Origin of the sequence: Salinivibrio kushneri, assembly GCF_005280275.1 — a bacterium.
GTDB lineage: Bacteria > Pseudomonadota > Gammaproteobacteria > Enterobacterales > Vibrionaceae > Salinivibrio > Salinivibrio kushneri.
In genome coordinates, this window is the sequence record NZ_CP040021.1 from 254,611 (window position 1) to 310,056 (window position 55,446).

At 51.3% G+C, this 55,446-nt stretch carries 67 protein-coding genes and 1 pseudogene (2 of these 68 cut by a window edge); 54 read left to right on the top strand and 14 right to left on the bottom strand.

The window, feature by feature from the left end:
• Positions 1-1,437, top strand: the 3' portion of a protein-coding gene (locus tag FCN78_RS01195) for an alkaline phosphatase family protein (RefSeq protein WP_106407182.1). 30 nt of this gene lie to the left of the window's left edge; the window shows 1,437 of its 1,467 coding nt (coding positions 31-1,467); its start codon lies beyond the left edge, outside the window; the stop codon is at positions 1,435-1,437.
• Here FCN78_RS01195 and FCN78_RS01200 read toward each other — a convergent pair.
• The 3 genes from FCN78_RS01200 to FCN78_RS01210 all read right to left on the bottom strand — a co-directional run bounded on the left by FCN78_RS01200 (position 1,434) and on the right by FCN78_RS01210 (position 4,102).
• A complete protein-coding gene (locus FCN78_RS01200; protein ID WP_069361866.1) occupies positions 1,434-1,706 on the bottom strand; it encodes a DUF3624 domain-containing protein in 273 nt (90 codons plus the stop codon). The genes FCN78_RS01195 and FCN78_RS01200 overlap by 4 nt on opposite strands.
• 160 nt (positions 1,707-1,866) lie before the next feature.
• Positions 1,867-3,318, bottom strand: coding sequence for a dihydrolipoyl dehydrogenase (locus FCN78_RS01205; protein WP_077599503.1), 1,452 nt, complete (start codon positions 3,316-3,318; stop codon positions 1,867-1,869).
• Positions 3,319-3,370: 52 nt separating this feature from the next.
• Positions 3,371-4,102, bottom strand: coding sequence for a glutathione peroxidase (locus tag FCN78_RS01210; protein ID WP_069361864.1), 732 nt, complete (start codon positions 4,100-4,102; stop codon positions 3,371-3,373).
• 147 nt (positions 4,103-4,249) lie between these two features.
• Here FCN78_RS01210 and oxyR point away from each other — a divergent pair, with 147 nt between their 5' ends.
• A complete protein-coding gene (gene oxyR, locus FCN78_RS01215) occupies positions 4,250-5,158 on the top strand; it encodes a DNA-binding transcriptional regulator OxyR (RefSeq protein WP_077599502.1) in 909 nt (302 codons plus the stop codon).
• 86 nt (positions 5,159-5,244) lie between these two features.
• On the opposite strand, the gene FCN78_RS01220 is transcribed toward oxyR, so the two are convergent.
• Positions 5,245-7,737, bottom strand: coding sequence for a penicillin-binding protein 1A (locus FCN78_RS01220; protein WP_077659172.1), 2,493 nt, complete (start codon positions 7,735-7,737; stop codon positions 5,245-5,247).
• A 142-nt stretch (positions 7,738-7,879) separates the two neighbouring features.
• Between FCN78_RS01220 and pilM the strand changes: the two genes are divergently transcribed.
• The 9 genes from pilM to dam all read left to right on the top strand — a co-directional run bounded on the left by pilM (position 7,880) and on the right by dam (position 16,524).
• Entirely contained in the window at positions 7,880-8,776 is an 897-nt protein-coding gene (gene pilM, locus FCN78_RS01225) for a pilus assembly protein PilM (RefSeq protein WP_077659173.1), read from the top strand.
• Positions 8,773-9,354, top strand: a complete 582-nt coding sequence (locus tag FCN78_RS01230; RefSeq protein ID WP_077458671.1) for a PilN domain-containing protein — start codon at positions 8,773-8,775, stop codon at positions 9,352-9,354. The genes pilM and FCN78_RS01230 overlap by 4 nt, the downstream gene beginning before the upstream one ends.
• Positions 9,351-9,932: a type IV pilus inner membrane component PilO gene (locus tag FCN78_RS01235; protein ID WP_158014693.1), complete on the top strand. Its 582-nt coding sequence runs from the start codon at positions 9,351-9,353 to the stop codon at positions 9,930-9,932. The genes FCN78_RS01230 and FCN78_RS01235 overlap by 4 nt, the downstream gene beginning before the upstream one ends.
• A gap of 20 nt (positions 9,933-9,952) precedes the next feature.
• Positions 9,953-10,480 carry a pilus assembly protein PilP gene (locus tag FCN78_RS01240; RefSeq protein ID WP_158014695.1) on the top strand — a complete coding sequence of 176 codons (528 nt, stop codon included), beginning with the start codon at positions 9,953-9,955 and terminating at the stop codon, positions 10,478-10,480.
• Positions 10,477-12,222: a type IV pilus secretin PilQ gene (locus FCN78_RS01245; RefSeq protein ID WP_201258655.1), complete on the top strand. Its 1,746-nt coding sequence runs from the start codon at positions 10,477-10,479 to the stop codon at positions 12,220-12,222. Before FCN78_RS01240 ends, FCN78_RS01245 begins: the two co-directional genes overlap by 4 nt.
• A 144-nt stretch (positions 12,223-12,366) precedes the next feature.
• Positions 12,367-12,885 carry a shikimate kinase AroK gene (gene aroK, locus FCN78_RS01250; protein WP_025739049.1) on the top strand — a complete coding sequence of 173 codons (519 nt, stop codon included), beginning with the start codon at positions 12,367-12,369 and terminating at the stop codon, positions 12,883-12,885.
• Between the two features lie 19 nt (positions 12,886-12,904).
• A complete protein-coding gene (gene aroB, locus FCN78_RS01255; RefSeq protein ID WP_069361857.1) occupies positions 12,905-13,984 on the top strand; it encodes a 3-dehydroquinate synthase in 1,080 nt (359 codons plus the stop codon).
• An 11-nt stretch (positions 13,985-13,995) separates the two neighbouring features.
• Positions 13,996-15,621, top strand: a complete 1,626-nt coding sequence (locus tag FCN78_RS01260; protein WP_077599497.1) for an AAA family ATPase — start codon at positions 13,996-13,998, stop codon at positions 15,619-15,621.
• Positions 15,622-15,693: 72 nt separating this feature from the next.
• The gene (gene dam, locus FCN78_RS01265; RefSeq protein ID WP_077485800.1) at positions 15,694-16,524 is read left to right on the top strand and encodes an adenine-specific DNA-methyltransferase; all 831 of its coding nucleotides are present in this window, start codon (positions 15,694-15,696) and stop codon (positions 16,522-16,524) included.
• Positions 16,525-16,545: 21 nt separating this feature from the next.
• Here the strand turns inward: dam and FCN78_RS01270 are convergent, their stop codons facing one another.
• Positions 16,546-16,734, bottom strand: a complete 189-nt coding sequence (locus tag FCN78_RS01270) for a DUF2970 domain-containing protein (protein ID WP_069361854.1) — start codon at positions 16,732-16,734, stop codon at positions 16,546-16,548.
• Positions 16,735-16,884: 150 nt separating this feature from the next.
• On the opposite strand from FCN78_RS01270, the gene rpe reads away from it, so the two are divergent.
• From rpe to FCN78_RS01315, 9 genes are all read left to right on the top strand, one after another.
• The gene (rpe, locus tag FCN78_RS01275; protein WP_077458663.1) at positions 16,885-17,559 is read left to right on the top strand and encodes a ribulose-phosphate 3-epimerase; all 675 of its coding nucleotides are present in this window, start codon (positions 16,885-16,887) and stop codon (positions 17,557-17,559) included.
• A gap of 9 nt (positions 17,560-17,568) precedes the next feature.
• Positions 17,569-18,249, top strand: a complete 681-nt coding sequence (locus FCN78_RS01280; protein ID WP_069361852.1) for a phosphoglycolate phosphatase — start codon at positions 17,569-17,571, stop codon at positions 18,247-18,249.
• A gap of 61 nt (positions 18,250-18,310) precedes the next feature.
• A complete protein-coding gene (gene trpS / locus FCN78_RS01285) occupies positions 18,311-19,348 on the top strand; it encodes a tryptophan--tRNA ligase (protein WP_077599496.1) in 1,038 nt (345 codons plus the stop codon).
• A 222-nt stretch (positions 19,349-19,570) separates the two neighbouring features.
• On the top strand, positions 19,571-21,913 hold the full coding sequence (locus FCN78_RS01290; RefSeq protein WP_077659176.1) for an ExeM/NucH family extracellular endonuclease: 2,343 nt from the start codon (positions 19,571-19,573) through the stop codon (positions 21,911-21,913).
• Positions 21,914-22,005: 92 nt separating this feature from the next.
• Positions 22,006-22,581, top strand: coding sequence for an anthranilate synthase component II (locus tag FCN78_RS01295; RefSeq protein WP_077659177.1), 576 nt, complete (start codon positions 22,006-22,008; stop codon positions 22,579-22,581).
• 367 nt (positions 22,582-22,948) lie between these two features.
• Positions 22,949-24,166: an aspartate aminotransferase family protein gene (locus tag FCN78_RS01300; protein ID WP_077522045.1), complete on the top strand. Its 1,218-nt coding sequence runs from the start codon at positions 22,949-22,951 to the stop codon at positions 24,164-24,166.
• Between the two features lie 29 nt (positions 24,167-24,195).
• On the top strand, positions 24,196-25,218 hold the full coding sequence (astA, locus tag FCN78_RS01305; RefSeq protein WP_069361847.1) for an arginine N-succinyltransferase: 1,023 nt from the start codon (positions 24,196-24,198) through the stop codon (positions 25,216-25,218).
• A gap of 1 nt (position 25,219) precedes the next feature.
• Positions 25,220-26,701: a succinylglutamate-semialdehyde dehydrogenase gene (astD, locus tag FCN78_RS01310; RefSeq protein WP_077659178.1), complete on the top strand. Its 1,482-nt coding sequence runs from the start codon at positions 25,220-25,222 to the stop codon at positions 26,699-26,701.
• Positions 26,702-26,711: 10 nt separating this feature from the next.
• The gene (locus FCN78_RS01315) at positions 26,712-27,503 is read left to right on the top strand and encodes a DUF1338 domain-containing protein (protein ID WP_069361845.1); all 792 of its coding nucleotides are present in this window, start codon (positions 26,712-26,714) and stop codon (positions 27,501-27,503) included.
• Between the two features lie 69 nt (positions 27,504-27,572).
• Here FCN78_RS01315 and FCN78_RS01320 read toward each other — a convergent pair whose 3' ends face one another.
• From FCN78_RS01320 to FCN78_RS01350, 7 genes and pseudogenes are all read right to left on the bottom strand, one after another.
• A complete protein-coding gene (locus FCN78_RS01320) occupies positions 27,573-28,439 on the bottom strand; it encodes a type 2 periplasmic-binding domain-containing protein (protein WP_069361844.1) in 867 nt (288 codons plus the stop codon).
• 130 nt (positions 28,440-28,569) lie between these two features.
• The gene (gene crp / locus FCN78_RS01325) at positions 28,570-29,202 is read right to left on the bottom strand and encodes a cAMP-activated global transcriptional regulator CRP (protein WP_002535199.1); all 633 of its coding nucleotides are present in this window, start codon (positions 29,200-29,202) and stop codon (positions 28,570-28,572) included.
• Between the two features lie 249 nt (positions 29,203-29,451).
• A complete protein-coding gene (locus FCN78_RS01330) occupies positions 29,452-30,321 on the bottom strand; it encodes a phosphoribulokinase (protein ID WP_069361843.1) in 870 nt (289 codons plus the stop codon).
• Between the two features lie 56 nt (positions 30,322-30,377).
• Positions 30,378-30,596 carry a YheU family protein gene (locus FCN78_RS01335; protein WP_069361842.1) on the bottom strand — a complete coding sequence of 73 codons (219 nt, stop codon included), beginning with the start codon at positions 30,594-30,596 and terminating at the stop codon, positions 30,378-30,380.
• A gap of 128 nt (positions 30,597-30,724) precedes the next feature.
• Positions 30,725-31,713, bottom strand: a pseudogene (locus tag FCN78_RS01340) (hydrolase).
• Positions 31,697-32,173: a TIGR02444 family protein gene (locus FCN78_RS01345; protein WP_100297956.1), complete on the bottom strand. Its 477-nt coding sequence runs from the start codon at positions 32,171-32,173 to the stop codon at positions 31,697-31,699. Before FCN78_RS01345 ends, FCN78_RS01340 begins: the two are co-directional and overlap by 17 nt.
• A gap of 8 nt (positions 32,174-32,181) precedes the next feature.
• Entirely contained in the window at positions 32,182-34,110 is a 1,929-nt protein-coding gene (locus FCN78_RS01350) for an ABC transporter ATP-binding protein (RefSeq protein WP_077458655.1), read from the bottom strand.
• Positions 34,111-34,306: 196 nt separating this feature from the next.
• Here FCN78_RS01350 and kefG point away from each other — a divergent pair, with 196 nt between their 5' ends.
• From kefG to slyD, 4 genes are read left to right on the top strand one after another with little or no spacing between them, the layout of a single operon-like run.
• A complete protein-coding gene (gene kefG / locus FCN78_RS01355; RefSeq protein ID WP_069361838.1) occupies positions 34,307-34,888 on the top strand; it encodes a glutathione-regulated potassium-efflux system ancillary protein KefG in 582 nt (193 codons plus the stop codon).
• A complete protein-coding gene (gene kefB / locus FCN78_RS01360) occupies positions 34,881-36,680 on the top strand; it encodes a glutathione-regulated potassium-efflux system protein KefB (RefSeq protein WP_077522052.1) in 1,800 nt (599 codons plus the stop codon). Before kefG ends, kefB begins: the two co-directional genes overlap by 8 nt.
• A 9-nt stretch (positions 36,681-36,689) precedes the next feature.
• Positions 36,690-36,893, top strand: a complete 204-nt coding sequence (locus tag FCN78_RS01365; protein ID WP_046074780.1) for a YheV family putative zinc ribbon protein — start codon at positions 36,690-36,692, stop codon at positions 36,891-36,893.
• A 50-nt stretch (positions 36,894-36,943) separates the two neighbouring features.
• Complete coding sequence (gene slyD, locus FCN78_RS01370) at positions 36,944-37,435, top strand: peptidylprolyl isomerase (RefSeq protein WP_046074781.1); 492 nt, start codon at positions 36,944-36,946, stop codon at positions 37,433-37,435.
• Between the two features lie 52 nt (positions 37,436-37,487).
• On the opposite strand, the gene FCN78_RS01375 is transcribed toward slyD, so the two are convergent.
• Together FCN78_RS01375 and FCN78_RS01380 are read right to left on the bottom strand one after the other, a co-directional pair.
• On the bottom strand, positions 37,488-37,709 hold the full coding sequence (locus tag FCN78_RS01375; RefSeq protein WP_077459360.1) for a SlyX family protein: 222 nt from the start codon (positions 37,707-37,709) through the stop codon (positions 37,488-37,490).
• Between the two features lie 12 nt (positions 37,710-37,721).
• Positions 37,722-38,705, bottom strand: coding sequence for a WD40 repeat domain-containing protein (locus tag FCN78_RS01380; protein ID WP_077522073.1), 984 nt, complete (start codon positions 38,703-38,705; stop codon positions 37,722-37,724).
• A 126-nt stretch (positions 38,706-38,831) separates the two neighbouring features.
• Here FCN78_RS01380 and fkpA point away from each other — a divergent pair, with 126 nt between their 5' ends.
• The 30 genes from fkpA to rpsE form a co-directional block, all read left to right on the top strand.
• On the top strand, positions 38,832-39,617 hold the full coding sequence (gene fkpA, locus FCN78_RS01385) for an FKBP-type peptidyl-prolyl cis-trans isomerase (RefSeq protein WP_077459362.1): 786 nt from the start codon (positions 38,832-38,834) through the stop codon (positions 39,615-39,617).
• A 159-nt stretch (positions 39,618-39,776) separates the two neighbouring features.
• The gene (locus FCN78_RS01390) at positions 39,777-40,466 is read left to right on the top strand and encodes a helix-turn-helix transcriptional regulator (RefSeq protein ID WP_077522054.1); all 690 of its coding nucleotides are present in this window, start codon (positions 39,777-39,779) and stop codon (positions 40,464-40,466) included.
• A complete protein-coding gene (gene tusD / locus FCN78_RS01395) occupies positions 40,463-40,855 on the top strand; it encodes a sulfurtransferase complex subunit TusD (protein ID WP_077459366.1) in 393 nt (130 codons plus the stop codon). Before FCN78_RS01390 ends, tusD begins: the two co-directional genes overlap by 4 nt.
• 7 nt (positions 40,856-40,862) lie before the next feature.
• Complete coding sequence (gene tusC / locus FCN78_RS01400; protein ID WP_077459368.1) at positions 40,863-41,219, top strand: sulfurtransferase complex subunit TusC; 357 nt, start codon at positions 40,863-40,865, stop codon at positions 41,217-41,219.
• Between the two features lie 10 nt (positions 41,220-41,229).
• On the top strand, positions 41,230-41,520 hold the full coding sequence (gene tusB, locus FCN78_RS01405; protein ID WP_069361831.1) for a sulfurtransferase complex subunit TusB: 291 nt from the start codon (positions 41,230-41,232) through the stop codon (positions 41,518-41,520).
• A 177-nt stretch (positions 41,521-41,697) separates the two neighbouring features.
• Entirely contained in the window at positions 41,698-42,072 is a 375-nt protein-coding gene (gene rpsL / locus FCN78_RS01410; RefSeq protein WP_025673238.1) for a 30S ribosomal protein S12, read from the top strand.
• 97 nt (positions 42,073-42,169) lie between these two features.
• Positions 42,170-42,640 carry a 30S ribosomal protein S7 gene (gene rpsG / locus FCN78_RS01415; protein WP_025673237.1) on the top strand — a complete coding sequence of 157 codons (471 nt, stop codon included), beginning with the start codon at positions 42,170-42,172 and terminating at the stop codon, positions 42,638-42,640.
• A gap of 75 nt (positions 42,641-42,715) precedes the next feature.
• Positions 42,716-44,812, top strand: a complete 2,097-nt coding sequence (gene fusA, locus FCN78_RS01420; RefSeq protein ID WP_077522060.1) for an elongation factor G — start codon at positions 42,716-42,718, stop codon at positions 44,810-44,812.
• A gap of 100 nt (positions 44,813-44,912) precedes the next feature.
• Positions 44,913-46,097 carry an elongation factor Tu gene (gene tuf / locus FCN78_RS01425; protein ID WP_137317893.1) on the top strand — a complete coding sequence of 395 codons (1,185 nt, stop codon included), beginning with the start codon at positions 44,913-44,915 and terminating at the stop codon, positions 46,095-46,097.
• Positions 46,098-46,283: 186 nt separating this feature from the next.
• Positions 46,284-46,475 carry a bacterioferritin-associated ferredoxin gene (gene bfd, locus FCN78_RS01430; protein ID WP_046074828.1) on the top strand — a complete coding sequence of 64 codons (192 nt, stop codon included), beginning with the start codon at positions 46,284-46,286 and terminating at the stop codon, positions 46,473-46,475.
• Between the two features lie 74 nt (positions 46,476-46,549).
• A complete protein-coding gene (bfr, locus tag FCN78_RS01435) occupies positions 46,550-47,038 on the top strand; it encodes a bacterioferritin (protein WP_077659795.1) in 489 nt (162 codons plus the stop codon).
• 354 nt (positions 47,039-47,392) lie between these two features.
• A complete protein-coding gene (gene rpsJ, locus FCN78_RS01440; RefSeq protein ID WP_002541412.1) occupies positions 47,393-47,704 on the top strand; it encodes a 30S ribosomal protein S10 in 312 nt (103 codons plus the stop codon).
• Between the two features lie 13 nt (positions 47,705-47,717).
• Positions 47,718-48,347 carry a 50S ribosomal protein L3 gene (gene rplC / locus FCN78_RS01445; protein WP_069362264.1) on the top strand — a complete coding sequence of 210 codons (630 nt, stop codon included), beginning with the start codon at positions 47,718-47,720 and terminating at the stop codon, positions 48,345-48,347.
• A gap of 16 nt (positions 48,348-48,363) precedes the next feature.
• Positions 48,364-48,966 (top strand): 50S ribosomal protein L4, encoded by a 603-nt coding sequence (gene rplD, locus FCN78_RS01450; protein ID WP_046074792.1) that lies wholly within the window; start codon positions 48,364-48,366, stop codon positions 48,964-48,966.
• Entirely contained in the window at positions 48,963-49,265 is a 303-nt protein-coding gene (gene rplW, locus FCN78_RS01455) for a 50S ribosomal protein L23 (protein ID WP_021024465.1), read from the top strand. The genes rplD and rplW overlap by 4 nt, the downstream gene beginning before the upstream one ends.
• 19 nt (positions 49,266-49,284) lie before the next feature.
• Positions 49,285-50,109, top strand: coding sequence for a 50S ribosomal protein L2 (rplB, locus tag FCN78_RS01460; RefSeq protein WP_069362265.1), 825 nt, complete (start codon positions 49,285-49,287; stop codon positions 50,107-50,109).
• 20 nt (positions 50,110-50,129) lie between these two features.
• Positions 50,130-50,408 (top strand): 30S ribosomal protein S19, encoded by a 279-nt coding sequence (gene rpsS, locus FCN78_RS01465; RefSeq protein ID WP_021024467.1) that lies wholly within the window; start codon positions 50,130-50,132, stop codon positions 50,406-50,408.
• Positions 50,409-50,418: 10 nt separating this feature from the next.
• The gene (rplV, locus tag FCN78_RS01470) at positions 50,419-50,751 is read left to right on the top strand and encodes a 50S ribosomal protein L22 (RefSeq protein WP_046074794.1); all 333 of its coding nucleotides are present in this window, start codon (positions 50,419-50,421) and stop codon (positions 50,749-50,751) included.
• 19 nt (positions 50,752-50,770) lie between these two features.
• Positions 50,771-51,460: a 30S ribosomal protein S3 gene (rpsC, locus tag FCN78_RS01475; RefSeq protein ID WP_046074795.1), complete on the top strand. Its 690-nt coding sequence runs from the start codon at positions 50,771-50,773 to the stop codon at positions 51,458-51,460.
• 11 nt (positions 51,461-51,471) lie between these two features.
• Complete coding sequence (rplP, locus tag FCN78_RS01480; protein ID WP_021024470.1) at positions 51,472-51,882, top strand: 50S ribosomal protein L16; 411 nt, start codon at positions 51,472-51,474, stop codon at positions 51,880-51,882.
• The gene (rpmC, locus tag FCN78_RS01485) at positions 51,882-52,073 is read left to right on the top strand and encodes a 50S ribosomal protein L29 (RefSeq protein WP_046074796.1); all 192 of its coding nucleotides are present in this window, start codon (positions 51,882-51,884) and stop codon (positions 52,071-52,073) included. Before rplP ends, rpmC begins: the two co-directional genes overlap by 1 nt.
• Positions 52,073-52,327, top strand: a complete 255-nt coding sequence (gene rpsQ, locus FCN78_RS01490; RefSeq protein ID WP_046074797.1) for a 30S ribosomal protein S17 — start codon at positions 52,073-52,075, stop codon at positions 52,325-52,327. The genes rpmC and rpsQ overlap by 1 nt, the downstream gene beginning before the upstream one ends.
• A 160-nt stretch (positions 52,328-52,487) precedes the next feature.
• Entirely contained in the window at positions 52,488-52,859 is a 372-nt protein-coding gene (gene rplN, locus FCN78_RS01495) for a 50S ribosomal protein L14 (protein WP_046074798.1), read from the top strand.
• 11 nt (positions 52,860-52,870) lie between these two features.
• Positions 52,871-53,185 (top strand): 50S ribosomal protein L24, encoded by a 315-nt coding sequence (gene rplX / locus FCN78_RS01500; protein WP_021024474.1) that lies wholly within the window; start codon positions 52,871-52,873, stop codon positions 53,183-53,185.
• A 15-nt stretch (positions 53,186-53,200) separates the two neighbouring features.
• Complete coding sequence (gene rplE, locus FCN78_RS01505) at positions 53,201-53,740, top strand: 50S ribosomal protein L5 (protein ID WP_021024475.1); 540 nt, start codon at positions 53,201-53,203, stop codon at positions 53,738-53,740.
• A gap of 17 nt (positions 53,741-53,757) precedes the next feature.
• Positions 53,758-54,063 (top strand): 30S ribosomal protein S14, encoded by a 306-nt coding sequence (gene rpsN / locus FCN78_RS01510; protein ID WP_046074799.1) that lies wholly within the window; start codon positions 53,758-53,760, stop codon positions 54,061-54,063.
• A gap of 23 nt (positions 54,064-54,086) precedes the next feature.
• Positions 54,087-54,479: a 30S ribosomal protein S8 gene (rpsH, locus tag FCN78_RS01515; protein WP_069362266.1), complete on the top strand. Its 393-nt coding sequence runs from the start codon at positions 54,087-54,089 to the stop codon at positions 54,477-54,479.
• 13 nt (positions 54,480-54,492) lie between these two features.
• Complete coding sequence (gene rplF / locus FCN78_RS01520; protein ID WP_069362267.1) at positions 54,493-55,026, top strand: 50S ribosomal protein L6; 534 nt, start codon at positions 54,493-54,495, stop codon at positions 55,024-55,026.
• Between the two features lie 9 nt (positions 55,027-55,035).
• Positions 55,036-55,389 carry a 50S ribosomal protein L18 gene (rplR, locus tag FCN78_RS01525; protein WP_021024479.1) on the top strand — a complete coding sequence of 118 codons (354 nt, stop codon included), beginning with the start codon at positions 55,036-55,038 and terminating at the stop codon, positions 55,387-55,389.
• Positions 55,390-55,401: 12 nt separating this feature from the next.
• Positions 55,402-55,446 carry the start of a 30S ribosomal protein S5 gene (gene rpsE, locus FCN78_RS01530; protein ID WP_046074803.1) on the top strand. Its footprint extends 453 nt past the window's final position, so only the first 45 of its 498 coding nucleotides appear in the window; the start codon lies at positions 55,402-55,404; its stop codon lies off the right edge, out of view.

The following is a 55,446-nucleotide window of genomic DNA, read 5'->3' on the forward strand; positions in this document are numbered from 1 at the left end:
TCAGCCTTATTAGCGGCAACTGCACACGCGGCAGTGCCTCAGCAAAACGATGTCTGGTATCAAGACGCGCAAGCGGCATTGGCGGCCGCTAAAGCTAACCCACCTATCACGGGCAAAGCCAAAAATGTGATCCTCTTTGTCGGCGATGGCATGAGCGTGGGGACAATCACAGCGGCGCGGATTTATCAGGGCCAGCAGCAGGGGCAAACCGGTGAGGAAAACCGCCTTGGCATGGAAAGCCTGCCGCATGTTGCGCTCGCCAAAACCTATAATACCGACATGCAAACCCCTGACTCGGCTGGGACCGCGACGGCCATGGTCACTGGGGTGAAAACCAAAGCCGGGATCATCAGTGTTGACGATAACGTTCAGCGTGGTTTTTGCAGCACCGCAAAAGGTAACGAAGCGAAAACCCTATTTGAAATGGCGGGCGAGAAGGGCAAAGCATTAGGTTTGATCTCAACCGCCCGTTTAACCCACGCCACCCCAGCCACCACTTATGCGCACAGTGCGGATCGCAATTGGGAAAACGATAGCAAGTTGCCCAACATTGCCAAAAACCAAGGCTGCACCGACATTGCCAGCCAGTTTGTCGACTTTGACGCTGGAGAGGGGTTTCAGGTGGCCTTCGGTGGCGGACGGCGTGAATTTATTCCTGCTGATAGCGTCGATCCTGAGGGCAAAAAGGGCAAGCGTAAAGATGGACGCAACTTGATTGAGGCATGGCAAACCCGCCACCCTGATGGCCAATACATTTTCGATAAATCCGGTTTTGATGCCATCGATCCGGCGACCACTTCACGCGTGTTTGGTTTGTTTGAAAGTAGCCACATGAAATACGAAGCGGATCGCCGTGAAAGCCAAGATGAGCCGTCATTGGCGGACATGACCAGCAAGGCGATCGATATGCTTAGCCGCAACAAAGACGGCTATGTGATGATGGTGGAAGCCGGACGTATCGATCACGCTCACCATGCGGGCAACGCCGCGCGAGCGTTAGAAGATACGCTGGCTTACGATGATGCCATTAAAGTGGCATTAGCGAAAACCAACCCAGAAGACACTCTGGTTATCGTTACCGCGGACCACGCTCACACCATGGTGATGAACGGCTATGCGGAGCGGGGCAATCCCATTCTCGGCCTGTCACGTCAAAAAGGGCGCTTGAATCAGGATGACTTTGGTAAAACCTATACCACCATCACCTATGGCAACGGCCCGGGGGCGGTCAAAGGTGAGCGGGAAAACTTGCAAGAAGGGCAGGTGCGTAAGCTGGATTACAAACAGCAATCCTTGATTAAGCTCGGTTCGGAAACCCACTCTGGTGAAGATGTGGCTATCATGGCACGTGGGCCGATGGCGTGGTTATTCCAAGGGGCCGTGGAGCAAAACTATATTTTCCATGTGATTAACGAAGCCACGGTTCTGGCTGATTAATCATCTGGTGTGTCTGACGACCCGTGCTTCGGCGCGGGTTTTTTATTGCGCCGAAATGGATAAATCAATAAATGAAGCATGAGCAAGGCGCTGGCACTGCCGGCGGCGAACAACAAGGCAATCGACTCCACTTGTCGTGGTGTGTCGGCATAGGCCCACCACCAAAGCGGCCAAAGTATGGCAGACATGATAGCAAGTTGGGCCATACAGCGCGTGCAGCGTCCCAGCTTCTGCTTCCAAATGCTAGATTGACAGTATTTGCAAGCCATGTGGTTTCTCTTGGTCGGTAACGGCGATAGCTTATTGTGACGCAGTGAACCGCGGGATACAAAAAAGCCCTCCGCGAAGGAGGGCAAAGGTAAGCAAGTGCTTGGGGAAGCAACAGGCAGTGCCTGTAAAGCGCCGAACGTCGGCGAAAAGGGCAGTGGATTAGCAGCCAGGGCCGCAGTCCATGCAGTGTTTGATCATTTCAGGACCGAGCTTGAGCTTGGCATTCGCATCTCGCAGCGCGGTGCGCACGCCTTCTTCAATCACTGGGTGATAGAAGGGCATATCCAACATTTGCGAAATGGTCATTTGGTTTTGATGTGCCCATGCCAACAAGTGAGCCAAGTGCTCGGCGTTCGGGCCAATCATTTCAGCGCCCAAGAAGCGGCCAGTGCCTTGTTCGGCATAAACGTGTAACAAGCCTTTGTTGCGCAGCATCACCCGTGAGCGGCCTTGCCCTTCAAAAGAGACCACGCCGGTTTCAAAGCAGCCGCAGGGGCCGAGACGGTCGGTAATTGCTTTGTAGCTTTCGCCCACCATCGCAATTTGCGGGTCAGAGAAGACCGCAGAGAGCTTGCTGCGGCGCAATCCAGCACGAATATCTTTGCCGCGTCCGGCGTTGTCACCAGCAATGCGCGCTTGGTCAGCCGCTTCGTGCAGCAACGGAATTTGATTACTGGCGTCGCCGGCAATAAAAATGTGCGCTGCCGTGGTTTGCAGGGTATAACTATCGGCAACCGGCACCCCGCGGGCATCCACTTTGATGCTGGTCACGTCAAGATTGAGCTTGTCGACATTGGGGCGACGACCGGTGGCGGCAACCACATAGTCGACCCAACGCAATTGGCTCTCGCCCTCTTTATCACGATAACGGATTTGCACCTTATCGCCTTCACGTACCATCTCTTCCACCTTGGCATCGGCGTCGAGATAAAACTCCTCGCTGAAGGTTTTATCCGCATATGCCATGATGTCTGGATCGGTGAGGGGGCCCACCTGGCCGCCGACGCCAAACATAGTCATCTCGACCCCGAGGCGATGCAGCGCTTGACCCAGTTCAAGGCCAATCACGCCCGGACCAAACACAGCGACCGAATCAGGCAGATCGTCCCATTCAAAAATATCATCATTAACCACTAAACGATCGCCAAGGTGATCCCAAGCGGACGGCCAGCTTGGACGCGAACCTGTCGCGATCACGATACGATCAGCATGGATGGTGGTGTGATTGTCAACCATTAAGGTGTGATCATCGATAAAACGTGCATAGCCATCGATTTTGTCTTGGGCGGGAATGTCATCGACACTTTCCAGTACAAAGCCGACAAAGCGGTCACGCTCGCGTTTCACCCGATCCATCACTTCACGGCCATTAATGTCCGTGGCGCCGCCGGGATACACACCGAAGCCGGGCGCTTTGTCGATATGATGCGCCGCTTCAGCCGCCGCAATTAACAGTTTGGATGGCATGCAGCCAACCCGTGCACAGGTGGTGCCATAAGGGCCGCCTTCAATCATCACCACGTTATCCGTATGCGCTTTGGCTGCGCGATAAGCACCGAGCCCGGCGGTCCCGCCACCAATCACAGCCACATCAACCGTTAATGTTTTCATTGCTTTCTCCTGGGAAAATAACGGGCGGCAACAATGCCGCCCAAACAGCGGATTACTGGTTTAGATAGGTGTCGAGTTCTTCACTGCCACCGATGTGACGGCCACCGATAAACACTTGTGGCACCGTGGCGCGACCGCTGACCGCACGCAAAGAAACCGTGGTAGCGTCTTTGCCAAGGATAATTTCTTCAAACTGAAGGCCTTCGTCGATCAGTGTTTGCTTGGCTTTGGCACAGAACGGACAGCCTGGCTTACTAAACACGGTGATCGAGTCTTGCAGTTTGTGTTCAGGGGCGATGTAGTCAAGCATGGTGTCAGCGTCAGACACTTTGAACGGGTCGCCTGGCTCGTTGGGTTCGATAAACATTTTCTCGACCACGCCGTTTTTCACCAGCATGCTGTAGCGCCATGAGCGTTTGCCAAAGCCAAGATCGTTTTTATCGACCAGCATGTCCATGCCATCAGTGAACTCGCCATTACCGTCAGGCAGGACATGGATGTTGTCGGCGTCTTGGTCAGCTTTCCACGCGTTCATCACAAAGGTGTCGTTGACGGATACACAGACAATGTCATCGACGCCGTACTGTTGAAAAACAGGGTACAGCTCGTTATAGCGTGGCAGGTGTGAAGATGAACACGTTGGGGTAAACGCACCTGGCAAGCTGAATACAATCACGGTTTTATTGGCAAAGATGTCATCGGTGCTTACGTCTTTCCATTGGTCGCCTTCGCGAGTACGGAAGGTGACTTGTGGTACGGGCTGACCTTCTTTTGTTGCTGTCATGAATCGTTCCTTTTGTTTTCAATCTAAGTGGTTAAGCGAGAAGTGACTCGCTGTGTTTTGATGGGTCTAGTATTGCTAAATAAGATTGATAGCTCTAATCGCTTGATGCTATGGTTTTGATAGTTATCCCCTATAGAAGAGGCAACGATGAACATTCGTGACTTGGAGTATCTAGTCGCGTTGGCTGAACACCGCCATTTTCGCAAAGCAGCTGAAGCCTGCTTTGTCAGCCAGCCGACCTTAAGCGGGCAAATTCGCAAGCTGGAAGATGAGCTGGGTGTGAGTTTGTTAGAGCGAACCAGCCGTCGTGTGTTATTCACCGATGCCGGTATGAGGTTAGTACAACAGGCACGTAACGTATTGCGCGAAGTCACAATTTTGACTGAGTTGGCCAGTGAGCAAGGGGAAAGCATGACCGGCCCTTTGCATATTGGCTTAATCCCCACTGTCGGCCCTTACCTGCTGCCGAAAATTATCCCGCTACTGCGTGATCGTTTCCCTGAGCTGGAGCTGTTTATTCACGAAGGACAGACGCAGCAGCTAGTGCAGCAACTGGAAGAGGGTAAACTCGATTGCATTATTCTGGCCTCAGTGGAGGAAACGCAGCATCTAAAAGAGCTGCCTCTTTACGACGAGCCGATGCTGCTCGCGGTCAATGAAAAGCATCACCTCGCCGATTGTGCCGAGGTGGCGTTAGATGTGCTGCAAGGCGAAACCTTATTAATGCTCGGTGATGGCCATTGTTTGCGTGACCAAGCGATGGGTTTTTGTTTTAAAGTGGGCGCGCGTGAAGATCAACGCTTTCGTGCCACGAGTTTAGAGACCTTGCGCAACATGGTGGCTGCAGGAAGTGGGATCACCTTATTACCGCAATTGTCTGTTCCTGCTGATAAGCGAGATGGTGTGGTGTATATACCCACCACGTCACCAACGCCATCTCGCCAAATCACGCTCGATTACCGTCCTGGCTCGCCGCTACGAGGACGTTATGAGCAGCTGGCTGACGCTATCCGTGAACAAATGACCGACGTGATGAGTGATCACCACCGCCACTAGCTTATCGCGTGACGTGGATATAAAAAGACGCCCGCATGATGATGCGGGCGTCTTGATGTGAGGAGGCTATTGACGATGCGACCGGGTCAGAACAGCGACTCTGTGCCTGACTCATAAATGTTGCCATCCGGCTGTGACGACACATACTCGGTGGGTTCAGTGCCTTTTATAAAGTACTCAAACATCGACGTATGATCGGTTTTTCTGGTTAAAAGCCCGGTCTCACGGTCAATCCGCACTTTCACAATACCAGGGGGGACGGCTTTATTCTGCTCAGGCACATCCGCGAGAGCATGCTGCATAAAATCAATCCATGCCGGTTCCGCTGTTTTTGCGCCTGATTCTGCCCCGCGGATAGGCTGACGCTCGTCGCCTAGATTGGCATTGCGAGTGGTGCGCCCAAGCTTGCGCGAATGATCATCAAAACCGACCCACACGGTGGTGACAATCCCTGGGCTGTATCCGGTATACCAGGTGTCCTTGGAGTCGTTGGTGGTACCGGTTTTACCGCCGATATCGCGTCGTTTGAGGGCTTGTGCGCGCCAGCCCGTGCCATTCCAGCCTGTCCCATAGCGCCAATCACCGCCACCCCAGATGTTGCTTTGCATCATCTCGCGTACCAAAAATGCATTTTGTTCATCAATGACTTGTTTGGCATGACGCTGTGTGGTGGTGTCATCTTGCGCGAGCAAATTCTGCTCATTAAACGGATCGGCTTGTTCCGTTTGCTGCTCGCAATTATCACAAATCACTGGTGGGTTAGCGCGATAAATCTCTTCACCGAATGGGGTTTCGACCCGATCAATGATAAAGGGCTCCATAAAATAGCCGCCATTGGCAAACACGCTAAAGCCCTGTGCCATCTCAACCGGCGTCAAGCTCCCAGCGCCAAGTGCAATCGCCTCTGCACGCGGCAAATCATCACGCTTAAAGCCAAAGCGGGTGAGATAATCTAGGGTATCATCCAGTCCGACACGACGTAGCACCCTTACCGCCATCACGTTTTTCGACTGTGCCAGACCCAGTCGCGCTCGCAGTGGCCCTTCATAACGTGGTGGCGAGTTTTTCGGCCGCCAGGCCACGCCTTGACTGCGATCCCAGCGATTGATGGGGGCGTCATTAATCAAGGTGGCGAGTGTCATGCCCTCATTCACTGCGGCGGAGTAAATAAATGGCTTGATACTTGAGCCCACTTGGCGAACTGACTGTGTGGCACGATTAAACTTGCTATGGACAAAGTTAAAGCCGCCCACCAGTGCTTTGATTGCCCCCGTTGAGGGTGACATAGAGACCAAGGCTGTATTAGTGGTAGGGACTTGAGCCAAATGCCAGCTGTTATCCACTTGGCGAATAAATATTTGTTGGCCACTGGCGAGGAACTCGTCAGCACGTTTGGGCGCTGGGCCTTGGCGACTATCAGTGATATAAGGTCGCGCCCAGTCTAGTCCTTTCCAAGGCAGTTCGATTTCACGACCATTGGGCCCAATAACCTGTGCCGATTGCGCTTGGACATCGATCACAACCGCCGGCTCTAGTGGGCCGTAGCTGGGCTGCTTGGCAAGATGGTCGACAATCCGCTGGTGCTGCCAACGCTGGCTTGGCGCTTGCCACAAGGTCGCAACGGGGCCACGGAAACCATGGCGGCGATCGTAGGCGAGAACGTTTTCTACTGCCGCCTCATTCGCGGCGCGTTGCTTATCAGCATCGACGCTGGTGAAGATACGCACCCCTGAGGTATAGGCGTCTTCGCCAAACTGCTCAACCGCCCATGCGCGGGCCATTTCTGCCACGTAAGGTGCGGACAGTTCAATTTCAGCCCCATGATAGCGGGCCACAATCGGCTCATTCTTCGCTTGCTGATACTCGGCATTGGAAATATACCCCTCTTTCAGCATCCGCCCCAGCACCACATTCCGGCGATCGGTGGCGCGCGAGAGCGAATACAAAGGGTTCATGGTGGAGGGGGCTTTGGGTAATCCGACAATAACCGCCATTTCGCTCAAGGTGAGTTGATCAAGGGTTTTGCCAAAGTACACCTGGGCGGCTGCTCCCACCCCGTATGAGCGATAGCCTAAAAAGACCTTATTAAAGTATAGCTCGAGGATTTCTTCCTTGCTAAGCAGTTGCTCAATATGCACCGCGATAAAAATCTCTTTTATCTTGCGCATAATACGTTTTTCGTTGGAAAGGAAGAAGTTACGCGCCAGCTGCTGGGTGATGGTACTGGCCCCTTGCTTGGCCGTACCTGACATCGCCACTACCACCGCGGCGCGGACAATGCCGATAGGGTCAATCCCTGGATGTTGATAAAAGCGACTGTCTTCTGTCGCAATCAATGCATCAATCATGGGCTGAGGGATGTCCTCGAGCATGACGGGGATGCGACGCTTTTCACCAAACTGGGAGATCAACGCCCCATCGGCGCTATAGACCTGCATCGGAGTCTGTAGTTCGACACTTTTGAGTGTCGCTACATCGGGCAGGTCAGGTTTTACATACAGGTAAAACCCAAAGATTGTAGTGACTCCAAGCACTGTGCAAACCAGTGCAAAGATAAGCAAACGCTTTATGAACTTCACCTGAGATTTCCCGTTCTATTGCCATTGAGCCGTTCAATAATCATACGTGAGTAGTATAAAGGCACCAGCATTAAAAATAACCCGTGATGCGGTCAGTTTTGTAAATACTGACTTCACGCTAACGTTGGGAGCCTAACACGAAATGATGCGAAGTTCGGCAGTTTTAGGTCTCGCTTTGGGCCGACAGACGAGTCATGCGGTGGCCATTCAGCCATCGTCCGCGACTCAGCAGGTAGTCAGCTTACACACACTGGCTACCGATCACGATGATCACTTGGTTGAGTCAATTAAAACGTTGAAAGCCGACATGCTCGAGCCGCTGCCTTGGTACCAGCGCTGGATGACGCGTGTAGTGATTGGTGTCGATGACGACACTGTGATCAGCAAAACATTAACGGCGGCGGATGTCGATGATCCGCTAGAGCAAGAAGCGATGGTCGGACAGGCGCTGAGCCAAGCGCTCAATATGGACATCAGCGATCTCCTGTTCGACTTTTCTAAAAAAGACGTCGGGACGCAGCCTGGCGACGCACATTACCAGGTAACCGCATGCCGCCAATCCACGCTAGCGCCCATCCTTGCCGCTTGTCACCAGGCCAAGCTAAACGTGAGTGTGGTTGACCGACAACAGCATGGTCTTCAAGCATTGTATGAGGCGTTAGTGGCCTACCATCAACCCGATGCTTGGCCCCTTTGGTTACATGTGTGTGCGGGGGCACTAACGGTCACCGGAAAACGCACCGATGGGGAGGATTACCAGCAGCGATTATCGCTGACGTCCCCGAGACAGGCTGACGCCGATGACCTGTCCTATCAGGTGCTATGCCAACATATTGAACACGCCTATCACGCCTACCTGACGCAATCTGGTAGTCACTCTGATGCCAGCGTTTGGTTAAGTGGTGATTGGCCGGAAGCGATGCGCTTTCCGGCTCAGATAGCGTGCCATTCTATCAATCCTGGTGCGCCGTTTGGTTGTGAAAACTTGAATGCCCCCGCCACTGTGGCACTTGGGCTGGCTCTGCGAGGTGCGCAATGATGGCGATTAACTTATTACCGTGGCGGGCACAAGCACAGCGCCGCCAACAGCGTGCCTTCGCCATGGCCACACTGATGGTCGTGGCGGTAACACTCCTGTTTGGCTGGACAGTCACGGCAGTACAGCAGCACAGGATCGCGATTCAGCAAGAACGCAACCAACAACTCGAACAAGGTATCAAGCAGTTTAAACACACCTTGGCTCAGTTTGAGAAACAAGACACGCAGCGTCGCGCGTTGCAGTCACGATTGGGGCTGGTAAACCAATTGCAGCAACAGCGTAATAATGTGACCGCCGTACTCAACTTTATTCCTCGTGTGATGCCTCCTGGGGCCTACCTTACTCGCATTGCACAACAGGCGGAGCGCATCAGTCTAGAAGGTTGGGTTCATTCCAACGCGGAGCTTGCGCGTTTACTGGCCTCACTGGAAACGGACCAAGCCGTGGACGATCTGGATATAGAGACGGTCGTCACGAATGGCAAAGCGGCTGGGCCCAATAAGCGCTTTACGCTCAGCTTTTCCTTTACCCAGTATGTTGCCCCCGAACGATTAAGTGGCGAGGAGGATGCATCGTGATCGAATATGACTGGCGAGATCTCCCCTTTGCACCGCGATGGGTCAAGCTGAGTGTATGGCTCTTCTTGGGCGGGATAATCTTAAGCCTCATTTGGGTGGTGGGGATTGAGCCGCAACATGCGCAGTGGCAGCGAGTGAACCAGCAAGAACAACCATTAAAAGCCCAGTATCGAAAGCTTGCGCATGAAGTGGCGGGCTTGCCGGATGTTGAAGCGCAACTCAACGCGTTGAATCAACAGTATAACCAGCTGATCGCGCAGTTGCCCGAAGAAGAGGAATTGGCGGAATTATTGGCGGGCATTAGCGACGTTGGGGGGCGCCATCAACTCAATTTCGACACTTTAGCTTGGCGGCCTCGTCGGCAGGGGCAATGGTTGGATGCGATCCCCATCGATATTGTCTTACACGGGCAGTATCGAGATATTGGCGCATTCAGCGCTGATATCGCGGCAATGACGCGTTTGGTGTCACTGCAAAACTTTACCCTGACGCGTGACCAAGCGTCACCAGCCGATGACTTACGACTGTCAGTGTCGGCCACCACCTATCGATACACTGGCCCTGATGGGCGTCGTTAATCATGGTAGTAAGGAGCAGTATGAGACGCTACGGGTACATCTTACTAGCACTTCTCAGTGGCTGTCATCATGATCATACCGACATTGATCAGTTTATGAGACAGGCAAAATCGCACGCCGAGGTGAGCGCCACCCGGATCCCTCCCGCGCCAACCTACCAGCCGCTTGCTTTTTCCGCGAGCGGTCGCGACCCCTTTTTTCTTGCGCCTGATAGTCGACATGATCTCGCAGCAATGGGGGATTGTTGGCAGCCCACTTCGGGAGAGCTGACGTCTCCATTGACGGCGGTGCCACTCGATCAGCTTCAGATGACAGGCAGTTTAACCAAAGGTGAGCAGAGGCAAGCACTCATGGCGTTACCTAGCGGTTTGGTGCGCAAAGTGAAGCGGGGAGACCGATTAGGACCGCATCATGGTCGTGTGATTCAGGTAGCACCTAACCAGGTGAGAATTAAACAGCTGTTGCCAGATGGGTTGGGTTGCTGGCAGCCGCGTTTTGTGACTTTGTCAACCCACCCCGGCGTGTCGGAAAAAGGATGGCGTGAATGAAAGCAAGCAGGGTAAAACGCACACTCGGATCAGGACTAGCGCAAGCTGTCATTGTGACTATTTTCGTTTGTGGGATGGTATGGAGTACCGTTGTGGGGGCCGCTGAGGCAGTGACTTTAGTGCAGGCGCAACTTACGTCTCCCACGCCGAAAGAGACGCAGATCAGCTTGCGTTTTGACAGTGCCTCGGTGATGGCGGACTTTCGCCAGTTGAGCCCTAAGCAGCTTATGATTCGATTACCTCAGGTGGTCGTCAAGCCAGACTTACTTGGGCGGATGAAAGGGCAAGAGACGGGGTTGCCTGTGAACGCCGTTCACATCACCCAGGTCGCAGGCTACACCAAGATAGAAATTGATGCCCAGCAAGCGATGACGTTTGATTACCAACAACAGCATCAGCAATTAATTATCACCTTGCGCGACGCTGATCCGGCGACCGCCCAAGCCCCTGATCCCGATGCACCGATTTCCATCAATTTCCAAGATATTCCTGTGCGGGCGGTGTTACAACTGATTGCCGAGCAAAATCAATTTAATTTGGTGACCACTGACAGTGTGCAGGGCAATATCACCATGCGTATCGACGGAGTACCCTGGCAAGATGTGCTGGATGTGATTCTCAGGGTCAAGGGGTTAGACAAGCGCCAACGAGGGGATGTGATGTTAGTGGCCCCTCGTAAAGAACTGATGGCGCAAGAAAAACAAGATCTCGAGATGGCGCAACAAGCAGACGCGCTGTTGCCTTTGTCTTCTGCCGTGATCACCGTTAACTACGCCAAAGCCGCTGACGTTGCGGCATTAATCCGAGGCCAGGGGCAGGGAGTCAGCTTGCTGTCTCCTCGTGGTGCCGTCTCACTCGATTCGCGCACCAATGCGATCATCATTCGTGATATCGAGAAGAACATCGATCGTATTCGCACGTTAGTGAGTCATTTAGATGTGCCGGTCAAGCAAGTCGAGATAGAGGCACGTATTGTGACTGTTGAGCAAGGCTCAGTGGATGAACTCGGTGTGCGCTGGGGGCTATTGAACCGAAATGGCTCAACCACGGTTGGTCCGTCTGTGGAAGGTAACTTGATGTGGGATAGCAATGTGACGGGGCAAGGGCCTGAAAGCTTAAACGACGCGGCGACAGACGGCGTAAATATGGGGGACTTTCTCAATGTGAACCTCGCGGCTGCGAGCCCTTCCGCCTCAAGCATGGCGATGCAAGTGGCGAAGCTCGGCAATGACCTTCTACTCGATTTGGAGCTGTCGGCACTTGAAAGTGAAAGGAAAGCAGAAGTGGTATCTAGCCCTCGTCTGATCACCACCAATAAAAAAGCGGCCTACATTGAACAAGGGACAGAGCTGCCTTACCTCGAGGCGTCTTCAAGCGGTGCGGTAGCGGTGTCGTTTAAAAAAGCGGTGTTGAGCTTATCGGTGACCCCACAAATTACGCCCAACAATACGCTGGTCTTGGATTTAAAGTTAACCCAAGATATGCCCGAAAAAGCGGTGGTGGCCGGAAAAGGCGAAGCGATGTCGATCAGTACCAAGCGCATTAATACCCAAGTGTTGGCGGAAAATGGTGAAACCGTGGTCTTAGGGGGGATCTTTCAGCAAACCATGATCAACAAAGAGACCCAAGTGCCGCTGTTGGGGGATATTCCGTTGGTTGGTAACCTGTTTAAGCACCAGTTAAAAGACCATGCAAAACGTGAACTTCTGATCTTTGTGACCCCTAAAATCGTCACAGACTAGGTTAGGTGTTGCCAAAGGGGCCACTGTCCTGAGATAATTTTTAATCTGATCACGAAATATCTGTGAGGAATTGGCGCCTCGGGCTTTTTTCATTAAGCCTGCGGGCGGTGTTGTCTTATTTAACCGCGCGTAAAATTGCTTAAAATGGCTGAAAAACGAAACATCTTTTTGGTAGGCCCTATGGGGGCTGGTAAAAGCACAATTGGTCGTCATCTCGCTCAGCAACTTCATATGGAATTCTATGATTCTGATTCAGTGATTGAAGATCGTACTGGAGCAGACATTGCATGGGTATTTGACGTTGAGGGTGAAGAAGGTTTCCGTAAACGCGAAGAAAACGTGATAAACGACCTCACTGAAGAGCAAGGTATCGTTCTCGCGACTGGCGGTGGCTCGATCATGAGCAAAGAAAGCCGCAACCGTCTCTCTGCTCGTGGTGTGGTGGTGTATTTAGAAACCACCATCGAGAAGCAGCTGGCACGCACCCAACGCGATAAGAAACGACCACTATTACAAACTGACCAACCACGTGAAGTGCTTGAGTCGTTAGCGGAAGAGCGTAATCCTCTTTATCAAGAAATTGCTGATTATGTTGTCCGTACTGACGATCAAAGTGCCAAAGTGGTGGCGAATCAAATCATGGCGCTGTTAGAGCAGCAATAACCAAACACAGGACCCGACCATGGAACGGATAGACGTTAACCTAGGGGCACGTAGCTACCCTATCTCGATCGGTGAAGGGCTGTTAGCTGATGCTAGCCTATTTGGGAGCGTCCATTCGCGTCGGGTTGCTGTCATCAGTAATGAGACAGTGATGCCGCTATACGGCGACGCACTGGTCTCAACCTTAAAACAGGCAGGCGCGGCGGATGTCGCTCGCTTGAGCCTCCCCGATGGTGAGGCTTACAAGTCTTTAGAGACGTTTAATACCATCAATACCTTCCTATTAGAAAACAATTACAACCGTGATGTGGTACTCGTCGCGCTGGGCGGCGGCGTGATTGGTGACATCGTTGGTTTTGCCAGCGCCTGCTATCAGCGCGGGGTGGACTTTATCCAAGTGCCCACCACGTTATTGGCGCAGGTGGATTCATCGGTTGGTGGCAAAACAGCCATTAATCATCCACTGGGCAAAAACATGATTGGGGCTTTTTATCAGCCCCAAGCGGTGGTGATTGATACGCAAGTGCTTAGTTCTCTACCGCGTCGTGAGTTTGCCGCTGGCATGGCCGAAGTGATCAAATACGGCATTATCGCCGATGCGTCTTTCTTTGATTGGCTAGACAGCGAAATGACGGCACTGACAGCGCTCTCGCCGGATGCGCTCAGTTATGCCATTCGCCGCTGTTGCCAGATAAAAGCCGATGTGGTCGCACAAGATGAAACCGAAGCGGGCATTCGTGCACTCTTAAACTTGGGTCATACTTTTGGCCATGCGATAGAGGCAGAAATGGGATATGGCAACTGGCTTCACGGTGAAGCGGTCTCGGCAGGGACGGTGTTGGCCGCTAAAACGGCGCAGCGACACGGTCTTATTGAGCCAAAAACTGTGTCACGCATCACTGCCTTACTGGAAAGTGCGGATCTTCCCATACAGGCACCCAGTGAGATGAACTACGATGCTTTTATTAAGCACATGATGCGTGATAAAAAAGTGCTTTCAGGACAGTTGCGCCTGGTTTTGCCGACAGCGATAGGCCAGGCTCAAGTGGTTGCAGATGTGCCCCATCAGTGTATTGCTGATGTGATTGATGCCGGTTAACCATTGAATGCATGACAGACACTTTTGATACTCTAGCATTGGATCTGGAAAGCCAAACCCAGCTCCTTTCTCGACTGCAATTTATTACCCGCTTTAGCGCCAACTTACTCCAAGTGACCGGGCCTGAGGGGGCAGGTAAAACCTGGCTCAGTGAGCGCTATATGGAGCAGTGGGCAGATGCGCATGTTCACGCCTTATTGGCGTGCCATACCGCCCAGAGCGATGCACAGCGCCGCGCTATCTTGTTGCGGCAAATTGTTAAAGATGGCGTGTTTAACGAAGCCGACCCGCTTATCGATAGCCTCACCATGATGCTCGATGGCGGAGGGTGCGATGCCTTATTGGTGATTGATGATGCGCACCGTTTGACCCCGGGCTTGTTGTCAGAGTTGTGGGCCTTGGTGCAACACGCACAGCATCAGGCTGATTGGCGTATCAATGTGGTGCTTTTCGCGCTCCCTGGAAAGTTGAACAAGTGGCTAAGCCAGGTGTCTTACGGGCACGAGCAAAAACCCCTGGAGCTCGAAATCTCTCCCCTCAATGAGGGAGAAGCCGAGATGTTTATTGATGTGTTGGCGGTTACCCAGCGCATCGGTGGCGAGAAAAAGAAACAGTGGTTAGCCAAACTTGCCAATCAAACCGTTTACCCCGGCACCATTATGGGAAAGGACAATCAGGAGACAGGCGCTGTGAGTAAAGATAAGAAAAAGCCCGCTAAAAACAACAAACCCTTCTTAATGCTGATTCTAGCTGTGGTATTGATGATCCTTGGAGCCGGTGCAATTTGGTGGGTATTTCCAAGCCAACAAGCTGACTCTGCGTCAGAGGCGGTGCTTCCTGAAGGGCTCAAGCAGTTAGACGATTTGCTCAGTGAACAAGAGGAGCAGACGATCACTGACCCGCAAACAACGACCCAAACAGATGCACAACCTAGTGCGTCTAACGCGGACGCGGGGAGTGGGACGATTGCCTCGCCATCTAGCGATAATGGTGCGGTAACGGAAGATCAGGCCGCCCTGCCAGACGATATCAATGGGGAAGGGCTGACTGTCGGGCGCAGTGATGAAGGCCAGCGAGTCGTGGTACCGGATGACGTGGTTGATGCGATTATTGATGAACAAGATGCCGGGGGAGACGGTACCGACGCCGTTGAGGAGCCGTTAGCCAGCGAAATCAGTGAGGCAGTGCCTTCACCTGCGGCACCGCAAACCACCGCTGATAACAGCGCGAGTTCAGATCAAGCGACCGATGAGGGCGCAACGGCGTCGCCGACCAACTCTGAATCAGACAATCGCAGCCAAAACAATCTCAGCCAGAATGAGGATGGGCTGCCATTCGCGCCACAAGCTTTGCTTAATGTTCCAGCCCAGCGTTATGCCTTGCAATTGGCCGCGCTGCAATCGCGGCAAGATGCCGTTGCCTTGATTGAGGATTATCAATTGGCTGACCGCGTGCAGGTGTACCAAACACCGCGAAACAACGCGACCTGGTATATGGTCTTGTTAGGTGACTATGCCAGTGTGACGGAAGCGCGTCGTGCTGAATTAAACTTAGCGGATAATGTCCGTGCACTGCAGCCTTTTGTGAAATCATTCAGTCAGATTCATCGCGAAATTAACCGAGCGAATGGCCAGTAAAATCCGCTGATTGATGACGCAAAATAGGGTACAATCCGCCCCTTTTCAGACCGCAGAGATAGATTAGGGGCAATGAGAAAGCATCGCGCGTTTCTAAAGTGGGCGGGAGGTAAGTACTCACTGGTTGATGACATTCGTCGTCATCTTCCTGAGGGTGACACGCTGATAGAGCCCTTTGTTGGGGCCGGATCGGTGTTTCTCAATACCGATTATGACCACTATATCTTGGCGGACATCAATCCTGATCTGATCAACTTATACAACATTATAAAACAAACGCCATCGCGGTTTGTGACGGATGCGCGCGCGTTTTTCTGCCAAGAGTACAACCAAAAAGAGCGTTATTTGGATGTACGCCGCGAGTTTAATCTCACCACGGATCCCTACTTACGTTCGCTGTTTTTCCTTTATATGAATCGTCACGGCTTCAATGGCTTGTGTCGCTACAATAAAAAGGGTGGCTTTAATGTCCCCTTTGGCTCCTACAAAAAACCTTACTTTCCGGAAAAAGAACTGGCGGTTTTTGCTGAAAAAGCGCAACGGGCAGAGTTCGTGTGTGAGGGGTACGCGGAAAGCTTTGCCCGAGCAAGCAAAGGCGACGTGATTTACTGTGATCCGCCGTATGCGCCGCTCACCGCCACGGCAAACTTTACCACCTACGCCACCAATGGCTTTACGCTGGACGATCAAGCCTTACTGGCCGAACAGGCTGAGCAGGCCTCTGTCAGCCAAGGGGTCCCGGTTCTTATCTCTAATCATGATACGCCTTACACCCGCCGCCTATACCGTGGCGCGTCGTTTAATGTCGTGAAAGTGAAACGCACCATCAGCCGTAATGGCCAAGGTCGCAATAAAGTGGATGAGTTGCTGGCACTGTTCGCGCCGCCATCTTCTAAGCAGTAACGTTTCCCTCCATCTCGACCGTTAGGCCAACACACTGACTAACGCCAGCAAAGCGGCGACAAAGATCCCAATCATCACCACACCGGTGATGATATACGCCGCCGGCGAATCATGGCCAAAATCTCGCTCGCGATTTTGTTGCGATTGGACGCCAAATAATGCCGCGATGACGCTTTTCATAACGTCAATGAGCCTAGGTTTTTTATCCATGATGCCTCCTTTTTTGGCGCCTCTGTTTACTCTAGTCAAGCGACGATAACTTGTCAGTGTCAGCGATGAGAAAACCGCGAACGGGTAAGACTTCACGGCCAATATCGGGTAGAATTGCGGCAACTTTTTGGTAATTGAGGCGACCGTGCTATGAAGGATTTTTTGATCGCGCCATCGATTTTATCTGCTGATTTTGCGCGACTGGGTGAAGAAGTGGACAAGGTGCTCGCCGCGGGGGCGGACGTGGTCCATTTTGATGTGATGGATAATCATTATGTCCCCAACCTCACCTTTGGTGCCCCGGTTTGTCAGGCGTTACGTGACTATGGCATTACCGCCCCCATTGATGTCCACTTGATGGTTAAGCCAGTTGATCGGATTATTCCGGATTTTGCCAAAGCTGGCGCGAGTATGGTGACGTTTCATGCCGAGGCCAGCGAGCATATCGATCGCACGTTACAACTGATCAAAGAGCATGACATGAAAGCGGGTCTGGTCTTTAACCCGGCCACCCCCTTGCACCATCTTGACTATGTGATGGATAAGTTGGATATGATCTTGCTGATGTCGGTCAACCCGGGGTTCGGCGGTCAGTCATTTATTCCTACCACGCTTGATAAACTGCGGGCAGTGCGTGAGCGTATTGATGCCAGCGGTCGAGACATCCGTCTCGAGATCGATGGTGGGGTGAAAGCGAACAATATCGCGGATGTTGCTGAGGCCGGTGCAGATATGTTTGTGGCGGGCTCCGCCATTTTTGGTCAGCCGGATTACAAGGCTGCCATTGATGAAATGCGTGCCGAACTGGCAAAAGTAGAAAGGTAATGAAGTCGTATGAGCCTGCGTTATATTGCATTTGATTTAGATGGCACCTTAGTCGATAGCGTGCCAGATTTGACCCAAGCGCTACAGATGATGCTGGCGGATTTGGACCGACCCACAGTGAGCGTGGCCGAGGTGACCGGCTGGATTGGCAACGGTGCCGATATCATGATCCGTCGCGCCTTGTCGCGCGCCCACGCGCACGACCCCGATTTAGACCCAGCCTTGGTGGCACAAGCCAGAGAGCGCTTCAATTTCCACTATGAAAACAATGGGCACGAAAAGACGGTGTTGTACCCTGGGGTGAAAGACACCTTGAACCACTTACACCAGCAAGGTTATCAACTGGGGGTGGTCACCAATAAGCCCTACGCCTTTGTGCCGGCCATTTTAGCGGATTTAGGCCTGGCCGAATTATTTACCGATGTGATCGGCGGCGATAGTTTATCGACCAGCAAGCCTGATCCTGAAGGCCTACACCTGCTTCGCGATAAGCACGGGTTAACCAATGCCCAGATGTTGATGGTCGGTGATTCAAAAAATGATATTTTAGCGGCCCAGAATGCCGGATTCGCCTCCGTTGGCCTGACCTATGGCTACAACTATGGCGAGCCTATCAGTGACAGCCGACCTACCTATATCTTGGATCAGTTTAGTGAGTTAGTTTCTGTGGTTGCTAACCACTCCGTATAACGCGTTTAATAAGTAAATTAAGACCGCCCCCACGGGCAATATGTAAAGGAATCAAATCATCATGAGTCAACCTTCAAAACCCATTGTATTGAGTGGTGTGCAACCCTCTGGCGAGCTAAGTATTGGTAACTATCTGGGCGCGTTGCGTCAGTGGGAACAGATGCAAGATGATTATGACTGCCAATATTGCGTGGTGGATTTACATGCGATCACCGTCCACCAGGATGCTGACGCGTTACGCGAAGCCACGCTTGATGCCTTAGCCCTTTGCTTGGCGGTGGGGGTGAGCCCAGAAAAAAGTAACCTGTTTGTGCAGTCACACGTGCCTGAGCACGCGCAACTGAGCTGGGTCCTTAACTGTTACACCCAAATGGGTGAGCTAAACCGGATGACCCAGTTCAAAGATAAGTCGCAGCGCCATGCTGAGAACATTAACGCGGGATTGTTTAGTTATCCGGTATTGATGGCGGCAGACATTCTTTTGTATCAAACCAACCAGGTGCCCGTTGGTCATGACCAAAAGCAACACCTGGAGTTGGCGCGTGATGTGGCGACTCGCTTTAACAATCGTTATGGCGATGTATTTGTGCTCCCAGAGCCGTATACACCCGACGTCAATGCCCGGGTCATGAGCCTGCAAGATCCGACCAAAAAAATGTCTAAATCGGACGATAATCGCAACAATGTGATTGGTTTGCTGGAAGACCCTAAAGTGATCGCGAAAAAAATTAAACGTGCGGTGACTGACTCCGAAGAGCCACCACGGGTGCGTTTCGATATTGCGCAAAAGCCAGGGGTGTCTAATCTGCTTGGATTATTGTCGGGCGCCACGGGTGAGTCGATTGACGCGCTCGAGCAAGCCTACGAGGGCAAGATGTACGGGCATTTGAAAAAGGATACCGCAGACGCGGTGGTCGCTATGCTTGAGCCGTTGCAAGCGCGTTATCACGAGTACCGTGCCGATCGCGCATTGCTTGATAGTGTGATGCAAAAAGGGGCTGCTCATGCCTCGGCGCGCGCGCAAGAGACATTGCGCAAAGTCTATGACGCAGTGGGCTTTGTACCATCCCGTCGTCGTCTCATGGAACAAAATATATAATTAGTCGATAATTTTTGTGAGCACGTGAATTCAATAGTACAAAAAAGCAGCGGGTGAAAGCTCGCTGCTTTTTTTTAACATAACTGAACCAACTTCTCACTTCTAATTACTTCATCAATAATCGCTGATTCCGGTGCGATTCATATCACGTCATATCCTGTACCTATCATGAATAATACACTCGATTTTCGAGTAAACACTCAATTACGTGAAGGAACAGGTATGAAAAATCCAATGATGTGGTCACCGCTTGCGCTGGTAATGGCGGGGATTGCACTGCCCGCGGCGGCAAAAGCGCCACTTACCGAGAACTACCAATGTGGGGTGACCACCCCGACCCCCATTTATGCCATTCAAGGTGATGGTGCACGGAGCCCGCTCGTCCCAGATGGCCAATATAGCTCAGACAAAACCTATGCCGTACAAGGGGTGGTGACGGCGATCACCCAAGGCCTATACAAAGGGGTCTGGATTCAAGATCCGCAAGGCGATGGTAACCCGGCAACGTCCGACGGATTGTTTGTCTATTTGCGTGACGCGCAAGACTTAGACTTGGTGCCCGGTGATACGCTTTGTGCCAGCGGGAAAATCAAAGAGTACTACGGCCATACCCAGCTAGGTGTCACGGACGGACAGGTAGCAAAGGGGGCTTACCAAGGTGACGTGCTACCTACTGCTATCCGTGTGGGGGCCGAGGAAACCCTCGATCAGGCACTGGAGCGCTATGAAGGCATGAAGGTGACCATGGACGCTGACAGTGAATTAGTGATCACCCGTAATTTCGGTTTTGATTACGATGCGTTCCGTAACAACATGGTGTTATCGCATCAGGCCCCTTTGTATAAACCGACACAATGGCATCCAGCGTTAACACCAGGTGCTGAGGCGCTGGCAGAGAAAAATGCCCAAAACCAGCTTTATATTGAAACCGATAAAAAAGCGAAAGATGGCGAGATCCCGTACTTCCCTGGCCTCGATGCCGAGCAAGGCTATTTGCGGATTGGCGATCGCATCGAACGGTTAAGTGGTGTGCTGGGCTATAGCTACAGCCAGTATCGTCTGGTGGCGACTAACACCATCACCGCTGGGGATATTGTGCATCGCAATGACCGTCAAGCGGCGCCTAAAACGGTACCAGGCACAGATATTAAGGTCGCGAGCTTTAATGTGCTTAACTACTTTACTAGCGCCAGTGCGGTCGGTGGCCCACTCAATGTCACTTGCGAGGATCAGGCGGATGCCGATGCAAACCGCGGCTGTAATCGCGGGGCAAAAACGGCGGCTGAGTTTGAACTGCAACGCGCGAAAATCGTTAACGCGTTGACGGCAATGGATGCTGATATCGTTGGGCTGATGGAGATTGAAAACAACGGCTTTGCAGCGGGTAGTGCCATCGATGATCTGGTGACTCAACTTAACGCCCAGTTTGCAGATCCCCGTGATCACTACCAATTTGTTGAGCCGAGTGAGGCGGAGAAAACCCAAGGCGCTTACTTTGGCTCTGATGCCATCATGGTAGGCATGATTTATCGTCCGGCGACAGTCGCATTAGCAGGTGATGCCCAGGCTATCCCAATGCCGGAACAGCATATCAGTGGCGAAAGCCCAGACGGAGAAACCAAGACACTCGACAAATACCAGCGTGATAGCTTGATCCAACGCTTTATTATCAATGATCAACCTTTGAGTGTGGTGGTGAATCATTTTAAATCAAAGGGCTCGGGCTGTTATGAAGATTGGATTGCCGGCGAGTTTGATAGTGAAACGGCTGATCTGCAGGGGCGTTGCAATGAGTTCCGCGTCTCGGCGGCGGTGGCATTAGGTGAGCGATTAAACACCGTGGATGGCGATGTCCTGATCTTGGGTGACCTAAATGCGTACGCCAAAGAAGATCCTGTTCGTGTGCTGACGGACTATCAGCGCCGCGAGGGGCAGCGCGACATTCTCACCGCTGCGGGCACCGAAATTCGTGGTGTGCCTATGCATGCAACCGGCCAACCCGTGGAAGAGGGATTGGGGTATACCAATTTGGCCACCGACTGGTTAGGGGACAAAGCCTATTCATATTCGTTCTCGGGTGAGCTGGGTGCCTTGGATCATGCTTTGGCCAATGCCAGCTTGGCGAGCAAAGTGGTTGGCGTGGAAGAGTGGCACATTAACTCGGTAGAAAGCACGCTGTTTGAATATAGCCGCAAATATACCGGCGATTTGGTGAAATCGGACAATGTGTTCTCATCCTCTGATCACGACCCTGTCTTGATCTCGCTTGACTACCCAGAGCCTGTGGTGCCTGTTTCTGTGACCGTGAACAATCGCAGCATTTTACCCATTGTGCCGCTGCTTAATGGGCAAAAAAGCCCGGCTCATGCGTGGATGAAATGGCGCGCGACGCGCACGTTCAACCAAGCCAGTCCTTTGGTTCAATCCTTGGAGTTAACCGCAGATGATGGTATCGCGGTGTCGGTAAAAGCCTTGGGGCTGTTCCCTGTTTATTGTGGTCGTGCGCCTGCCGACACGCCGATGACAGTGACATACACTGGCTTTCGCTGTCAGTTAAACCGTTAACCAATAAGCGTCGTCCCAGGTTCACGCTAGGATGACGCTCTATAAGCACTGTGTTAGCATCATGCCGGTTTTCAATCGCATGGCCGAGCACAGTGCTTCTTATCATCGATAACTACGATTCTTTCACCTATAACTTGTATCAATACTTTTGTGAATTGGGCGCGTCTGTTTGCGTCAAACGCAATGATGCGATTAGCTTGGCGGAGATAGATGCGATGGCGCCCACGCATATCGTGGTCTCGCCAGGCCCTTGTACCCCCGATGAGGCGGGGATCTCGCTGGCGGTGATTGAGCACTTTGCGGGAAAGGTTCCCCTTTTAGGTGTTTGTCTAGGCTACCAAGCCTTGGCGCAAGTATTTGGTGCTAAGGTGATACGCGCAAAGGCAGTGATGCATGGTAAAACATCGCCCGTCGACCACAAAGAACAAGGTATCTTTGCGCATTTGCCAAGCCCGCTTACTGTCACGCGATATCACTCCTTAGTGGTGGATCCACACAGCTTACCTGCTTGTTTGATGGTGACAGCGACCACCACGGAGGCGGATGGGCGCGAAATCATCATGGGGTTAAAACACCGAGAGCTGGCGGTGGAAGGGGTACAATTTCATCCAGAAAGCATTCTCACCCAAGAGGGGCATGCGTTACTGGCCAACTTTCTCCAACAATAACCCCGTCAACTAAAGGTCACGACCGTTTTAAGCGCCATGACTTGGGGCCATCTCAGTCGTGCGCTATTACACAGTATTGCACTAAATCGCGATCTTTATCACTAATTTTACATTTCGCGCTTTTTGACTGCCTTATCAATGGCTGCAACCTTATGCAGCCTGGGTAGTCTCTCCCCTCAGTCTTGCCTATTTGGCATCATAGCCTTGCTTGCTCTGCGCTTCTCCCTGCTCACAGTTTATGCATAACTATCTCTGTAAACTGCATGAGTTCGGTTACCCTGCTGAAAACAAAACATAATCTGCTATTGCTGCAGTTAAAATAATGTAAATACTATGCGTCATAGATAAAACACAGAAGGATTGAGTGATGACAATGGAGCACAAAGTAGAACGTAAACTCTTCGACGAAGTCATGGTGCCATGTTACAACCCAATGCCGATGATCCCGGATCATGGTAAAGGATCGCGTATCTGGGATCAGGAAGGTCGAGAGTATATCGATTTTGCCGGTGGTATTGCGGTGAGCTGTTTAGGTCATTGTCATCCGGTCATGGTGGATGCACTGACTGAGCAAGCGCAGAAGCTGTGGCACTTGAGCAATGTGATGACCAATGCGCCCGCGTTGCGCCTCGCCAAACGCCTCACCGAGCTTTCCTTTGCCGACCGTGTGTTTTACGCGAACTCAGGCGCCGAAGCCAACGAAGCAGCGCTTAAACTGGCGCGCCGCTGGGCAAAAGAGGAGCACGGCGAGCACAAAAGTGAAATTATCGCGTTCACCAAAGGTTTCCACGGTCGCACCTTCTTTACCGTGACAGTGGGCGGTCAGCCTGCCTACTCTGACGGTTTTGGCCCAAAGCCAGGCGATGTTACCCACCTTCCTTACAACGATATCGCCGCATTGGCTGACCATATTTCCGAGCGCACCTGTGCGGTGATGATGGAGCCATTGCAAGGTGAAGGTGGGATCGTGCCGCCAGAGCCAGGCTTTTTGCAGGCCGTGCGCGAGCTGTGTGATAAGCACAATGCATTGCTGATATTTGACGAAGTGCAAACTGGCAATGGCCGTACTGGGACCTTCTATGCCTATCAAGAATCAGGGGTCGAGCCAGACATTCTGGCGACGGCTAAATCATTGGGTGGCGGTATCCCCATTGGTGCCATGCTTACCACCGAACGTCTCGCGGCACATATGAAGCCGGGTGTTCATGGCTCCACCTATGGCGGTAATCCATTGGCGTGTGCGGTGGCAGAAGCGGTGGTCAATGAAGTGACCAAGCCTGACGTCTTAGACGGTGTGATGGAGCGCGAGCAATGGTTCCGTGATGGTTTAGAAGCGATTAACGATAAGTACGGCATTTTCAGTGAAGTCCGTGGCAAAGGCTTGCTACTCGGTGCGGCACTGAACCAAGACTGGGAAGGCCGTGCACGTGATATTCTGGTTGCTGCGGGTGAAGAAGGCCTGTTGGTATTAGTCGCCGGCCCAAATGTGGTGCGGTTTACTCCCTCATTGGTGATTACCAAAGCCGATATTGAAGAAGGGATGGCACGCCTGGAGCGCGCGATTGCGAAGGTTGTTGCAGGATAAGCGACCTCATACACTCGGAGGGATTTGAGATGTTAGTTATTCGGCCTATCCGTGCATCAGATTTTGATGCACTGATGTTGTGTGCGGAAGCGTCCGGCCACGGGTTTACCTCGTTGCCGGTAGATGCCGATTTGCTCCAAGGGCGAATTGATAATTCGTTAGAAAGTTTTGCCAAAAAGGTGACTGAACCTGGCCCGGAAGGGTATTTGATGGTCGCTGAAGATTTAGAAACCGGCGAAATTGCGGGAACAACAGGCATCGAAGCCGCGATTGGTCTCGACAATCCATTTTACAGTTACCACCTGACTAAGGTGGTGCACTCGTCGCGTAAATTGAATGTGCACAACATTGTGGAAGTGCTGACGTTTGGCAACAACTACACCGGCACCACAGAGATCTGCACCTTATTTATGCGTCCTGAGTTTCGTGGCGGCCTAAACGGCAAGCTTTTATCTAAGTGTCGGTTTTTGATGTTGGCACAATTTCCCGAGCGTTTCGCGGACGTGGTGTTTGCAGAAATGCGTGGCGTGTCGGATGACGACGGCAACTCGCCGTTTTGGCAATGGTTGAAGGATAACTTCTTCAACATTGACTTCACGTTGGCCGACTACCTCACCGGGATTGGGGCCAAGGGCTTTATTGCCGACTTGATGCCAAAATTACCGATTTACGTGAGCTTACTCAGTGAAGAAGCACGTGCTGTCATTGGGCAAGTGCATCCAAATACCCGTCCAGCACTGCGTTTGTTGGAAAAAGAGGGCTTTTCGTGCCGAGGTTATGTCGACATTTTTGATGCCGGCCCCACGGTAGAATGCTTACGTCACAATATCGAATCCGTGCGTCATTCTTTCAACGCCTCGGCAAGCGTCAGAGAGCACAGCAGCGCGCAGGACTATTTAATATCGAACACGGAGTTTGCCGGTTTCCGCGCCACGGCGGCGAAAGCGGCGGTCGATCATGAAACCAATCAGGTAGTGATTAGCCCCGCGGTAGCAGACGCATTGAATGTAAAAGAAGGCGATCAGCTGCGTTTGATTGCCATGGAGGGATAAGATGACAACGCAATCAGCAGGCCATCTGATTAACGGTGAATGGGTCAAAGGCGAGGGTGAGGTAATGACCTCGCAAAATCCCTTTGATAGTCAATGTATTTGGCAAGGTGAAGAAGCGACGCGCCCTCAGGTTGAACAAGCGGTGAGTGCCGCTCGTGAGGCCTTCCTCCGTTGGCGAAATACCGACTTTGCCGAGCGCCAAGCGCTGGTTGAACGCTTTTCCGAGATAGTAAAAGCGAATACCGATGATTTAGCGCGCACTATTGCTGAAGAGACGGGCAAACCGTTCTGGGAAACCAAAACCGAAGTCGGTGCCATGGTAGGCAAAGTGGCGATTTCATTGCGCGCTTACCACGAGAGAACAGGATCCCGCGAGAAGGACGTCAACGGCACGCAAGCCGTGTTGCGCCACCGCCCGTTAGGTGTGATGGCGGTTTTTGGTCCGTACAACTTCCCGGGTCATCTGCCCAATGGCCACATTGTTCCCGCATTACTGGCCGGTAATAGTGTGGTGTTTAAACCCTCAGAGCTAACGCCAAAAGTGGCGGAGAAAACGCTGGAATATTGGGTAGAGGCGGGGCTGCCGCATGGCCTTATCAATTTGGTGCAAGGTGGCCGTCATACCGGTGAGGCACTGGCGCAAGCCCGAGGCATTGATGGTTTGTTGTTTACCGGTAGCGCCAATACCGGCCATATCCTCCATCGCCAGTTCGCCGGTCAGCCCGATAAGATGCTGGCGCTAGAAATGGGGGGAAATAATCCCTTAGTGGTCAGTGATCAGTTTGGTGATTTAGACGCCACCGTCTATACCATCATTCAGTCCGCGTATCTCAGTGCGGGGCAACGTTGCACCTGTGCACGCCGCCTGCTGCTCCCTGAGGGAGAAGTGGGTGACAAGATCTTGACGCGCCTAGCACAATGGACAAAAACCGTGCGAGTGGGCGGCCAGTTTGATGATCCGGCCCCGTTTATGGGCGCACAGATCTCAGTGGCAGCGGCGGAAGGTATTTTGGCCACACAGCAAAAGCTGGTCGACCTCGGCGCGAAGCCGGTGATTGAGTGTGAACATCAGCATGATGCGGTGATCTCGCCAGGGATCTTGGATGTCAGTGGTATCCAAGACTTGCCGGATGAAGAGTATTTTGGTCCGCTGCTGCAAGTGCAGCGCTATCAGGATATGGCCGATGCGGTGACCAAAGCTAATGACACCCGTTATGGGTTGTCTGCTGGGCTCATCAGTGAAGACGATGGGGAATGGCAATATTTCCTTGACCATATTCGTGCCGGGATTGTTAACCGCAACCGTCAATTGACCGGAGCCAGTGGCGATGCACCCTTTGGTGGGCCAGGCGCGTCGGGGAACTTACGCCCTAGCGCGTATTATGCCGCAGACTATTGTGCTTATCCCATGGCCTCCATGGAGGGCCAGCAGGTAGTGCTGCCCGAGACGTTCGCCCCCGGTATACCGACACAACAGGACTAAGGAGAGCAACATGGACAGTGGCCAAGCGTTATTCGACAAACTGTGGCAGGACTACATCAACCGCCTGTGCCCATCAGCACACAAGGTGCATGCCTTGTTAGAAGAAGGGCAGCCTTTGATCAATGATCATATTGCCTTGCGGACATTTGGATTACCCAAGGTTGGGCTTGAGGTATTGGCGCGCCCCTTCCTGGCGTTAGGCTATCAGCAAAAAGGGGACTATACCTTTGAAGCGAAAAAGCTCAACGCCTGCCATTTTGAGCACCCCGATCCTCTGATGCCAAAAGTCTTTATCAGTGAGTTGATGGTCGAGCAATGCTCGCCCGCGCTTCAGGCGATTGTTGAGAAGCTGGTGGCACAAGTTGATGCGTCGTCACTCACAGGCAGTGACTTTCTCCATCAGGGTCGCTTGTGGGATCTTGACTGGGCAACCTATCAAACACTTGCCGAAGAGAGTGAATATGCGTCTTGGGTGGCGGCACACGGTTATGGTGCCAACCATTTTACCGTGAGTGTGAATCAGCTGAATGCGCATGATGATTGCCTCTCGGTGAATAACCGATTGCGCGACAATGGCTTTGCGATTAACGAGTCAGGCGGGGAAGTCAAAGGTGACGCGTCGGTGTATCTGGAGCAATCCTCCACCATGGCAGATCGCGTGCCAGTTGCTTTTTCTGATGACACGCAAACCATCCCGGGTGGTTTTTATGAGTTTGCTAAGCGTTATGTTCTGCCCAATGGTGAGCTTTACCAAGGTTTTGTGGCTGCCTCGGCAGACAAAATCTTTGAAAGCACCCATTAGTGCGTCGCGCATCGCTTAATCGACATCATAGGGAAAAGGGAGCGTATGCTATGCTCCCTTTTTTATCGTCTATTGAGCCTCGATATCGAGCCAATACGTGTCTGGAATGGCTTGTGTTTCGTTGCTTAAATGCGGGTTATCGACCCGGATCACGGTGCGTTCACCAATGTTGGCTTTTTCAAACGTTTCTTTGACCAGCGGAGCGTTGTTGAAAAACTCAATAAATGATCCGTCTTGGTATGCCGCTTCAAAAGCACCATTCAACATGTCGGCGACGTCAGCATGTTGCGGAGACACAAACAGGAACATCGGGAAGCGATAGATCAGCATCAGGTGCGGGTCAACTAACAGATTACCGTATTGTGGCCGCTCGGCTAATTCACTAAAAGGCTCAATCAAGGCACGCGGGAAGAGATCAGCACGACCTGTATCAACTACTTTGAAAATATTTTCAAAGCTCGATATTTCGCGTACGCGAAATCCCGCTGAGTTGAGCACCTTGACGTCGGCCCAGCCCTGTCCCTGAATCATAGTAAGAGACTGCAAATCACCCGCGCTACTTATCTGAGCGAGTTGGGGCTCCGTGGCTTGGTTGGTAATAAACAGGCGATGGCCGAGTAGACCACGAAACACGGGATAGCGAATGGGGATCAGTTCAGATTCCAGCGTGCGGTCGGCACCCAGCCAGTCGATAGTGAGCTTGCCTTGCTTGAGCATTTCCACCTTACGAGACTGAGAGCCAATTTGGCCGTCAAAAGCTTGCAAGGTGACAGGCTCTCCTGATTTTTCGGCAAGAAATTCAATCAGCTCAATGGCATAGAGATCAAGCGCCGACCCAGCGCGTGGCTCGGGGTGCACAATTGTGGTATTGGACACGGCATGGGCTGAAAACACAGAGAGCGCCAAGGCGGTGAGAGAAACCATGAGTTTTTTCATAAACGATACCTTGTTAGTTTTATGTTAACCATATCGTTTTGAGTGTAGAAGTTATCCAGACGCTTGCCAGAAAGCGGAGATAAAAAAACCGACGCTAGGGCGTCGGTTGGTGATACAGAGAGCGGCGCAATTAGCGTGTGCCGTATACCACGATGGTTTTACCGTGTGCGGAAATGAGGTTTTGCTCTTCCAGCATTTTGAGGATACGTCCCACGGTTTCACGCGAACAGCCGACGATTTGGCCAATTTCCTGACGAGTGATCTTAATTTGCATACCGTCAGGGTGTGTCATGGCATCCGGCTGTTTAGCCAAGTTCAACAAGGTTTGCGCGATGCGGCCTGTGACGTCCAGGAAGGCGAGATCCCCGACCTTTTGGCTCGTTACCTGCAAACGACGCGCCATTTGTGAAGACAGGCGCATTAAGATGTCAGGATTCACTTGAATGAGCTGGCGGAACTTCTTAAATGAAATCTCTGCCACTTCACACGGTGATTTAGCGCGCACCCAAGCAGTGCGCTCTTGGTCTTCTTCGAAAAGTCCGAGCTCACCAATGAAGTCACCTTGGTTAAGGTAAGACAGGATCATTTCCTTGCCTTCTTCATCTTTGATCAGTACGGCCACAGACCCTTTCACGATGTAATACAAGGTCTCCGCCTTCTCACCTGCATGGATAAGCGTGCTTTTAGACGGATACTTATGAATATGACAATGTGAAAGGAACCACTCGAGTGTAGGGTCTGTTTGAGGTTTTCCTGGAACCATATAACTTATTTCCTCTGCATGTGTTGCCCGGCAACAACGTCCTATCTTTGTCTGAGGGGTAACCCATCAGATCATTGCACAGAATACGAAGTCTGAACGCGGGCTACAAGCTCACTGTATGTTAACAAGAGTGTATCTTTTTTTGTTGGTGATTTCTTGATTTTGATCTAGGCCAACCGCCTAAAAATCTGGCAAAAACGTGGCTAAGATCACGGCTTGAGAAGTAATACATCATGGATGCGCTACGCCTTAGCCAATCTTGCCTTTTTCTATCAATTGTTGGATCAATGGACGGATGATCAATTCCATCGCAAAGCCCATTTTTCCTCCCGGTACCACTAAGGTGTTATGCCGTGACATAAACGACCCAGTGATCATTTGCAACAGATAAGGGAAGTCGACGTTTTTCATTCCACGAAAGCGGATCACCACAAAACTTTCATCCAAAGACGGGATACCTTTGGCATTTAATGGGTTTGAGGTATCTACCGTCGGCACGCGTTGAAAGTTGATATGGGTGCGAGAAAACTGCGGGGTGATGTAGTGCAGGTAATCATCCATTGAGCGCACAATCGAGTCGGTCACCGCCTCACGAGAGTGGCCTCTATCGCGCGTATCGCGGACAAATTTTTGAATCCACTCTAGGTTGACGATCGGCACCATTCCAATCAAGAGATCGACATGCTGTGCAACATTGACATCACCATCGACCACCCCGCCGTGCAGTCCCTCGTAAAACAATACATTGGTATTGTCGGCTAAGTCTTGCCATGGCGTGAAGGTGCCAGGCATTTGGTTATAGGGCACCGCTTCATCAAAGGTATGTAAATAGCGGCGATATTTCCCGGTGCCTTGCTCACCATACTCACGGAAAAACTGCTCGAGCCGCGGGAAATCGTTGGCCGTGGGGCCAAAGTAGCTGATATGTTTGCCTTGTTCACGTGCTTTACGGATCTCGACGTCCATTTCAGGACGGGTAAAGCGATGAAAGCTATCCCCTTCTAGCCAGGCCGCTTTGATGTTCATCATCTGGAACATCTTTCGGAAGGCTTCCGAGGTGGTGGTGGTACCGGCTCCTGATGAGCCGGTGACCGCAATAATAGGATGTTTAGCCGACATGACGCGCCCTGTCATTCAGTCTGAATTTGTATCGCGATACGGCGTGTACTGCGATGCTAAGAGCCGAGTGCTGTTTTACGACGAATATCCACTGTCTCGTGCAACTCGGAATATACAATCACGGCGTCCCCGGATTGCAATTGTTGGCGAACATCATCCACTTTTTGTGCAAAGCTGACTTCTTGCTCACCATAATCGGTTCCTTCCCGTAACACAAAGTGCTCGATTAACGCTGTCAGCGTCTCGTCAGGAATCGACTGCCATGGAACCATCATACTACATCACCTTTTATTGATCTCAGGATGGCATCCTCGGATGCCTGATGTGAATGTTGTGAATTGGCTCGCATTTTACCCGATCATACCAGTCAATGCAGTGGTTCTCTTTGCTTCCTTTGACGGTGTTAACGCGCCGACTTACTCAGTGACTCATGCGGCAAATAAGCGGCGAGCCAGCCAGGCACCGCTTGCTCAAGCCAAAACTGAGGTTGGCGCCAACTACCGGCGACAAAGCCAACATGGCCGCCATGCTCAGTGAGTTGATAGTCAATGTTCGCGGGTAATGGGGAGGTTGGGATCACCGCGTCGGTCATAAAAGGATCGTCTTTGGCATGAATGATGGCCAACGGTGTCTTAATGGTATTAAGCACGGAAAGGCCGCTACAGGCGTGATAATAATGGTGCGCATCGTCAAAGCCATGAAGCGGGGCTGTCACGGTTTGGTCAAACTCGAACAGGGTTTTTATCGTCGGGCGCTCCCCGCGTGCCATCGGCCCACTTGTTGATGACGTGTGAGTTTTTCCGCTAGGGTTTGGCGCATCGAGCGCAACAAATAGGCTTGATAAACACGGGAAAAGCCTTGTTGGATACGCATCGAGCAGGCGGCAAGGTCAAGTGGCGGCGACACGGCGCAGCCACAGGCCACGATGGGATCATCGTGATAGTCCGCCAGGTAACGCACCAGCATGTTCCCCCCCAAAGAGACCCCGACTGCGCCAATTTGACTCTTTGGATAGGTTTGACGCAAATGGGTGAAGAAGGCACGCGCGTCCTGGGTTTCTCCCGAGTGATAGGTTCGCGCGGCACGATTAAGGCGGCCACTGCAGCTGCGAAAGTGCATCACCACGCCGCACCAACCTTGGCGTTGGAAGGCCGCGAGCAAGCCGTTGGCATAGGGGCTGTCGAAACTGCCTGCTAAGCCATGGAATAAAACAACAATCGGCTGTCCAGGCTGCGGCTGATGTGTCCATGCCAGATCGACAAAATCGCCATCAGGCAGATCAAATTGCTGCCAGCGAGGGGTGAAAAGCGGGGCTCGACGCAAAAAGCGAGGCAACAAGGTTTGTAAGTGCGCGTTCCGCGCGCTGGGAATGGGTTTAAACGGTGTCATCATGGTTGCTTCCCTCTTCCTCGGCGGGCGTCACCTTCAGTGATGTATATAGGTTGCGTGCTGATGGTGACAGCTGACGGCAATAGTAGGCGAGAGGAGAGGCGGTGTCCGTGAGCCAGGTTTGACGATTGAGGGCATCGACTAAATCTTGCTGTTGGAATTTTTCTAAACTGAGCTCAAAGTTGAGCATTTTTTTGTACTGCCCACTGCCGACCCGCGGCTTCAACTCTCGCCGAAGGTGACGATAGGCAATAAGCAAATGCTCAGAGCGGCTTAACGCATGCTTCAGTTGTGTGAGGCTCTCGGGCGCAAGCCCATAGCCGTGTTGTTCAATCCAGGCGAGTAACAAGGCAAGATTCACGTTGCCTTGGTGCTCGTCTTGCAGCCTGAGGCAAGCTTGCTTTACCTCGGGCTTGCCATAATGATGTAAACAAAACTGCCACAGGTCGGCGGGATTCGCCATCCCAGGGGTTAGTCCTGATTGAATGTCGCCTCCAGGGCTTCCAGCTCTTCTTGTCGCTCCATCCATTCTTGTTCCACCTCTTCGAGCGTCGATTTAGCATCCGCTTGACGTTGCAATTGCGCCGTGAGCCGCGCCTTATTATCACTGTGGTAAATCTCGGGGTCCGCCAACTGATTTTCTGCGTCAGAGATAATGGCAGAGAGTTGTTCTATCTGTGTGTCGAGATTGTCAATTTTTTTCCGCAAAGGCGCGGTTTGCTTACGTAACTCGGCATCGCGGCGTTTTTGTGCTTTACGATCCACCTGTGTTTGTTGCGGCGCCGTTTTCTCCGCGGCCGCTTGTTTTTTGCTCTCAGCGCGATCAGCGCGCTGTTGATCGGTCAGCCAACGGTGATAATCGTTCAAGTCTCCATCAAAGGGTAGCACTGCGCCATTGTCGACCAAATACAAGTCATCGGTGGTGGCGCGCAGCAAGAAGCGATCGTGACTGACAATCACCATCGCACCCTCGTAAGACTGCAAGGCGAGTGTCAGCGCTTGGCGCATATCCAAGTCCAGATGGTTGGTTGGCTCATCGAGTAACAGTAAGTTCGGTTTTTGCCATACCAATAAGGCGAGCACCAAGCGGGCTTTTTCGCCTCCAGAGAAGGGCCCGATGGGCTCGAGCGCCTTGTCGCCTTGAAAGCCAAACCGGCCGAGAAAATCACGTAAGGTTTGCTCAGCGGTGGTGGGGGCTAACCGGTTTAGGTGCTGAAGTGGCGTATCGTCGATGCGCAACGTATCGAGTTGGTGTTGGGCAAAGTAGCCAATTTTCACCCCTTGTGAATAGGTTAATTCACCGGCCATGGCGGGTAAGCTGCCCGCGAGGAGTTTAATCAGGGTCGACTTACCCGCCCCATTGCGCCCCAGCAAGCCAATGCGTGCCCCCGGCACCAGGTTAAGGCGAATGTTTTCAATAATAGGTGTCTTATCATAACCCGCCGCCACTTTGTCCATCATTAAAATGGGGGTGGGTAAGGCGTCCGGCGTGAAGAAGGTAAAACTAAACGGGTTATCGTATTGCGCGGGCAATACCTTCTCCATCCGCTCAAGGGCTTTGATCCGGCTTTGCGCTTGGCGGGCCTTGGTGGCTTTGTAACGAAAGCGATCGATATACGATTGCATGTGGGCAATTTGCTTTTGTTGCTTTTCGTACTGCGCCTGTTGCTGCGCCAATTTTTGCGCGCGCATTTGCTCAAAGTCGGAATAATTACCGGTGTATTCATTGAGCTGTTGATGCTCGATGTGAATGATGCGATTGACAACAGGATCCAAGAAATCCCGGTCGTGAGAGATCAACACCAAGGTACCTGGATATTGCTGTAGCCATTTTTCTAGCCACATAACCGCATCGAGATCTAGGTGGTTAGTGGGTTCATCGAGCAACAATAGATCAGAGCGACATAATAGCGCTTGTGCTAAGTTCAGCCGCATTCGCCAGCCACCTGAGAACTGGGTGAGTGACCAGTGGATTTGTGGTTGGCTAAAGCCCAAACCATCTAATAAGCTGGCCGCACGCGCTTCAATGGTATAACCACCAATGGCATCCAATTTATCGTGTAACATCGCCACCGCGTTACCGTCATCACGAGCTTCGGCGTCGCGTAGGGCTTGCTGTAGCGCGCGGTATTCGCTGTCGCCATCAATCACGTACTCGAGCGCGCTTTTGTCGAGCGCGGGGGTTTCTTGCGCCACCCATGCTACCTGCCACTGACTCGGGTAGTCACAATGGCCGGCATCCAACGATAATTGATGGCGCAGCAAGGCAAACAAGCTCGATTTGCCACAGCCATTTTTGCCCACCAGACCGACTTTGTCGCCCGGTGAGATAGTGGCAGAAGTGTGGTCAAGCAGGGGCTTACCCCCTCGAAGCAGTTGAATATCGGAGAAGCGAATCATGATTTCTCAGTCTGTCTCGGGTTGATGGGTGCGCATTGTCGCGCGGTCGTTATACCAGCTTGATACCGGGATTGCCAAATTCTACCGCGTCATCCCACTGGTCAGACACAGACGGCGCATATTTGTGTGTTAAAGTTAAAAACACGGATAAATGAACAGATTGCGTTCTGACCATAATCATAAGACAAGGAAGCCTATGCCCCGAGATAAGGCTGAAAGCCCCTCTCTTCCCAAGGTACTGGTGATTTTTGCTCACCCCGACCCCGATGAATCTGTTGCCAATCGTCGTTTAATTGAGGCCATTACGCCGCTGGCCCATGTCAGCGTGCACGATATTTACGCCGCCTACCCGGATTTTGTGGTGGACGTCCATCATGAGCGCGCGTTGGTCACTGACGCCGATGTGTTGGTCTTTCAGCATCCACTGCAAATGTATTCCTGTCCGGCGCTGTTGAAAGAGTGGATAGATGTGGTGCTAGGGAAAGGGTTTGCACATGGGCAAGGCGGGGATGCGTTGGCCGGTAAAACCTGCCGCTTTGTGGTGACCACCGGCGGGGCGGCCGAAGCGTTTAGTCAACAAGGTTACAACAAATATTCGATGGCCGAGCTACTGCAGCCTTTTGAGTTAACCGCCTCATTATGTCGGATGTATTGGATCCCACCGTTGGTCTTGCACTGGGCGCGCCGCGTTGGCGATGCTGATCGCGAGGCGTTTGCTGAGATTTATGCCGATTGGCTCGCTGATCCATTGGCGCACCAAGGAGGCGAGGATGGATAACAACCTCTTATCGGTGGCCTTTGTTTTTTTATTGGCGGCGGTGATTGCGGTTCCTCTTGCTCAGCGCTTGGGTATGGGCTCAGTGCTTGGCTATTTGCTGGCAGGCATAGTGATCGGGCCCTGGGGGCTGGGCCTGGTCCGTGATGTGGATGCGATTCTCCATTTTGCCGAATTTGGCGTGGTGCTGCTGCTTTTTCTGATTGGCTTGGAGTTGAACCCCAAAAAGTTGCTCCAGATGCGACGACCGATTATCGGTCTGGGGGGCAGTCAGGTCGTGGTCACAGCGTTGTTTATCGGTGTGATTTGCGCATTGGTCGGCTTGACACTTTCGCAAGCGTTGGTGATTGGGGTTGGCTTGGCGCTTTCTTCAACCGCGATTGCGATGAAGATTATCGAAGATCAACGCCTAATGCGCAGCGAAACCGGGCAAGCGGGATTTGCCGTCTTGCTCTTCCAAGATATAGCGGTGATCCCGATGCTCGCGATGATCCCCGCGCTTGCCGGTGGCAGTGCTGGCAGTTGGCTCGACGTATTATGGATGTTTGTCGGCATTGGTATTTTGCTGGTGGGCGGTCATTTCCTTCTGCGTCCGCTGTTTCGTTTAGTGGCCATGAGCGGCGTCACCGAGCTATTTACAGTGACCTCGCTGGCCTTGGTGATAGGGATTGCCCTCGCCATGCAAGCGTTAGGCCTATCGATGGCGCTGGGGGCGTTTCTTGCGGGCGTATTGCTTGCGGAAAGTGAATACCGTCATGAATTAGAAACCGCGATTGAGCCTTTTAAAGGTTTGTTGCTTGGGCTGTTCTTTATTGCGGTGGGAATGACCGTTGATCTCGGTCTATTGCTCGACTACCCACTGGCCATTCTGGGAGCGGTCGCGGCGTTGATCTTGGTGAAGACCTTGCTGCTTTATAGCTTGGCGCGTGCCTTTGGGGTGGTGCCAAAAGCGCGCAGTCAAATGGCGGTATTACTCAGCCAAGGGGGAGAGTTTGCGTTTGTTATTTTCAATGCAGCGCGTAGCCAGGGCTTACTTGACCAAGAGTTAAACGCGTTTTTGTTGGTGGTGGTGAGCTTGTCGATGATGACCACGCCTTTAATGCTGACGCTTCAACAGCGTTGGTTTGCTCGCACGTTTAATGAGCCTGAAGAAGCGCCACCACAAGGGCAGTTTGAGCAGGCCGATGCGCGCGTGATCATTGCCGGTTTTGGTCGCTTTGGTCAGGTGGTAGGCCGGTTGATGTTCGCCAATAAAATTGGGGTAACCATATTAGAACGTGATCCGACGCAAATTAAGCTGCTACGTCGTTTTGGCTATGAAGTGTATTATGGCGACGCAACCCAGCTCAGTTTATTACGGGCGGCAGGCGCGCATACCGCTGAAGCGATTGTGATTTGTACCGATTCGCCTGATGAAGTGATGGAGATTGTTGATCTTTGTGCGCGCCATTTCCCTAACCTTAAAGTAATGGCGCGGGCGCGGAGTCGTGTCGAGGCCTATCAATTGATGGCACAGGGCGTGGATCAATTCTCGCGTGAAACCTTTTTGGGGGCCCTTGAACTCGGGAGGCAGACGCTAGAGTCACTGGGTATGCATCCGTATAAAGCCAAGCGAGCCGAAATTTTATTTCGTAAGCTGGATATGCGGGTATTGCAAGATCTCTTGCCGCAACACAGCGAAGACTTGGCGACGGCCTCCCGAGCGAAAGAAGCACGCAAAGAGTTGGAAGAAATTTTTGACCGAGAAATGCGTGGTGATAGTGAGCGGCACCAAAGTTGGAATCGAGATGAGTAAGGTGTTGAAGTGAAAAAACGTTTCATTGCTGGGGCAGCGTGCCCGGCGTGCCAACAGCTCGATACGTTACGAGTATGGCGCGAAAATAATATTGACAAAGTAGAGTGTGTCAGCTGCGATTATCATGATAGTCGGTTGCCTGATTCGGCACAACAGTCACACTCTGGTGCCGAGTCAGCAGAGAATGTCATTGGGATCTTTAAACCGGAGTAGGGGATCCGTTATCATCGTCAGTCCATTTACCTTCCGGTCTCGGAGCGAGCATGAAAATTGCAAAAGATGTGGTAGTCAGCCTGGCTTACCAAGTAAAAAATGAAGATGGTGCACTTGTTGACGAATCAACAGCACAAGAGCCTCTCCAATACCTGCACGGTCACCGTAACCTGATTGTAGGTCTTGAGAACGCGCTGGAAGGCCGCGAAAAAGGTGAGAGCTTTGACGTGACTGTAGGCCCAGACGAAGCTTATGGTGACTACCAAGAAGCCATGGTACAACGCGTACCAGCTAACGTATTCCAAGGCGTAGACCAAGTAGAAGTGGGCATGCGCTTTATGGCAGAAACGGACCAAGGCCAAATTCCAGTTGAAGTGACGGAAGTGGATGGTGAAGAAGTGGTAGTTGACGCTAACCACATGCTAGCCGGTCAAACCCTGTCTTTCTCTGTGGAAGTGGTTGACGTTCGCGAAGCGACAGAAGAGGAAGTGTCTCACGGTCATATTCACCAAGACGGTGAAAGCTGTGGTCACGACCACTAAGACGGTATCCGTCTGTGGTGAATGAAAGGCGCCGAATGGCGCCTTTTTCGTATCAATAGTGTGGTGGCGGGGTTTCTTCTGCTTGGCTGGCAATGTTTTCCGGCTCTATGTTTTTTAACTTACTGACTAAGTATTGAATTTGCACTGTCATACGCTCAATGTCCCCTTGCTGCTGGGTTAACGCGTGGTTGAGCTGCTCGATGGTGTCTTCTTGAAAAGCGACCTTATATTCCAGGTCGTCGATTTGCTGCTGTAACTTATCAATCTCGCTCATACTGCTCTCTCGCTATTGCGCGTCGGTTAACCAAGCTTGGGCGATACCGGCGGATGTCCCGGAAATCACTCGCCCGGTGGGGTCGATAGCCACATCATACACGACTGCGCTAGGTGGGCGAGTGTCTGGTTGCGCCAAGGCTTGCCAGCGGCCAATGTTTTCACCGCTTTGTACGTCCCATAATTCGACCCGCTGTGAGGGGGTGCCAGTGGCCAACTGACGGCCATCATCGGAAAAACGGGCACTGGCGTAAATCGCTTGGCGAGCAAAAATATCCAGCTCACTTACCTTTTCACCACTGGGCAAAGACCAAATCACCGCGCGATTGCCGCCATCAGAGACGAACGCGTATTGCCCTTCACGATGCAAGGCCACTTGCTTAACCCGTTGATCATAGGCGAAGTCGTTGATAATTTGCCCCGACTCGGTATCCCAAAAATAGGCATGATGGTCATTTCCCCCTGATAGAACGTAAGCACCATTGGGGGAAATCGCGACCGCATTGACTTTATCGCGATGCGCAAGGAACTCTAGGCGCCTTCCCGTGCCTAAGTCGATGAATAATGCTTTACCGCTAGACATGGCCAGTACCAGCTTTTCACCATTGTTGCTGATCGCGGCATCGCGGATGATGCCGTCAGAAATAGACCAGAGTCCTTGAGACTGGCTCCAAGCCAGATCCCAAACGGCAAAGTTTTGTGCCGTTGCGGTGATAGCGTAGCGCTTATTATCGGAAATATGGCTGACCACGACAGGGTTGGCATTGGGATCTTGCGGCCCTAGCTCCGCCAACTGCTGATTGGTGACCAGATCCCACAGGACAATGTCGGTTTCGTCCGAGGCGAGTAAAGCAAAACGGCCATCGCGGCTAAGACTAAAGCTGGTGGCGCCCTCAGGGTGGATTGACCAGCGCTGGGCTTCTTTGCCAGACTGCCAGCAGCCCGTTAGGCCGCTTAACAGAATAAAAATGCCAACAATGTGGCGGATTTTGGGCATCATACTTGAGTTCCAGAGTGTGCAGCCATATAACCACGAGTATATGGATAGAATCAGGCTTTCGCATGGTGGATGCGTCAGTAAATACAATACGAGGATTAATCCTTACCATCAACGGAGTACCCAATGAAATCAGTAATGAAGATGTCGCTACTCGCGGCAACCGTTGCCTTTGCCGTCGGCTGTCAACAAGAAGACGCAAAAGTAGAGCAAACCAATCAAGCGGCTGAACAAGCCGAAGCGGCGTTTGCCAACGAAGACGACAAAGCAGCCTACGCGATTGGCGCTTCTTTGGCGCAATACCTCAACGCCAACTTGGAGCAGCAGGCCGAAATTGGTCTCGAGCTGGATAAAGAGGTGGTATTGCAAGGGGTGCAAGACGTCTTTCAAGGTGAGTCAAAGTTAACCGATGAGCAAGCACAGTCGGCGTTGCAATCGCTTGATCAGCGTGTGACCAAGCTTGCCCAGCAACAAGCAAAAGAAAAAGCAGAAGCCGCGATCGCTGACGGTGAAAAATACCGCACTGAGTTCGCGCAGAAAGAAGGCGTGAAAGAAACTGATTCTGGGCTGTTGTACAAAGTCGATAGCATGGGTGATGGTGAGAAGCCATCAGCAGAAGATACGGTTGTGGTGCATTATAAAGGTACCCTGACTGACGGTACGCAATTCGATAGCTCATACGATCGTGGTGAACCGGCCACTTTCCCACTCAATCGTGTGATCCCTGGCTGGACTGAAGGGGTGCAGCTGATGCCGGTCGGCTCTAAGTTTACCTTTGTTGTACCGCCAGAGCTGGCTTATGGTGACCAAGACACCGCATCGATTCCTGCCAACTCAACCTTGGTATTTGATGTTGAGTTACTCGAAATCAAAGATGATGCAAAAGAAGGTGATAGCGCGAGCCAAGGCTAAAAGCTAAGGCCTTAACCCGTGATACCAGCCCCGGCGTTGCCGGGGCTTTTTGCATTTTTAGATAGGAATTCTGTTAAACTGAGCGCAGAGCAATAAAGATAAATGGTCGAATAAGGGTAGGCGTACGTGGTACCGACAGAGGGTTTTGGCGCGAACATTATGACGGAAAGTGAGCTCATCGAGCCCAATCCACTTAACCAACAAGACAGCATTATCTTGCAGTCCTACTCGGCCGTGGTCGATGGGCTGGCCGCCTTGATTGGTGAGCACTGTGAAATCGTGCTGCATGCATTAGACGATTTAAATAAGTCGGCGATAAAAATCGCCAACGGTGAAAATACCGGGCGTCAGGTGGGTTCACCCATCACTGACTTAGCCTTGCGCATGCTGCGTGATATCGAGGGCTCCGAGCGCAACTTCTCTCGCGCTTACTTTACCCGCGCGAAAAGTGGCACCTTGATGAAATCAATCACGGTGGCCATTCGTAACGGGGACAACCGCATCATTGGGCTGTTATGTATCAATATCAATTTAGACGCGCCTTTTTCTCAGGTACTGCAAGCCTTCATCCCCGACGACCAAGCGAAGCAAGCGGCCTCATCGGTTAATTTTGCCAGTGATGTGGAAGAGCTGGTGGATCAAACGGTCGAGCGTACCGTTGAAGAAGTGAACGCCGATAAAAGCGTGTCTAACAATACCAAAAACCGCCAAATCGTCATGGCGCTCTATGATAAAGGGATTTTTGATATCAAAGATGCCATTAATCGGGTCGCGGCTAGGCTTAATATTTCTAAACACACGGTGTACCTCTACGTTAGACAACGTAAAACCGAAGAGGCGGCGTCATGAAATTGCAATATGTGTTAGTGGTCACTGAGCCGGCTTACGGCACACAAATGGCACGTACCGCGTATCAGTTTGCTTGTGCGGCAATAGAGGCTGGGCATCAAGTCAGTAAGGTATTTTTCTATCAAGATGGTGTATTGAATGGGGCAGCGAGCACTGTCCCTGCAAATGATGAATTTGATTTGGTGGGCGCGTGGCAAACTCTCGCGCGAGATCATCAGGTGCAACTGGAAACGTGCGTGGCGGCGGCGCTGCGCCGTGGTGTGATCAGTGATCAGGAAGCGGCACAACATGGGTTATCGCAAAGCACCTTGGCAACCGACTTTTCCCAAGCGGGGCTTGGGGCGCTGGCGGAAGCTTTATTGACCGCCGACCGTGTGATGCAATTTTAAGAGGGCAGTGATGAAAATAGGGTTTGTTTTTTCCTCGGCACCTCATGGCAGCGCAAGTGGCCGAGAAGGGCTTGATGCACTGCTTGCTGCGTCCGCCTTTTGTGACAACTTGGTGGTGTTTTTTATCGGCGACGGTGTCTTTCAATTGCTTGAAGGGCAGCAACCGAGCCAGATTTTGAGCCGTGACTATATCGCCAGCTTTAAAATGCTCCCCTTGTGTGATGTCGAAGCGATTTATGCCTGTCAGGCCTCGTTGACCGCACGAGGACTTGAGCAAACGTCTACGGTGCTGTCGACTCAAGCGTTATCCGTCGAGCAAATCAAAACGCAGCTGTCAGGCTGCGATCGCATTCTACATTTTTAAGGAGAAGGCCGTGCTTCACCTGGTCAAACACTCACCATACAGCCGTCAAGCCTTGGCACAGTGCTTAGACTACGCGCCATCGAACAGTGCGATTGTCTTGATCAGTGATGCTGTTGTCGCCGGGGTGGCGGGGAGCGAGTGGGCAATCCGATTGTTTACCGAGACGCATGCTGTTTATTTGCTGAAAGAGGATGTGGACGCTCGTGGGCTTGGTGAGAAACTACACCCCAGTGCTGAGCTGATTGATATGCATCAATTGGTCGATTTGAGCGCTGAACATGTCACGCAAATGACATGGTAATCGGCTAGTCTTGGTCGTGTGTGAAAATCCCCCGCGTGCTGTTCGAAAAACAAACAATGCAAAGATCTCTGTATAAATCTTGACACCCCATACCCCGACGCCTAAAATTTCGCGTCCCTGTTGTATTGGGGCTAGATTTTTCACACTTATACGTTAAGTAATATCAGGAGCTATTTAATGGCAACTATTAACCAGCTGGTTCGCAAGCCACGCTTGAAGCAAGTTGCGAAAAGCAACGTGCCTGCGTTGGAAGCGTGTCCACAAAAACGTGGTGTATGTACTCGTGTTTACACCACTACTCCAAAGAAACCAAACTCTGCACTGCGTAAAGTATGCCGTGTGCGTTTGACCAATGGCTTTGAAGTCACCTCTTACATTGGTGGTGAAGGCCACAACCTGCAAGAGCACAGTGTTGTGCTTATCCGCGGCGGTCGTGTTAAAGACTTGCCGGGTGTGCGTTACCACACTGTTCGTGGCGCACTTGACTGTGCAGGCGTTAACGGCCGTAAACAAGGTCGTTCTAAGTACGGTGTGAAGCGTCCTAAGTCTTAATGGATTCCGTTAAGTAAGGCCAAACACTCAAACAATTGAATTTTGAAAAAACTGAAAAGTTTTGGATAAAACCTGAAGAAGACAACGGAGATAATCCATGCCACGTCGTCGCGTAATTGGTCAGCGTAAAATTCTTCCAGATCCTAAGTTCGGATCAGAATTGCTGGCAAAATTTGTAAACATCCTGATGGTTGACGGTAAGAAGTCAACGGCTGAAAAAATCGTTTATGGTGCACTAGACATCATGGCTGAGCGTTCTGGTAAAGAGCACTTGGCTGTATTCGAACAAGCTCTTGAAAACGTACGCCCAGCGGTCGAGGTTAAATCTCGCCGTGTAGGTGGTTCAACTTACCAAGTGCCAGTAGAAGTACGTCCTGTACGTCGTAACGCACTGGCTATGCGTTGGTTGGTTGAAGCCGCTCGTAAGCGTGGTGAAAAATCTATGGCTCAGCGCCTAGCAAGCGAGATGCTAGACGCGTCAGAAAACAAAGGTACTGCTGTTAAGAAACGTGAAGACGTTCACCGTATGGCAGACGCGAACAAAGCGTTCGCACATTACCGCTGGTAATGCCTTCATGGCGTGTCCCACTCGGGGCACGCCAAACCCATTTTCTAAGGTTAACCTTAGCAAGAGGATACTATTGTGGCTCGTAAAACCCCTATCGAGCGCTACCGTAACATCGGTATTTGTGCTCACGTAGACGCCGGTAAAACCACGACTACCGAGCGGATCCTGTTCTACACAGGTCTGTCACACAAAATCGGTGAGGTACACGACGGCGCCGCTACCATGGACTGGATGTCGCAAGAGCAGGAGCGTGGTATCACCATCACCTCAGCCGCGACCACGACTTTCTGGGCCGGTTCTGATCAGCAGTTCAAACAACACCGCGTAAACATCATCGATACTCCTGGACACGTTGACTTCACTATCGAAGTTGAGCGTTCTTTGCGTGTGCTTGATGGTGCGGTGGTTGTATTCTGTGGTTCATCAGGTGTTGAGCCTCAGTCTGAAACCGTATGGCGTCAGGCTGATAAATACGAAGTACCGCGTATGGTATTCGTCAACAAGATGGACCGTGCGGGTGCTGATTACCTGCGCGTTGTTGATCAAATCAAAAACCGTCTTGGCGCACACCCTGTGCCAATTCACTTGAACATTGGTGCAGAAGACCAGTTCAAGGGCGTGATTGACCTGATCAAAATGAAAGCGATCAACTGGAACGAAGCAGACATGGGTATGACTTATACCTATGAAGAAATTCCAGACGATCTGAAAGAGCAAGCAGAAGAGTGGCACAACTTCTTGGTTGAGTCTGCTGCTGAAGCCTCTGAAGAGCTGATGGACAAATACCTTGAAGAAGGTGAGTTGTCTGAAGAAGAAATCAAGACAGCCCTGCGTCAGCGTACCCTTGATAACGAAATCGTACTGGCAACATGTGGTTCTGCGTTTAAGAACAAAGGCGTTCAGGCAGTACTGGATGCGGTTATCGAATACTTGCCATCACCGATTGATGTGAAGTCAATCAAAGGTGAAGACGAAGACGGTAACCCAATCGCACGTCACGCTGACGACAAAGAACCGTTTGCAGCATTGGCATTTAAAGTCGCGACTGACCCATTCGTAGGTACGTTGACCTTTATGCGTGTTTACTCAGGTGTGGTTAACTCTGGCGACACTGTCTATAACTCAGTGAAGCAAAAGCGTGAGCGTTTGGGTCGTATCGTACAGATGCACTCTAACAAGCGTGAAGAGATCAAAGAAATCCGTGCCGGTGACATCGCTGCTGCGGTTGGTCTGAAAGACGTGACCACGGGTGATACCCTATGTTCAATGGATTCAAAAGTAATCCTAGAGCGCATGGAGTTCCCTGATCCGGTTATCCAGATCGCGGTTGAGCCTAAGTCTAAAGCTGACCAAGAGAAAATGGGTATCGCGCTAGGTAAACTGGCGGCAGAAGATCCATCTTTCCGCGTTGAGTCTGACGAAGAGTCTGGCCAGACCCTGATCTCGGGTATGGGTGAGCTTCACCTAGACATCATCGTTGACCGTATGCGTCGCGAATTTAACGTTGAGTGTAACGTTGGTAAGCCACAGGTTGCTTATCGCGAAACCATCCGTGGTAGCACCAAAGTTGAAGGTAAGTTCGTTAAGCAGTCTGGTGGTCGTGGTCAGTACGGTCACGTATGGCTGAAAATCGAACCATCAGAGCCAAACGAAGGCTTTGTCTTTGTTGACGAAATCGTTGGTGGTGTGGTTCCACGTGAATACATCAGTTCGGTTTCTAAAGGTATCGAAGAGCAGATGGCCAACGGTGTACTCGCTGGCTATCCGGTACTTGACGTTAAGGCAACCTTGTTCGATGGTTCTTACCACGATGTTGACTCTAACGAAATGGCGTTTAAGATCGCCGCATCAATGGCATTCAAGAAAGGTGCTCACGACGCGCAGCCTGTTATGCTTGAGCCAATGATGAAGGTTGAAGTAACCACGCCAGAAGAGTGGATGGGTGACGTTGTCGGTGACTTGAACCGTCGTCGTGGCCTGATCGGTGGTATGGATGAAGGCCCAGCGGGTCTGAAGATCGTACGTGCCCAGGTTCCACTGTCTGAAATGTTCGGTTACGCTACTGACCTACGTAGTGCAACACAAGGCCGTGCATCTTACTCGATGGAATTCAGCGAGTACGGGGAAGTGCCTAAGAACATCGCTGACGCCCTGATCGCAGAGCGTAGCTAATTATTTTGGTCCAGATGCCGACATCGTGCTCGGCATCAAACACTGACTTCTGAGTTATTAGGCCAAGTCCTTTAACTCACAACTAGGAAGGAAGACGATCGTGTCTAAAGAAAAATTTGAACGTACGAAAACGCACGTTAACGTTGGTACTATCGGCCACGTTGACCATGGTAAAACTACGCTAACTGCCGCTATCTGTACGGTACTTGCAAAAGTACACGGCGGTGCAGCGCGTGATTTCGCGTCAATCGATAACGCACCAGAAGAGCGTGATCGTGGTATCACCATCGCAACGTCTCACGTTGAGTACGATACACCGACTCGCCACTACGCACACGTTGACTGCCCAGGACACGCTGACTATGTGAAAAACATGATCACCGGTGCGGCGCAGATGGACGGTGGTATCCTGGTTGTTGCGGCAACTGATGGCCCAATGCCACAGACGCGTGAGCACATCCTACTTGGCCGTCAGGTTGGTATTCCAAACATCATCGTGTTCATGAACAAATGTGACATGGTTGATGACGAAGAGCTGCTTGAGCTGGTTGAAATGGAAGTTCGTGAGCTACTTTCAGAGTATGACTTCCCAGGTGACGACTGCCCAGTTATTCAAGGTTCTGCACTGGGTGCCCTGAACGGTGAAGAGCAGTGGGAGCAGAAGATTGTTGAACTAGCAGAAGCGCTAGATTCTTACATCCCAGAGCCGGAGCGTGCGATCGACAAGCCGTTCATCCTGCCAATCGAAGACGTCTTCTCAATCCAAGGCCGTGGTACGGTTGTAACCGGTCGTGTTGAGCAAGGCATCATCACTGTAGGTGACGACGTTGAAATCGTGGGCATGAAAGACACCGCGAAGACCACCTGTACTGGTGTTGAGATGTTCCGTAAGCTTCTAGACGAAGGCCGTGCGGGTGAGAACGTTGGTGTTCTTCTGCGTGGTACTAAGCGTGACGAAGTTGAGCGTGGCCAAGTACTGGCGAAGCCGGGTTCAATCACTCCGCACACTAAGTTCGAGTCAGAAGTTTACGTGCTGGGTAAAGACGAAGGTGGCCGTCATACGCCATTCTTCAAAGGCTATCGTCCACAGTTCTACTTCCGTACTACTGACGTAACCGGTACTATCGAGCTGCCAGAAGGCGTTGAGATGGTAATGCCTGGTGACAACATCAAGATGGTTGTTGAGCTGATCGCACCTATCGCGATGGACGAAGGTCTACGTTTCGCTATCCGTGAAGGTGGCCGTACTGTAGGCGCGGGTGTTGTTGCTAACATCATCGCTTAATTTGATAGACGCTGAGTCTTATCAACCAAAGGGAGCGCATTGCGCTCCCTTTCTGTTTGCCCTTTCTTTGACGATACCTTGATATAAATGAGCTAGCCATCAATAACTAAGCGTTATATAAAAAGTCTTTACCCCGAAAGCAATGCGAACTATTCTCGTTATAGTTCATGTTTTGAGATGACTGAGATGTTAGTTTGTATCTGCCACAGCGTATCGGATAAGACCATTAAGCATTGGGTGCGTCAGCAAGGCGTCACCAGTATCCGTGAGTTACGCCAGCTGACGCCTCTGGGGTCGCAATGTGGTAAATGTGTACGCCAAGCCAAAGAGGTGATTTACGACGAGAGCCAACTGATCACGCTGCAAAAAGCGAGTTAACCTGCAGTCAATATTTGACAGCCTCCTTATGGGTTCTACATTTGTAAAGTAGAACCCATAAGGAGGCTTTTGCCATGAAAGGCGATCCAAAATCGATAGCATTTCTCAACACGGTACTCGGTAACGAACTGATTGCGATTAATCAGTATTTTTTGCATGCGCGCATGCTTAAAGACTGGGGCTTAAAAGTCATCGCGGACAAAGAGTATGAAGAGTCCATTGATGAGATGAAGCATGCGGACAAGCTCATTGAGCGTATCTTGTTTTTAGAAGGGACGCCCAATCTGCAAGATTTAGGTAAGTTACGTATTGGTGAAGACACGCAAGAGATCTTCGAATGTGATCTTGCGCTGGAGATGCAAGCGCACGAAGACTTGAAAGAAGCCATTGCTTACACCGAAAGCATCCGCGATTTTGTGTCGCGAGATCTGTTCCAGTATATCCTCGACGACGAAGAAGAACATATTGATTGGCTCGAAACTCAGCTGGGTCTGGTCGATAAAGTGGGTATCGCCAATTACAACCAAGCACAAATCATCGAAGACGCCAGTGATAAAGCCTAAGGCGGCGCTCAACGTAGTAAGGTAGATAAACGCACCCAGTCGGGTGCGTTTTTGTTTGGGCTTATTTTTTAACTAAGGCTTGCAAAGCTATCGCGCATCGGTATAATGCCCGGCACTGCTTAAGTCATTGCGACTTCCGACGCAGTTGTGAACCAATGAGCATCGAGGAATGGAACAGTAAACTGTTCGTTTAATGTATACTCCGCTTATGTTCGCAGTCATAGAATAATGGCTGACAATGTGCCTAATTTTGGCACTACGGTTTCACATAAATTAATCGGCATTCCCTCGTCTTAATGAGGTGGAATGGCGATATTGTTTGTGTAAATATTTTAGAATTTGGAGCTCTGTCTCATGCAGAACCAACGTATCCGTATCCGCCTTAAGGCGTTCGATCATCGCTTGATCGATCAGTCTACCGCGGAAATCGTTGAAACCGCTAAGCGCACTGGCGCACAGGTTAAGGGACCAATCCCTCTACCTACTCGTAAAGAGCGCTTCACCGTTCTTATTTCTCCGCACGTAAACAAAGACGCACGTGACCAGTACGAAATCCGTACTCACAAACGTCTGATCGACATCGTTGAGCCAACAGATAAAACTGTTGACGCTCTGATGCGTCTTGACCTTGCTGCGGGCGTTGATGTTCAAATCAGCCTGGGTTAAGGGGGAGTAGATAATGATTGGTCTAGTCGGTCGTAAAGTCGGTATGACTCGCATCTTCAACGAAGATGGCGTTTCTATCCCGGTCACCGTAGTTGAAGTTGAAGCGAACCGTGTTGCTCAGGTGCGTAAGCCTGACGTTGACGGTTATGCCGCAATTCAAATCACTACAGGCGAGAAGAAAGCAAGCCGTGTCAACAAGGCACAAGCTGGTCACTTTGCGAAAGCAGGTGTTGAAGCAGGCCGCGGTTTGTGGGAATTCCGTCTGGAAAATGGTGAAGAGTTCGAAGTTGGCGCTGAGCTAAACGTTGATCTTTTCGCTGAAATCAAAAAAGTAGACGTTACTGGCACGTCAAAAGGTAAGGGCTTCCAAGGCGGCGTTAAGCGTTGGAATTTCCGTACTCAAGACATGAGCCACGGTAACTCTTTGTCTCACCGTGCGCCTGGTTCTATCGGTCAATGTCAGAGCCCAGGTCGCGTATTCAAAGGCAAAAAAATGGCAGGTCACATGGGTGCTGAGCGTGTAACGACTCAAAACCTAGAGATCGTACGTGTTGACGCTGAGCGCAATCTGCTTCTTATCAAAGGTGCAGTCCCAGGTGCGACAGGTGGCAACGTGATCGTTAAACCAGCCGTTAAAGCGTAACGTCGAGGAGATAGTAATGGAATTGGTAGTCAAAGGCGCCGACGCGCTAACTGTTTCCGAAACTACCTTCGGGCGTGAATTCAACGAGTCCCTGGTTCACCAGGTAGTCGTTGCATACGCAGCTGGTGCCCGTCAAGGTACTCGCGCTCAGAAAACTCGTTCAGACGTGTCTGGTGGCGGTGCTAAGCCATGGCGTCAGAAGGGTACTGGTCGCGCCCGTGCAGGTACAATCCGCAGCCCAATCTGGCGCAGCGGTGGTGTCACTTTCGCAGCACGTCCTCAGGATCATGCTCAGAAAGTAAACAAAAAGATGTACCGTGGTGCTCTTAAGAGCATCCTGTCAGAGCTGGTTCGTCAAGAGCGTTTGATCGTTGTTGATAACTTCTCTGTTGAAGCACCAAAAACTAAAGAGCTTGTCGCTAAGCTGAAAGAGCTTGAGCTGAACGATGCTCTGATCGTCACTGCCGAAGTTGATGAGAACCTGTTCCTTGCCGCACGTAACCTTTATAAGGTTGACGTACGCGATACAGATACCATCGACCCAGTTAGCTTGATCGCTTTCGACAAAGTCGTGATGACTGCTGATGCAGTTAAACAAGTTGAGGAGATGCTGGCATGATCACTGAAGAGCGTATCCTAAAAGTTCTGCGTGCTCCGCACATCTCTGAAAAAGCGACGATGGCCGCTGAAAACAACAACACTGTTGTATTCAAAGTCGCCAAAGAAGCTACGAAAAAAGAGATCAAAGCGGCAGTTGAAAAACTGTTCGAAGTTGAAGTGAAGTCTGTTCGTACTCTTCTCGTTAAGGGTAAGACCAAACGTCAAGGTATGCGTGAAGGCCGTCGTAGCGACTGGAAAAAAGCGTATGTTGCCTTGAAAGAAGGTCAGGACATCGACTTCGTTGGCGGCGCTGAGTAAGACGGAGGAGTAAAAGCAAATGGCTATTATGAAATGTAAGCCGACTTCACCGGGTCGTCGTCACCTTGTTAAAGTGGTTAACCATGATCTTTATAAAGGTAAACCATATGCACCACTGCTAGAGAAAAACTCTAAGTCAGGCGGTCGCAATAACAACGGTCGAATCACAGTGCGTAACATCGGTGGTGGTCACAAGCATCATTACCGTGTAATTGACTTCAAACGTACTAAAGACGGTATCCCAGCGAAAGTTGAGCGTCTTGAGTATGATCCGAACCGTAGTGCAAACATCGCGCTTGTACTGTATTCGGACGGTGAACGTCGTTACATCATCGCACCAAAAGGCCTAAAAGCCGGTGATCAGATCCAATCTGGTGCAGATTCAGCTATCAAGGTAGGTAACACCCTACCAATGCGTAACATCCCAGTGGGTTCTACTATCCACAATATCGAGCTTAAGCCTGGTAAAGGTGGTCAGTTAGCTCGTTCTGCGGGTGCTTATGCGCAAATCGTAGCTCGTGACGGCGCGTACGTCACACTCCGCCTGCGCAGCGGTGAAATGCGTAAGGTTCTTGCTGAAGGTCGTGCGACTCTTGGTGAAGTGGGTAACTCTGAGCACATGCTACGCGAACTGGGTAAAGCCGGTGCCGCGCGCTGGAAAGGCGCACGTCCAAGCGTACGTGGTGTTGCAATGAACCCGATTGACCACCCACACGGTGGTGGTGAAGGCCGTACCTCAGGTGGTCGTCATCCAGTATCACCATGGGGCATGCCAACTAAAGGCTTCAAGACCCGTAAGAACAAACGTACCGACAAGTACATCGTACGTCGTCGTAACAAGTAATTATTATCAGAGGATAAGCCATGCCACGTTCTCTCAAGAAAGGTCCTTTTATTGACCTGCACTTGCTGAAGAAGGTAGAGAAAGCGGTGGAAAGCGGTGACAAGAAGCCTTTAAAGACTTGGTCCCGTCGTTCAATGATCATCCCACAGATGATCGGATTGACCATCGCTGTCCATAATGGTCGTCAGCACGTACCCGTTTTCGTTTCTGAAGAAATGATCGGTCACAAGCTGGGCGAGTTTGCACCAACACGTACTTATCGCGGCCACGCTGCTGATAAGAAAGCTAAGAAGCGTTAAGGGGTAAGAAATGGAAGCTATTGCTAAACATCGCTTTGCTCGTATCTCGCCTCAAAAAGCACGTTTGGTTGCGGATCAAGTGCGCGGTAAAGACGTAGCACAAGCACTGGAACTACTGACCTTCAGCAACAAAAAAGCGGCTGACCTGGTTAAGAAAGTGTTGGAATCTGCTATTGCAAACGCCGAGCATAACGAAGGTGCGGATATCGACGATCTAAGCGTCGCCAAAGTCTTCGTTGATGAAGGCCCAATCATGAAGCGTATTATGCCTCGTGCAAAAGGCCGTGCCGATCGCATCTTGAAGCGTTCTAGCCACATCACTGTTGTTGTAGCAGACCGCTAAGAGACGAGGAGATAAAGCAATGGGTCAAAAAGTACATCCTAATGGTATTCGTCTTGGCATTGTTAAGCCTTGGAATTCCACTTGGTTTGCTAATAACCAAGATTTCGCTGACAACCTAGACGGCGACTTTAAGGTACGTCAGTTCTTGAACAATGAACTGAAAAAAGCGTCAGTCTCTCGCATCGTTATCGAGCGTCCTGCTAAGAGTGTTCGTGTGACCATTCACACTGCACGTCCTGGTGTGGTTATCGGTAAGAAAGGTGAAGATGTCGAGAAGCTGCGCGCTCATGTTGCAAAACTAGCCGGTGTACCAGCGCAAATCAACATCGCTGAAGTACGTAAGCCTGAGCTAGATGCGCAACTTGTTGGCGACAGCATCGCATCACAGCTAGAGCGCCGTGTTATGTTCCGTCGTGCGATGAAGCGCGCGGTACAAAACGCGATGCGCCTAGGTGCCAAAGGTATCAAAGTAGAAGTAAGCGGCCGTCTTGGCGGCGCTGAAATCGCTCGTACCGAGTGGTACCGTGAAGGCCGTGTGCCATTGCACACCCTTCGTGCTGACATTGATTACGCAACTTCTTCTGCTCACACCCAGTACGGTGTAATCGGCATTAAAACCTGGATCTTCAAAGGTGAGATCCTAGGTGGAATGGCTGAAGTTGAGCAAAAGGCTGACAAGCCGAAGAAGCAGCGTAAAGGCCGTAAGTAAGGAGTCTATCGATGCTTCAACCAAAACGTACTAAGTTCCGCAAGACTTTTAAAGGTCGTAACCGCGGTCTGGCGCACGGTACTGACGTAAGCTTCGGTACCTATGGCCTGAAAGCTGTTGGTCGCGGTCGTATCACTGCGCGTCAAATTGAGGCGGCTCGTCGTGCGATGACTCGTCACATTAAACGTCAAGGCCAAATCTGGATTCGTGTCTTCCCTGACAAACCAATTACTGGTAAGCCGTTGGAAGTTCGTATGGGTAAGGGTAAAGGTTCAGTTGATTACTGGGTTGCCCAAATCCAACCAGGCAAGGTCCTGTACGAAATGGATGGTGTTCCTGAATCACTGGCTCGCGAAGCGTTTGAATTAGCTTCACGTAAGCTACCGATCAAAACCACTTTCGTAACTAAGGCGGTGATGTGATGAAAGCACAAGAACTACGTGAAAAGACTGCTGAGCAGCTGAACGAAGAGCTAATGGGTCTGCTACGTGAGCAGTTTAATCTGCGCATGCAAGCGGCTACTGGCCAACTTCAGCAAACTCACACTCTTAAAGCTGTTCGTCGCGATATCGCACGTGTAAAAACCGTACTGACTGAGAAGGCTAACGCATAATGAGCGAGAACATCCGCACTCAGCAAGGTCGCGTTATCAGCGACAAAGGCGATAAAACTATCGTCGTTGCTATCGAGCGTTTTGTGAAACACCCAATCTACGGTAAGTACATTAAGCGCACGAGTAAGCTACATGTACACGATGAATCAAACCAGTGTAACCAAGGTGACACTGTCGAGGTTCGTGAGTGTCGTCCAATCTCTAAGCAAAAGTCTTGGACATTGGTTCGCGTTGTTGAAAAATCACGCATCTAAGCGATTTTTCATACAATAATAAGTCAAACGGCTCTCATTTGGGGGGCCGTTTATTTTTTATCTACCCATCTGGTCAAAATAGTGTTATTATTCGCCGCCCTTGTAAAAAGGCAGCCCGACCCGAGATGGGTCTAGATGTAATAACAGCGGAGCACTAACAATGATCCAAATGCAAAGTATGCTGGACGCAGCCGACAACTCCGGCGCTCGCAGTGTAATGTGTATTAAGGTTCTGGGTGGCTCTCACCGTCGTTACGCCCACGTTGGCGACATCATCAAAGTTACCGTTAAGGATTCAATCCCACGCGGTAAAGTGAAAAAAGGTGATGTGCTTAAGGCGGTGGTAGTTCGCACCCGTAAAGGCGTACGTCGTCCAGACGGCTCTGTCATTCGCTTCGACCGCAATGCTTGCGTGTTGTTGAACAACACGAACGAGCAACTAGTCGGCACACGTATCTTTGGCCCTGTGACACGCGAACTTCGTACTGAGAAGTTCATGAAAATTGTGTCTCTGGCGCCTGAAGTTCTGTAAGGAGCGATCTCATGGCAGCTAAAATCCGTCGTAACGACGAAGTTATCGTTCTTGCCGGTAAAGACAAAGGCAAGAAAGGTAAAGTATCTAAGGTTCTACCGACCGGTAAAGTTATCGTTGAAGGTATTAACCTCGTGAAGAAACACCAGAAGCCGGTTCCGGCTCTGGGCACTCAAGGTGGCATCGTTGAACAAGAAGCCGCTATTGACGTTTCAAACGTGGCGATCTTTAACGCAGCAGCTGGTAAAGGTGACCGTGTAGGCTTCCGATTTGAAGACGGCAAAAAAGTGCGTTTCTTCAAGTCGAATGGCGAAACTATTAAGTAATTCTGGAGTAGTACAATGGCGAAACTGCATGATTACTACAAAGAGACAGTTGTAGCTGAGCTATCTAAGCAATTTGGTTACAAAAGCATCATGCAAGTCCCAGGGATCGAAAAGATCACCCTTAACATGGGTGTGGGCGAAGCTCTGAACGACAAGAAACTGCTTGAAAATGCAGCTGCTGATATGACCGCAATTTCTGGTCAAAAGCCGCTGATCACTAAAGCACGTAAATCAGTCGCAGGCTTTAAGATCCGTGAGGGCTACCCAATTGGTTGTAAAGTAACCCTACGTGGCGAGCGTATGTGGGACTTCTTTGAGCGTTTGATCGCTATCGCAGTTCCTCGTATCCGTGACTTCCGTGGTCTGAACCCGAAAGCGTTCGACGGTCGCGGTAACTACAGCATGGGCGTTCGCGAGCAAATCATCTTCCCTGAGATTGACTACGACAAAGTCGATCGTATCCGTGGTCTTGATATTACTATCACTACCACCGCAGGTACAGATGAGGAAGGTCGAGCTCTGCTGGCTGCCTTTAACTTCCCATTCCGTAAGTAAGGTGAAGGGTTACTGTTATGGCTAAAAAATCGATGAAAGCACGTGACGTAAAACGTGCGAAGCTCGCAGCCCGTTATGCTGAAAAGCGTGACAACCTGCGTGCGACCATTAAGAATGTTAACACGTCAGACGAAGAGCGTTGGGACGCCGTCCTGAAGCTTCAGTCGCTACCACGTGATTCTGCGAAGTCTCGTCAGCGTAACCGCTGTAACCAGACTGGTCGTCCACATGGCTACCTACGCAAATTCGGCCTAAGCCGAATCAAGGTTCGTGAAGCTTGCATGAAAGGCGAGATTCCGGGTCTGCGTAAGGCAAGCTGGTAATTGAATCACGGGAGTAAAGACTTATGAGCATGCAAGATCCGATCTCGGATATGCTGACCCGCCTCCGCAACGGTCAGACAGCAAAGAAAGTTGCTGTTAAAATGCCTTCGTCAAAGCTAAAAGTGGCAATTGCTGAGCTACTAAAAGCAGAAGGTTACGTGGCTGACGTCGCAGTAAATAGCGACGCGAAGCCTGAACTGGAAGTGACGTTGAAATACTTCGAATCTAAACCAGTTATCGAGCAAATCCAACGTGTTAGCCGTCCAGGCCTGCGCATCTACAAAAAGAAAGATGAGTTGCCTTCAGTGATGGGTGGACTTGGTATTGCTGTTGTATCAACTTCGAAAGGTTTGATGACCGATCGCGCAGCTCGCAAAGCGGGTCTGGGCGGTGAAATCATCTGCTACGTAGCTTAATAAGGAGTAGGAAATGTCTCGTGTTGCAAAAGCACCTGTCGTAGTTCCTGCCGGCGTAGAGGTGAAACTTAACGGTCAGGAAATCACTGTAAAAGGAAGCAAAGGCGAACTAAGCCGCACGCTTCACGATATGGTGTCAGTAAACCAAGAAGAGAACACCATTACCTTCGCACCAAGTGTGGAGCACGCTAAAGCATGGGCACATGCTGGTACCGCGCGCGCACTGGTTAACAGCATGGTAGTGGGTGTGACTGAAGGCTTTACCAAGAAACTGATCCTGAAAGGTGTTGGTTATCGTGCAAACGTTGCCGGTAACAAACTTAACCTGACACTTGGTTTCTCTCACCCGGTTGAGCACGCTCTGCCAGAGGGTGTTAAGGCAGAATGCCCAAGCCAAACTGAAATTGTTATCAGCGGCGCTGATAAACAAGCGGTTGGCCAGGTGGCTGCTGATATTCGCGCATACCGCAAGCCAGAGCCTTATAAAGGCAAAGGCGTTCGTTACTCTGACGAAGCTGTGCGTACTAAAGAAGCTAAGAAGAAGTAAGGTAACACTATGGATAAGAAAGCATCTCGTATCCGTCGTGCGACCAAAGCACGACGCAAGATCGCGGAAATGGGTGCGACTCGCCTGGTGGTACACCGTACTCCACGTCATGTGTACGCACAGGTTATCGCTGGTAACGGCGCGGAAGTTATCGCCGCCGCTTCTACCGTAGAAAAAGCGATCCGTGAGCAAGTGAAGAGCACCGGTAACAAAGACGCCGCTGCAGCCGTGGGTAAGATCATTGCTGAGCGAGCGAAGGAAAAAGGCATCGAAGCCGTTGCTTTTGACCGTTCCGGTTTCCAATACCACGGCCGTGTGGCTGCACTGGCAGATGCTGCCCGTGAAGCTGGTCTGAAATTCTAAGGTAGGTGGAAGATGGCTAACGATAAACAACAAAGTGATTTGCATGAGAAGCTGATC

Coding starts and splice junctions, on each gene's coding strand:
- rpsG (WP_025673237.1), top strand. CDS start 42,170: ATGCCACGTCGTCGCGTAATTGGTCAGCGTAAAATTCTTCCAGATCCT.
- pilM (WP_077659173.1), top strand. CDS start 7,880: ATGATGCGAAGTTCGGCAGTTTTAGGTCTCGCTTTGGGCCGACAGACG.
- crp (WP_002535199.1), bottom strand. CDS start 29,202: ATGGTTCCAGGAAAACCTCAAACAGACCCTACACTCGAGTGGTTCCTT.
- rpsL (WP_025673238.1), top strand. CDS start 41,698: ATGGCAACTATTAACCAGCTGGTTCGCAAGCCACGCTTGAAGCAAGTT.
- rplD (WP_046074792.1), top strand. CDS start 48,364: ATGGAATTGGTAGTCAAAGGCGCCGACGCGCTAACTGTTTCCGAAACT.
- rpsN (WP_046074799.1), top strand. CDS start 53,758: ATGGCTAAAAAATCGATGAAAGCACGTGACGTAAAACGTGCGAAGCTC.
- rplV (WP_046074794.1), top strand. CDS start 50,419: ATGGAAGCTATTGCTAAACATCGCTTTGCTCGTATCTCGCCTCAAAAA.
- FCN78_RS01350 (WP_077458655.1), bottom strand. CDS start 34,110: ATGATTCGCTTCTCCGATATTCAACTGCTTCGAGGGGGTAAGCCCCTG.
- FCN78_RS01260 (WP_077599497.1), top strand. CDS start 13,996: ATGACAGACACTTTTGATACTCTAGCATTGGATCTGGAAAGCCAAACC.
- bfr (WP_077659795.1), top strand. CDS start 46,550: ATGAAAGGCGATCCAAAATCGATAGCATTTCTCAACACGGTACTCGGT.
- FCN78_RS01230 (WP_077458671.1), top strand. CDS start 8,773: ATGATGGCGATTAACTTATTACCGTGGCGGGCACAAGCACAGCGCCGC.
- FCN78_RS01200 (WP_069361866.1), bottom strand. CDS start 1,706: ATGGCTTGCAAATACTGTCAATCTAGCATTTGGAAGCAGAAGCTGGGA.
- FCN78_RS01390 (WP_077522054.1), top strand. CDS start 39,777: ATGACGGAAAGTGAGCTCATCGAGCCCAATCCACTTAACCAACAAGAC.
- rplN (WP_046074798.1), top strand. CDS start 52,488: ATGATCCAAATGCAAAGTATGCTGGACGCAGCCGACAACTCCGGCGCT.
- FCN78_RS01245 (WP_201258655.1), top strand. CDS start 10,477: ATGAAAGCAAGCAGGGTAAAACGCACACTCGGATCAGGACTAGCGCAA.
- FCN78_RS01320 (WP_069361844.1), bottom strand. CDS start 28,439: ATGAAAAAACTCATGGTTTCTCTCACCGCCTTGGCGCTCTCTGTGTTT.
- rplB (WP_069362265.1), top strand. CDS start 49,285: ATGGCTATTATGAAATGTAAGCCGACTTCACCGGGTCGTCGTCACCTT.
- bfd (WP_046074828.1), top strand. CDS start 46,284: ATGTTAGTTTGTATCTGCCACAGCGTATCGGATAAGACCATTAAGCAT.
- astD (WP_077659178.1), top strand. CDS start 25,220: ATGACAACGCAATCAGCAGGCCATCTGATTAACGGTGAATGGGTCAAA.
- dam (WP_077485800.1), top strand. CDS start 15,694: ATGAGAAAGCATCGCGCGTTTCTAAAGTGGGCGGGAGGTAAGTACTCA.
- FCN78_RS01380 (WP_077522073.1), bottom strand. CDS start 38,705: ATGCCCAAAATCCGCCACATTGTTGGCATTTTTATTCTGTTAAGCGGC.
- kefG (WP_069361838.1), top strand. CDS start 34,307: ATGCCCCGAGATAAGGCTGAAAGCCCCTCTCTTCCCAAGGTACTGGTG.
- rpmC (WP_046074796.1), top strand. CDS start 51,882: ATGAAAGCACAAGAACTACGTGAAAAGACTGCTGAGCAGCTGAACGAA.
- rpsH (WP_069362266.1), top strand. CDS start 54,087: ATGAGCATGCAAGATCCGATCTCGGATATGCTGACCCGCCTCCGCAAC.
- rplX (WP_021024474.1), top strand. CDS start 52,871: ATGGCAGCTAAAATCCGTCGTAACGACGAAGTTATCGTTCTTGCCGGT.
- FCN78_RS01335 (WP_069361842.1), bottom strand. CDS start 30,596: ATGATGGTTCCATGGCAGTCGATTCCTGACGAGACGCTGACAGCGTTA.
- rplR (WP_021024479.1), top strand. CDS start 55,036: ATGGATAAGAAAGCATCTCGTATCCGTCGTGCGACCAAAGCACGACGC.
- FCN78_RS01240 (WP_158014695.1), top strand. CDS start 9,953: ATGAGACGCTACGGGTACATCTTACTAGCACTTCTCAGTGGCTGTCAT.
- aroB (WP_069361857.1), top strand. CDS start 12,905: ATGGAACGGATAGACGTTAACCTAGGGGCACGTAGCTACCCTATCTCG.
- rpsS (WP_021024467.1), top strand. CDS start 50,130: ATGCCACGTTCTCTCAAGAAAGGTCCTTTTATTGACCTGCACTTGCTG.
- fkpA (WP_077459362.1), top strand. CDS start 38,832: ATGAAATCAGTAATGAAGATGTCGCTACTCGCGGCAACCGTTGCCTTT.
- FCN78_RS01330 (WP_069361843.1), bottom strand. CDS start 30,321: ATGTCGGCTAAACATCCTATTATTGCGGTCACCGGCTCATCAGGAGCC.
- FCN78_RS01315 (WP_069361845.1), top strand. CDS start 26,712: ATGGACAGTGGCCAAGCGTTATTCGACAAACTGTGGCAGGACTACATC.
- rplP (WP_021024470.1), top strand. CDS start 51,472: ATGCTTCAACCAAAACGTACTAAGTTCCGCAAGACTTTTAAAGGTCGT.
- rpsC (WP_046074795.1), top strand. CDS start 50,771: ATGGGTCAAAAAGTACATCCTAATGGTATTCGTCTTGGCATTGTTAAG.
- FCN78_RS01290 (WP_077659176.1), top strand. CDS start 19,571: ATGAAAAATCCAATGATGTGGTCACCGCTTGCGCTGGTAATGGCGGGG.
- kefB (WP_077522052.1), top strand. CDS start 34,881: ATGGATAACAACCTCTTATCGGTGGCCTTTGTTTTTTTATTGGCGGCG.
- tusD (WP_077459366.1), top strand. CDS start 40,463: ATGAAATTGCAATATGTGTTAGTGGTCACTGAGCCGGCTTACGGCACA.
- FCN78_RS01375 (WP_077459360.1), bottom strand. CDS start 37,709: ATGAGCGAGATTGATAAGTTACAGCAGCAAATCGACGACCTGGAATAT.
- rplE (WP_021024475.1), top strand. CDS start 53,201: ATGGCGAAACTGCATGATTACTACAAAGAGACAGTTGTAGCTGAGCTA.
- aroK (WP_025739049.1), top strand. CDS start 12,367: ATGGCTGAAAAACGAAACATCTTTTTGGTAGGCCCTATGGGGGCTGGT.
- rpsJ (WP_002541412.1), top strand. CDS start 47,393: ATGCAGAACCAACGTATCCGTATCCGCCTTAAGGCGTTCGATCATCGC.
- FCN78_RS01345 (WP_100297956.1), bottom strand. CDS start 32,173: ATGGCGAATCCCGCCGACCTGTGGCAGTTTTGTTTACATCATTATGGC.
- rpsQ (WP_046074797.1), top strand. CDS start 52,073: ATGAGCGAGAACATCCGCACTCAGCAAGGTCGCGTTATCAGCGACAAA.
- rpe (WP_077458663.1), top strand. CDS start 16,885: ATGAAGGATTTTTTGATCGCGCCATCGATTTTATCTGCTGATTTTGCG.
- FCN78_RS01270 (WP_069361854.1), bottom strand. CDS start 16,734: ATGGATAAAAAACCTAGGCTCATTGACGTTATGAAAAGCGTCATCGCG.
- rplF (WP_069362267.1), top strand. CDS start 54,493: ATGTCTCGTGTTGCAAAAGCACCTGTCGTAGTTCCTGCCGGCGTAGAG.
- trpS (WP_077599496.1), top strand. CDS start 18,311: ATGAGTCAACCTTCAAAACCCATTGTATTGAGTGGTGTGCAACCCTCT.
- rplW (WP_021024465.1), top strand. CDS start 48,963: ATGATCACTGAAGAGCGTATCCTAAAAGTTCTGCGTGCTCCGCACATC.
- oxyR (WP_077599502.1), top strand. CDS start 4,250: ATGAACATTCGTGACTTGGAGTATCTAGTCGCGTTGGCTGAACACCGC.
- FCN78_RS01210 (WP_069361864.1), bottom strand. CDS start 4,102: ATGACAGCAACAAAAGAAGGTCAGCCCGTACCACAAGTCACCTTCCGT.
- FCN78_RS01280 (WP_069361852.1), top strand. CDS start 17,569: ATGAGCCTGCGTTATATTGCATTTGATTTAGATGGCACCTTAGTCGAT.
- FCN78_RS01300 (WP_077522045.1), top strand. CDS start 22,949: ATGACAATGGAGCACAAAGTAGAACGTAAACTCTTCGACGAAGTCATG.
- astA (WP_069361847.1), top strand. CDS start 24,196: ATGTTAGTTATTCGGCCTATCCGTGCATCAGATTTTGATGCACTGATG.
- slyD (WP_046074781.1), top strand. CDS start 36,944: ATGAAAATTGCAAAAGATGTGGTAGTCAGCCTGGCTTACCAAGTAAAA.
- rplC (WP_069362264.1), top strand. CDS start 47,718: ATGATTGGTCTAGTCGGTCGTAAAGTCGGTATGACTCGCATCTTCAAC.
- FCN78_RS01205 (WP_077599503.1), bottom strand. CDS start 3,318: ATGAAAACATTAACGGTTGATGTGGCTGTGATTGGTGGCGGGACCGCC.